Consider the following 54,240-nt stretch of genomic DNA (forward strand, 5'->3'; position numbering starts at 1 on the left):
ACGCCGGCACCGTGATCGTCCACGGGACCGCGCAGGAGGACGAGGCGCGGGCCCTGCTGGAGACGGTCCAGGCGCGCGACTAGTCGTCGCCGGCGTCCTCCGGGGCCGTCCCGCCCAGCGGTCCGCCGTCCTGGGTGGACCGGTCGAGGGTCTCCTGCGCCGCGTCGAGCTTGGTCTGGCAGTGCGCGGCGAGCTCCTCGCCGCGCTCCCAGAGCGTCATGGCCTCCTCGAGCGGCACCTGGCCCGACTCGATCCGGGCGACCAGGGCCACCAGCTCGTCGCGGGCCTGCTCGTAGCTGAGGTCGGCCACGGGGGTGTCGGCGGGCGTGGTGTCGTCCCTGGACTCGCTCATCGGGCCAGGGTATCCGGCGCCTCGGGCGCTCCGGCGAGCCGCCGACCATGCTCGGGGGTACGGTGCGAGACATCCGATCGAGGAGCAGGAGCGTGCGATGAGCGACCAACCGCAGACGTCCGAGCCCAGCCCGCCCGAGCCAACCCCGTCCGAGCCGCGGCCCTCCGAGCCGGGTCCCGACGAGCCACGACCCTCCGAACCGGGCCCGTCGGAGCCCGCCCCGCCCGGGCCGGGTCCCATGGAGCCCGAGCCCGCGCCCGATCCCGCGCCGGAGGGACCGCCCACCGACGCCTGACCCGGATCCGGGCGTGGGCCCGACCGGCTGCTCGTCGCGTCAGCGGCCGACCGGCCGGACGGCGAAGTCCCCGTGCGCCACGGTGACCCGCAGCAGCTCGTCGGCGTCGACCTCGTCCCGGTCGCGGACGATGACGCCGTCGGCGTGGCGCACGACGGCATACCCCCGCTGCAGCGTGTGCTGGGGGGAGACCGCCCGCAGGTGCCGGAGCAGCTGGTCGCTGCGGTCGCGCTCCAGGTCGAGGCGACCCTGCAGGACCGAGCGGCCCCGGCGGTGGGCCTCGGTCACCTCCCGCCGGTGCTGGGCGACGATCGCGGCGCGGTCGGCCATGACCGGGCGCGCCATGAGCTCGCGCAGCCGCTCCCGCTCGCGCGCGACCCGGGTGTCGAGCGCGCGGCGGGCCCGGCCGCGCACGGTGGTCAGCCCGCGCAGCTCGTCGGCGACGTCGGGGACGACGGCCGCCGCCGCGTGGGTGGGGGTGGACGCACGCAGGTCGGCGACGAAGTCGAGCAGCGGGCTGTCGCTCTCGTGCCCGATCGCCGAGACGACGGGGGTCCGCGCGGCGGACACCGCCCGCACCAGGGTCTCGTTGGAGAAGGGCAGCAGGTCCTCGAAGGAGCCGCCACCGCGCGCGATGACGACGACCTCCACCTCCGGCATCTCGTCCAGCTCGCGCAGGGCCGCGGTGACCGCGGACACCGTGTCGGTGCCCTGCACCGCCACCTGCCGCACCTCGACCACCGCCGCGGGCCACCGACGGGCGACACCCGCGAGGACGTCCCGCTCGGCCGCGGTGGCGCGGCCCGTGATGAGCCCGACCCGGCGGGGGAGGAAGGGCAGCGCCCGCTTGCGCCCCGGCTCGAAGAGCCCCTCGCTGCGCAGCAGCTGCTTGAGGTGCTCCAGCCGCGCCAGCAGCTCGCCGACTCCGACGTGGCGCATCTGCCGCGCCTCGAGCTGCAGCGTGCCGCGCTTGGCCCAGAAGGTCGGCTTGGCGTGGACCACGACGCGGGCACCGGTCTCCGGGGGCGCGGGCATCGCGTCCAGGGCCCCGGTGGGGATCGCCACCGACAGGGACATGTCGACGTCGGTGTCGCGCAGGGTGAGGAAGGCGGTCGACATCCCCGGGCGCCGGTTGAGCTGCACGATCTGGCCCTCGACCCACAGCGGCGACATCTTGTCGACGTAGTCGCTGATCTTCATGGACAGCGTGCGCACCGGCCACGGCGAGGAGGCCGTGGTCTCCCGGGCGGTCGGGGGCAACGAGGGCGTCGGCACCCCGTCAGGGTATGCCGCCCGCGTCACCGACCGGGGAGGTCCGGCCGGGGCGCGCTGCCGCCGTGTGGCCCGGGGCGGTCGGGCGGGGCAGACTCCTCGGTATGCCGAACGAGGGTGCGGCGCGTCGACCGGTCCTGGTCCTGGTGCACGGGACCCGGATGAGCCGCGCGCAGTGGGAGCCCTACCGGGCGCTGCTGCCGGACGTCGACCTGGTCACGGTGGACCTGCCGGGGCACGGTGCACGGGTGGGGGAGGCGTTCACCCGCGAGGCGGCGCTCGCGACCATCGACGCGGCGGTCGCGCAGGCCCGTGACCTCGCCGGCGACGAGGACGGCGGGGGTCCCGTCCTCGCCGGCCACTCGCTCGGGGGATACCTGGCGATGATGTGGGCGGCCGGGCATACCGGCGCCCTGCGCGGGCTCGTGCTCATCGGGGCCACGGCCGACCCTCGGGGTCCGCTCACCGGGGTGTACCGGGGGTTCGCGCGGGCGCTGCCGGCGCTGGGCACCGACCGCACGGCCCGGGTGGCCAACGCGCTGATGCGGGCTCTCGGGGCGCGGGGCGAGCACGCCGCCGCCCTCCCGGACGGCGCGGCCTACGCGGCGCTCCCGGCCGCGTGGGACCTGGTCATGTCGGAGGTGACGCCGGACCTGCTGCGCGTTGTGGAGTGCCCGGTGGTGCTCGTCAACGGCCAGCTCGACCAGATGCGGATCCACGTGCGCAGGTTCGCCGCCGCGGCGCGGGACGCGCAGGTGGTCACCATCCCCGGTGCCTCGCACCTCATGCCGTCCACGCACCCGCAGCAGGTGGCCGCCGTGCTGCGCGAGGCGGTCCTCGGCGTTCACCGGGCGCCCAGGCATACCACCTAGACTTGGCTGCGTGACTTCTGCTACACCCTCGACCCGACCGACCGAGACCGTGGACGTGCCGAGCGCGGACGCGGACGTCGCCCGCCGAGTCCTGCTCGCCGCCCCGCGCGGCTACTGCGCCGGCGTCGACCGCGCCGTGGTGACGGTGGAGAAGGCGCTGGAGCTCTACGGCGCGCCGGTCTACGTGCGCAAGGAGATCGTGCACAACAAGCACGTGGTGCGGACCCTGGAGAAGCGCGGCGCGATCTTCGTCGAGGAGACCGACGAGGTGCCCGAGGGGGCTCGCGTCATCTTCTCCGCGCACGGCGTGAGCCCGGCCGTGCACGACGAGGCCCGCCGGCTCTCCCTGCAGACCATCGACGCGACCTGCCCGCTGGTGACCAAGGTGCACCGGGAGGCCGTGCGCTTCGCCGACGGAGACTACGACATCCTCCTCGTCGGCCACGAGGGCCACGAGGAGGTGGAGGGCACCGCGGGCGAGGCCCCGGACCACATCACCCTGGTCGAGAGCCCCGAGGACGTCGACCACGTGGAGGTGCGGGACCCGGAGAAGGTCGTGTGGCTCTCGCAGACCACGCTCAGCGTCGACGAGACCATGGAGACCGTCCGCAGGCTGCGGGAGAAGTTCCCCAAGCTGCAGGACCCGCCCAGCGACGACATCTGCTACGCGACCCAGAACCGTCAGGTCGCGGTCAAGCAGATGGCCACCGACTGCGACCTCATGATCGTCGTCGGCTCGCAGAACTCCTCCAACTCCAAGCGCCTGGTGGAGGTCGCGCTGGAGTACGGCACCCGGGACGGGCACCTCGTCGACTACGCCGACGAGATCGACGAGGCCTGGCTCGAGGACGTGGCCACGGTCGGCGTGACCAGCGGTGCCAGCGTGCCGGAGGTGCTCGTGCGCGACGTGCTCGACTGGCTGGCCGAGCGGGGCTTCGAGGACGTCCAGGCGGTGACGGCGGCGGAGGAGTCGCTGCTCTTCGCGCTGCCCACCGAGATCCGGCGTGACCTCAAGGCGGCCGGCCAGGACGTCAAGAAGGTGCAGCACGACCCGAGCTCCATCCCGAGCGGCCGGGAGGGCTCGCTGCGCTGACGCCGCGCACTCAAGGTCACAGTTCGGTCACGGTATGCCCGACGCCCGGGACCGCCCCGGGCGTCGACCATGCGCGCGTGCGTTAGCAGACTTCGGCGTCGCCCACAAGGCGGACGGACGGACCTCGACGCGTGGCTATGGTGGCTCCGGCCGCGCCGCCCGGGGGAGGGCAGGCGGCCGTCGAGGGAGCCTGCAGTCCGGCGGCTCCCGCTCGAGGAAACGGAGATGTTCTGCAGATGACTGCTTCGCGCACCAGCCTGGTCCTGGCGGCCGTGACCGCCCTGACCCTGTCCGCCTGCGGGTCGGACACCGGCTCCGGGGAGCCGGGGGGCTCCGGCGAGGCCGGAGGGGTCTCCGGGGACCTCATCGACGACGGCACGCTGGTCGTCGCCATGAGCGGTGAGTTCCAGCCGTTCAGCTACTTCGACGGCAACGAGCTGACCGGCTTCGACTACGAGATCGGCGCGGCCGTCGCCGACGAGCTGGGGCTGGAGATGCAGAGCGAGACCGCCGCCTTCGCCTCGCTCATCGGGGGCGTCCAGGCCAACCGCTACGACGTCCTCATCGCCTCCATGACGCCCACCGAGGAGCGGGACGAGGCGGTGGACTTCACCGACGGCTACTACAGCTCCGGCGCCCAGGCCTTCGTCGCCTCGGGCACCGACTGCACCGACGTCTCCGAGCTCGACAGCCCCACCGTCGGCGTCGCGACCGGCACCACCTACCAGGACTACCTCGAGGAGGAGGGTGGCGACTGGGTCGGTGAGGTCCGCACCTTCGACTCCGACGTCGTGGCCCTGCGCGACCTGGGCACCGGCCGCCTGGACGCGGTCATGACCGACCGCCTCGTCGGGCTGTACCAGATCGAGCAGGCCGGCCTGGACGTCGTCGAGTGCGGTGACCCGCTCTACACCGAGTCCCCGGCCTTCGCCGTCAAGGAGGGCAACTCCGGGCTGGTCGACGACCTCAACGGGGCCCTGGCGACGATCGTCGAGGACGGCACCTACGGCGAGATCAGCGAGAAGTACTTCGGCCAGGACATCTCCGGCGACGCCGCCGGGTCCGGGTCCACCGACGAGGGCTGAGGCCTGCGGACGTGCAGTTCGTCGAGCTCTTCGCGGAGTATGCCCCGCTCTTCCTCGAGGCGACCTGGGTCACCCTCAGCCTGACCGCCGCGGCCCTGGTCATGGCCATGGTCGTCGGGGCCGGTGTGGCGGCGCTGGCGATGAGCCGGGTGCGCCCGCTGCGGTGGCTGGCCACGGCCTACATCGGGCTGGTGCGTGGCACGCCGCTCATCACCCAGATCTTCATCATCTACTTCGGCCTGGCCTACCTGGTCACCCTGCCGGCCTTCTGGGCGGGCGCCTTCGCGCTGGCCTTCCACAACTCGGCCTACATCGCTGAGATCATCCGGTCCGGCTTCCTCTCGGTCCCGCGCGGGCTCACCGAGGCCGCCCGGTCCGTCGGGATGTCCCGGACGACGACGCTGCGCAGGGTCCAGGCGCCGCTCGCGCTGCGGACGATGCTGCCGGTGCTCGGTAACCAGTACATCATCGCGGTGAAGGACTCCTCCCTGGTCGCCTTCATCGGGATGACCGAGCTCTTCCGGACCTCGCAGAACATGGCGGCATCCACCTACCAGCCGCTGACCGCCTACGTCATCGTCGCGATCTACTACCTCGCGATCGTGCTGGTGCTCACGGTCGTCGTCAACGCGCTGGAGCACCGGCTGGGCAGGCACCGGAGGGCGGCATGAGCGGAGCAGACATGAGCAGCACGCAGAGCGGGACCGACGGCGCGCCGGTGGTCCGGATGCGCGGCATCGTCAAGCGCTTCGGCGACACCGCGGTGCTCGACGGCATCGACCTGGACGTCGCCCGCGGCGAGGTGGTCACCCTCATCGGCCCCTCCGGGGCGGGCAAGTCCACGCTGCTGCGGTGCATCAACGGACTGGAGCGGGTGAGCGAGGGCTCGATCGAGGTCGGCGGCCAGCCGCTGCGCTACGACGAGAAGCACCTCAACCAGCTCCGTGCCCGTATCGGCATGGTCTTCCAGGCCTTCAACCTCTTCCCGCACATGACGGTCCGCGACAACATCGCGGTCGCCCAGCGCGACGTGCTGGGCCGCTCGCGCGGCGACGCCGCGCAGCGCGCCCAGGACCTGCTGGAGCGGGTGGGGCTGGCGCACAAGATCGACGCCTATCCGGACAGCCTCTCCGGCGGCCAGCAGCAGCGGGTGGCCATCGCCCGCGCCCTCGCGATGGATCCCACCGTCATGCTCTTCGACGAGCCGACCTCCGCGCTGGACCCCGAGCTCGTGGGCGAGGTGCTCGGCGTCATGCGGGACCTCGCGTCGGAGGGCATGACCATGGTCGTGGTCACGCACGAGATGCGCTTCGCCCGGCAGGCGGCCGACCGCGTCGTGCTCCTGGCCGACGGCGGCATCGCGGAGCAGGGGCCCCCGGCCCAGGTCCTGCAGCGACCCACCAGCGAGCGGGGCCGCGCCTTCCTCCGCGAGCTCGAGGAGGGCTGAGCCCCGACGCCGGTGGTCGGCGCAGCCCCGCGGGTCAGCCGGCCCGCCGGCTCCTCGTGGCCGGGGGCTCGTCGGTGACGTCGACCTCCGCCGGGCGCCCCGGGGTCCCCTCGTCGAGCTCGACGGCCAGCCAGTCCTGCGCGACCGGGCGCGGAGCGGTCTCGAGGGTCGGCAGGGCCTCGGGCGCGGACTCGGTGAGCCCGAGCTCGCTCATCCGTCGTGAGGTCACCATGACCCGGGACTCCAGGGTGCCGACGAGCTGGTTGTAGGTCTCGACCGAGCGGCGCAGCGCCGACCCCAGGGCCCGGGTGTGCCGCCCGACCGTGCCGAGCCGCTGGTGCAGCTCGGTGCCGAGGGCGAGCAGCTCGCGGGCGTTGCCGGCCAGCGAGTCCTGCTGCCAGGCGAGGGCCGTCGCCCGCAGCACCGCCAGCAGCGTCGCGGGGGAGGCGAGGACCACCTTGCGCGACTGCGCGTGGTCGTAGAGGTCCGGTGCGGCCCGCAGAGCCGCGGCGAGCACGGCGTCGCTCGGGACGAAGCAGACGACGAGCTCCGGGGACGTGGTGAAGGCGGACCAGTAGTCCTTGCCGGCCAGGGCGTCCACGTGCGTCCGCAGCGCGCCGGCGTGATCGCGCAGCAGCCGGTCGACCTCGTCGCCGGTCAGGTCCGGGGCCTGCGCGCGCAGGAAGGCCGACAACGGCGCCTTGCTGTCCACCACGAGCACCTTGTCGCCCGGCAGCCGGACCACGGCGTCCGGCCGGACCCGCGCGTCGTGCCGGCTGATCGCGCTCACCTGCTCGTCGAAGTCGCAGCGGGCCAGCATGCCCGCGTGCTCCATGACCCGGCGCAGCTGCACCTCCCCCCAGGTCCCGCGCGTCCCCGAGGCGGACAGGGCGCCGGAGAGCGCGGCGGTCTGCTCGCGCAGGGCCCGCGTCTGGGCGGCGACCTGGTCCAGGTGCTCGCCGACCTGGCCGAAGTGCTCGACCCGGTCGCGCTCCAGGCTCCGCACCTGCTGCTCGACCCGGTCCAGGGCGGAGCGCAACGGCGCGAGCTCGGCAGCGGTGCGCGTGTCGTGGTTCTCGCGCGACATCAGCCCCTCGACCTCCTGCCGCAGCTCGGCGGCTTCTGCGTGGGCCCGGTCCCTCGAGGAGCGCACCAGCGCCATCTCGGTCTCGCTCCGGGCCGACCGGGCCGCCGCGGCGCTGCGGGCCAGCAGCCAGCCAAGGAGCAGGCCGAGCAGCAGCGCCAGCAGCAGGGGCAGGACCGCGCCCAAGGTCAGTTGCTCGTTCATGGACGACACCCTCGCGCCAGCCACCGACATACCTCGGTCCACACGTCACCGGGGGGTGTCCGGTCGGGCTGGGCGCGGACAGAAAGGGTGTCCGGTCACGATCCGGTCACGAGCGCGGACACGCGGCGGGTCCCGCGTTGACACCGCCGGAGGGCCTGATCTACCTTCGAGGGCGAAACATGAATCACCTTTCATGTTGGACCGCACGAAGGAGTGTTCCCGTGAACGCACGGCCCGTCCGCCTGCTCACCGTCCTCACCGCCACTGCGGCGCTGACCCTCTCGGCCTGCGCCCCGAGCACGGACGGGGGTGGCGACGACAGCGGCGGTGGCGGCGACGACGGCGGCGAGGGCGGCGGCACCGCCCAGGTCGGCATCATCTACTCCGAGACCGGGCCGCTCGCGGCCTACGGCGAGCAGTACCGCCAGGGCCTGGAGGCCGGCATCGACTACGCCACGGACGGCACCGGCGAGGTCGACGGCACCACCATCGAGGTGGAGTACCGCGACGACGCGGGCAACCCGGACACGGCCGTGGCCGCGGCCAAGGACCTCATCGGTCAGGACTACCGGATCCTCGGCGGGACGGTCGTCTCCGGCATCGCCACCGCCATGGCCGAGCAGGCCGCGCAGAACGAGGTCCTCTACATCTCCGGCCCGGCCGCGACGGACGCAATCACCGGCACCAACGAGTTCACCTTCCGCTCCGGCCGCCAGTCCTACCAGGACGTCGCGACCGCCGGCGCGATGCTGGACGACAGCTCGGGCAAGGTCGTGGTCCTGGCCCAGGACAACGCCTTCGGGCAGGGCAACCTGGCCGCCGTCGAGGCGGTCCTGGGCGCCGAGGGCGCGGAGGTCGCCAGCGTGCTGGTGCCCGAGGACGCCACCGAGTTCACCGGCTTCGCCCGCCAGGTGGTCGACGAGGAGCCGGACCTCATCTTCGTCGCCTGGGCCGGGGCCACCGCCGGCAACATGTGGCAGTCGCTCACCCAGCAGAACGTCTTCGACGCGGCCCCGGTGGTCACCGGGCTCGCCGACTCGGCGACCTTCGCCGCCTACGGCGACGCCGGCGAGCAGATCTCCTTCCTCTCGCACTACTTCCCCGGCGCCACCGACAACGAGGTCAACCAGGCCCTCGTCGACTCGGTCACCGAGGCGGGCGGCACCCCCGACCTGTTCACCGTCGACGGCTTCGTCGCCGGGCAGATGATCGTGCACGCCGTGGCCGAGGGCGGCGACGACGTCGACGGCATGATCGACGCGCTCGAGGGCTGGGAGTTCGAGGGGCCGAAGGGCACGACGACCGTCCGCGAGGGCGACCACGCGCTGGTGCAGGACATGTTCACCGCCCGCCTGGTGCAGGACGGCGACACCTGGGTCCCCGAGGTCATCGACACGGTCCCCGCGGACGAGGTCGCCCCGCCGGAGGCCTCGGGCGAGTGACGGAGCAGCACAGCCCGGTCCAGGGCCGGGACGCGGGGGCGGAGAGCTCCGCCCCCGCCCCCGCCCTGGAGGTCCGGGATCTCTCGCTGCGCATCGGCGGCGCCCAGATCCTGGAGGACATCAGCCTCACCGTGCCGCGCGGCCAGATCGTCGGCGTCATCGGCCCGAACGGCGCCGGCAAGACCACGCTGTTCAACCTCATCTCCGGCGTGCTCGCGCCCACCTCGGGCCAGGTGCTGCTCGGCGGCCGGGACCTCACCCGGTCGGGCATCACCCAGCGCGCGGTGGCCGGCCTGGGCCGGACCTTCCAGACCTCCTCGCTCTTCCCCGGGCTCAGCGTGCACGAGAACGCCCGGCTGGCCGCCCAGGTCACCGAGGGCCGCGCCATCTCCCTCTTCTCCTTCCCGCGACGCGGTGACGCCGCGTCCCGCCGCGCCACCGCGCTGCTCGAGGAGGTCGGCCTCGGCCACCGTGCGGAGCACCGCGCCGGGGACCTGCCGCACGGCGACAAGCGCAAGCTGGAGATCGCCATGCTCCTCGCGACCGACCCGGAGGTCGTCCTCCTGGACGAGCCCATGGCGGGCGTCGCCTCGGGCGACGTCCCGGGTCTCACCGAGGTCATCCGCGGCCTGCACCGCGACCACGGATGCACCGTGCTCATGGTGGAGCACCACATGGAGGTCCTGCTCGGCGTCGTCGAGCGGGTGGCCGTGCTCCACTTCGGCCACCTGCTCGCGATGGACACCCCGGAGGCGGTCATGGCCGACCCGACCGTCCAGAGCGCCTACCTGGGGGAGACGGTATGACGCCCGCCCAGCCCACCGGCGACCTCACCGAGGCACCGGCGCGGAGCGAGGACGTCGACCCCGTCCTGCACGTGCGCGGGCTGTCCGCCCACGTCGCCGGCCAGCAGGTCGTGGAGCACGTCGACCTCGACGTCGCACCCGTCGGCGTCACCGCCCTCCTGGGGCGCAACGGCGTGGGGAAGACCTCGACGATCAAGGCCGTCCTCGGCCTCATCGGCCGGGCGGGCGAGGTCGAGCTCGCCGGCACCGACCTCGTGCCCCTGCCCACCCACCAGATCGTGCGGCTCGGGATCGGCTACGTGCCGGAGGACCGCGAGGTCTTCGCCGGCCTCACCGTGACCGACAACCTGCGGCTGGCCGAGCGGCGTGGCAGCGAGCACCGCTACGACCTCGTCTACGACCTCTTCCCGGAGCTGAAGCAGCGCGGCGCCCAGGCCGCCGGGACGCTCTCCGGCGGGCAGCAGCAGATGGTCTCCCTCGCCCGGGCCCTGCTCAACGACAACCAGGTGCTCCTCGTGGACGAGCCGACCAAGGGGCTCGCCCCCAAGCTCGTGCAGGAGGTGAGCCAGGTGCTCGCCCGCGCGGCGCAGGTCGCCCCCATCCTCCTGGTCGAGCAGAACCTCCAGGTCGTCCGCGAGCTCGCCCACCACGCGGTCGTCCTCACCGACGGACGCAGCGTCCACCACGGCCCCGCGCAGGAGTTCCTCGCCGACGACGCCCTCACCCAGCGCCTGCTGGGGGTCCACGGCGAGGGCGGGTCGGACCCCACCGAGGACCACGACCAGGACCGGGACCAGGCCGGCGCCGGGCATACCCGAGAGGAGCACACCGAGTGAGCACCGTCGTCCTGCTCCTGTTCACCGGGGTCGGGCTGGGGGCGATCTACTTCCTGGTCGCCTCGGGCCTGTCCCTCATCTACGGCCTCATGCACGTCCTCAACTTCGCGCACGGCGTCTTCCTGTCGCTCGGGGCCTTCCTCGGCTTCGAGGTGGCGAGCCGGCTCGGTGCCACGACGTGGACCGGCTTCGCGGCCTCGCTGCTCGTCGGCGCGCTCGCCGGGGCGGTCTTCGCGGCGCTCACCGAGCGGGTGCTCGTGCAGCGCCTCTACGAGCGGCACATCGAGCAGGTGCTCGTCACCGTCGGCCTCGGCCTTGCGGCCGTCGCCCTCTTCGACGGCATCTGGGGCACCGACCCGCAGTTCATCTCCGGCCCGGCGTGGCTGGGACGGACCACGCACATCCTCGGCGCCAACGTGCCCAACGACCGCTTCGTGGCGATCCTCGTCGCCGCCCTGGTGCTGCTCGGCATGGTGCTCTTCCTGCAGCGCACCCGCTACGGCATGATCATCCGCGCCGGGGTGGAGAACCGGGCCATGGTCACCGCGCTCGGCATCGACGTGCGCACCGCCTTCACCCTCGTCTTCACCATCGGGGGGATCGCGGCCGGGCTCGGCGGCGTCCTGGCCAGCCACTACTTCGGCTACGTCTCCCCGCTGCTGGGCCAGACGCTGCTCATCTTCGCCTTCATCGTCACCGTCATCGGCGGCCTCGGCTCGCTCACCGGTGCGGCGATCGCGTCGGTCCTCGTGGCGCTGCTGCAGCAGTTCGCCAACTACTACCTCTGGGGCACCGGTGACCTCGCCGTCGTCGTGCTGCTCGCCGTGGTGCTGCTCACCCGACCCTCCGGACTCATGGGGAGGCGCGCATGAGCAGCCCGACGACACCCACGCCCCGCCGCAGCTGGGTCGGCACCGCGGTGCCGCTCGCCCTCGTGGTGCTGCTGGCCTGCCTGCCGCTGCTCAACCTCCACCTGCCCGGGGTGCTGCCGGGGCCGACCTACACCCCCGGCTCGCTGCACCTGATGGCGCTCGCCATGGTCATGGCCGCGCTGGCGCTGTCCTACCACCTGCTCCTCGGGGTGGCCGGGCTGCTGTCCTTCGGGCACGCGCTCTACTTCGGCTTCGGCGCCTACGTGCTCGGCATCGTCATGTCCGAGCTCGACCTGGGGCTGGTGCCCTCGGTGCTCGTCGTGCTCGTGGCCGGCGTGGTCTTCTCCACCCTGCTCGGGGCGATCAGCCTGCGGGTCACCGGCATACCCTTCGCGATGGTCACCCTGGCCTTCGCCCAGGCCGGCTCGGTGCTGGTCCGCCGCGACCCGGGCCGGGTCACCGGTGGCGAGGAGGGGCTGCGGCTGCCGACCGAGCACGTGCCCGACGCGCTCATCGGGGTCGCCAACACCCGCAACCTCTACTGGCTGGCGCTCGCGGCCCTCGTGCTGGCCTTCCTGCTGACCAGCTGGGTGCAGCGCAGCCGGGCCGGGCACGTCGCGGAGGCGGTGCGGGAGAACGAGCTGCGCGTCCGGGTCCTCGGGATGCGGCCCTTCGTCGTCAAGCTCGCCATCTTCGTCGCCGCCTCGGTCATCGCCATCGGGATGGGCATGGTCCACCTGCTGCTCAACTCGGGCGCCGTGCCCACCATCGTCAGCGCCGAGTTCACCATCTCGCTGCTGCTCATGGTCGTCATCGGCGGCGTCGGCTCGCGCTGGGGCGCGGTCACCGGGGCCGTGCTCTACGTCCTGCTCAACCAGCGGCTCACCGTCCTGGCGCAGGCCGAGTGGGTCCACGACCTGCCCGCGGTGCTGCGGATCCCGCTGTCGGAGCCGCTGTTCATCCTCGGCACCCTCTTCGTCCTCGTCGTCATGTTCCTGCCCGGCGGCATCGCCGGGACGGTGACCCGGCTGCGCGGACGCCGACCGTCGCGTGGCGGCGCGGACCCGGGTGCTGACAGGGTGGAGCAGGTGGACGACATCGAGGACGGCGACCGGCGGCAGGACGAGGGCGTGGGGGCGGCGCGCCCATGACGGCCCCGGTCTCCGGTGCGCGGACGGACGGGCTGCACACGCTCGGCCGGTGGCCCGCCGACCGCGCCCGCATCGCGCCGGACCACGCTGCGGTCGTCGACCGCGGCGTGGCGCTGGGCTACGGCGAGCTCGAGGCCAGGGTGGAGCGGCTGGCGCAGGTGCTGCTCGGTGCCGGCATCGGCAGGGGTATGCGCGTGGCCACCCTGGTCGGCAACAGCGCCGACCACGTCGTGCTCTTCTTCGCCTGCGCCCGCGTCGGCGCCGCCCTGTGCCCGCTCTCCTGGCGGCTGACGCCGCCGGAGCTGGTGCGCCAGGTGCAGCTGCTCGACCCGGCGCTGCTCGCCACCGAGGAGGAGACCGGCGCCCTGGCCGACGAGGTCGCCGCGCGGCTCACCTGCCCGGTGCCGACGGCATACCTCACCGAGTTGGGGCGCCCGGGCACCGTGTCCGCCGCGACGGGACGGGCGCCGGTCGACCCCGAGCCGGTCGACGACGAGGACGCCCTGCTCGTCGTCTTCACCTCCGGCAGCCTCAGCGCACCCAAGGCCGCGGTCCTGTCCCACCGCACCTGCTGGTGGACCAACCTCTCGCTGTCGCGGACCCTGGAGCTCACCGAGCGCGACGTGGTGCTCGCCGTGCTGCCGCAGTTCCACGCGGGCGGGTGGAACATCCAGCCGCTGCTCGCGTGGTGGACCGGTGCGACCGTGGTGCTGGAGCGCACCTTCGACCCCGGCCGGGTGCTGAGCCTGGTCCGCGAGCACCGGGTGAGCACGATGATGGGCGTGCCGACGCAGTACCTCCTGCTGGCCGAGCACCCGGGTTTCGTGGACGCCGACCTGTCCACCCTGCGCAGCGCCGTCGTCGGCGGGGCCCCGATGCCGCCGCCCCTGCTGCGCACCTTCCACGCCCGCGGGGTGGCGCTGACCCAGGGCTACGGGCTCACCGAGGCCGGCCCCAACGTGCTCTGCCTGCCGCCGCACGAGGTCACCGACCGTGCCGGGTGGGCGGGCGTGCCCTACCCGCACGTCGAGGTCGCCCTCGCCGACGCGGCCACCGGCGAGCGGGTCCGGGGCGCCGGGACCGGCGAGCTGCTGGTGCGCGGCCCAGGGCTGTTCACCGGCTACCTGCACGACGAGGAGGCGACGGCGCAGGTGATGCACGACGGCTGGCTGTGGACCGGCGACGTCGCCACCCGCGACGAGCAGGGCTACCTCAAGATCGTGGACCGGCTGCGCAACATCTACATCAGCGGCGGTGAGAACGTCGCCCCCGCGGAGGTCGAGGCCGCGCTGCGGCGCCACCCCGCGGTCGCCTCGGCGGCGGTCGTCGGTCTGCCGCACGAGCGCTGGGGCGAGGTCGGGGTCGCGCTCGTCGTGCTGCGGCCCGGCGTCGCGACGGACGAGCACGACCTGCGCGAGCACTGCCGCGCGCTGCTCGCCGCCTTCAAGGTGCCCGAGCGGATCCTGGCCGTGCCCGACATACCGCAGGTGGGGATCGGCAAGAACGACCAGCCGGCCGTCCGGGCCCTGGCACGGGAACGTCTCGAGCGGCAGGAGCAACGATGAGCGTCGAGGACCCGGTCGCCCGCCCCGCACCGCGGACCGCCCGGGGCGCCCGCACCCGGGCCAGGCTGTTGCAGGCGGCCGAGGACGTCTTCGCGACCGTCGGCTACCCGGACGCCTCGATCGTGCGGATCACCGAGCTCGCCGGGGTCGCGCTGGGCACGTTCTACGTGCACTTCACCGGCAAGAAGGAGATCTTCGACGAGGTCGTCCTCGACCTGTCGCGACGGGTGCGGCAGGCGATGAGCGAGGCCTCGTCGGCGGCGCCGGACCGGCTCACGGCCGAGCGCGACGGCTTCCGCGCGTTCTTCGCCTTCACCGCCGAGCACCCCGCGCTCTACCGCATCATCCGGCAGGCCGAGTTCGTCTCGCCCGAGGTGATGCGCACGCACTACGACGACATCTGCTCGGGGTATGCCGCGGGCCTGGACCGCGCGATGGAGCAGGGGCAGATCCGTGGTCTGGACCCGATGGTCGCGGCCTGGGCGCTCATGGGTGCCGGCGAGCTCATCGGGATGCGCTGGGTGCTCTGGGAGCAGGGCGGGCAGATCCCCGAACCGGTCTTCGAGCAGCTCATGCTGCTCATCGAGGGTGCCCTGGCACCCACCACGACGGACGAAGGAGAGCACACATGACACGCAGGGCGATCGTCACCGGAGGAGCGAGCGGCATCGGGGCCGCGGTCGCGCGTCGGCTCGCCGCCGACGGGATGCACGTGGTCGTGGCCGACCGGGACGCGGACGCCGCGCAGTCCCTGGCGAGCGAGCTCGGGGGAGAGGCGTGGACCGTGGACCTGTCGGACACGGCGGCGCTGGAGGACGCCGACGTGGACTGCGACGTCCTCGTCAACAACGCCGGCGTGCAGCGGGTGGCCGCGGTCCACGAGTTCGTCCCCGACGACTTCCGGCTCATCCACCGGCTCATGCTCGAGGCCCCCTTCCTGCTGGCCCGGGCCGCGCTGCCGCACATGTATGCCCGTGGCTGGGGCCGGATCATCAACGTCTCCTCCGCGCACGGCCTGCGCGCCTCGGCCTTCAAGTCGGCCTACGTCTCGGCCAAGCACGGGCTGGAGGGGCTGTCCAAGGTCATCGCCCTGGAGGGCGCCGAGCAGGGCGTGACGAGCAACTGCGTCAACCCGGGCTACGTCCGGACGCCCCTGGTCGAGAAGCAGATCGCCGACCAGGCGAAGACGCACGGCATCGGGGAGGACGAGGTGATCGAGAAGATCATGCTCACCCGCTCCGCCGTGAAGCGCCTCGTCGAGCCCGAGGAGGTCGCCGCCCTGGTGTCCTTCCTCACCTCCGACGACGCCGGCATGGTGACCGGCACGTCCTACACGATGGACGGCGGGTGGACAGCGCAGTGAGTGCCGAGACAAGCCCAGAGACGACCACCGCGGCGAGCACCGAGAGCCTGCCCTCCTCGGTCGAGGCCGTCCTCGGCGAGCGCTACCGCAGCGTCGCCGTCCCAGTCGACGGGGGAGACCTCCACGTCGGGGTCTGGGAGCCCGAGGACAGCGAGGGTGCGGTCCCGACCGTGGTCCTCGTCCACGGGATCACCGCCTCGCATGTGTCCTTCGCCGCCCTGGCGCAGGCGCTGCCCGGCGTGCGCCTCGTGGCTCCCGACCTGCGCGGCCGGGGCCGCTCCCGCGACCTGCCCGCGCCCTACGGCATGCCCCGGCACGCCGACGACGTCGCCGCGGTCCTGCACCACCTCGGGGTCGACCAGGCCGTCGCGGTGGGTCACTCGATGGGCGCCTTCGTCTCGCTCGTCCTCGCCGACCGGCACCCCGACCTGGTGCGTTCCCTTCTCCTCGTCGACGGGGGTATGCCCCTGCTCCCGCCCCCGGGCGTCGCGCCGGAGGACATGGCGGCCGCGGTGCTGGGCCCGGCCGCGGACCGGCTGCGGATGACCTTCCCCAGCCGGGAGGCATACCACGAGTTCTGGCGCGAGCACCCGGCCCTCGGCCCGGGGTGGGACGAGTTCACGACCGCCTACGTCGACTACGACCTGGTCGGTGAGGAGCCCGGGCTCACGCCCGCCACGCGGCCCGAGGCGCTGGCCGAGGACATCCGCGAGCTCGTCGACGGCGCCTCGGTGGAGCACGCCCTCGACGCCCTCACGCACCCGGCGACCTGGCTCGTCGCGCCACGCGGCTTGCTGGACGAGGTGCCGCCGCTCTACCCTGACGCGGCCCGGGAGCACTGGACCTCCCGGCTGCCCCGGCTGCGCATGGTCGCCCTCGAGGACGTCAACCACTACACCGTCGTGCTCGCGCAGCGTGGCGTGCGGCAGCTGCTGCCGCTCCTGGAAGGGGAGATCGCGTGATCGGACTCATCGGGATCCTGCTGTCGCTGGCCCTGCTCATCGTCCTGGCCTACCGGGGTCTCAACGTCATCGTCCTCGCGCCGATCATGGCGAGCATCGCGGTGATCTTCGCGGGTGCGCCGATCCTCGCGACGTACACCCAGGTCTTCATGCCGGCGATGGGCAACTTCGTCGTCAGCTTCTTCCCGCTCTTCCTGCTGGGTGCCCTCTTCGGCAAGGTCATGTCGGACTCCGGCGCCGCGCTGCGGATCGCCGAGTGGGTGGTGCGCCGGGTCGGGGGCGACAAGGCGATCCTCGCGGTCGTCCTGGCCTGCGCGATCCTCACCTACGGCGGCGTCTCGCTCTTCGTCGTGGCCTTCGCGATGTTCCCCATCGCGGCGGCGCTCTTCCGCGAGGCGCGGGTGCCCAAGCGGCTCATCCCGGGCGCGATCGCGCTGGGCGCGTTCACCTTCACCATGACCGCGCTGCCCGGCACCCCCGCGATCCAGAACGCCATCCCCAACCCCTACTTCGGCACCGACGGCTTCGCGGCCCCGGGCCTGGGGATCATCGCCGGCCTCATCATGTTCGCCGGCGGCGTGGGCTGGCTGACCTGGCGCAGCCGCAGGGCCGCCGCCGCGGGCGAGGGGTATGACGACGGTCCCCTCATGACGACCGGCGCCGACTCCGCGGCGCTCACCATCGACCTCGGCGACGACGAGGGTCCGGGCGCGGCACCGCGCGGGGAGGACGGCACCGGTACCCAGCCGGAGGCCGGCGGCACCCTCACCGCCGTCCGCGAGCGCGACCTCCCGCCGCTGTGGGTCGCCTTCCTGCCGGTCTTCGTGGTCATCGGGCTCAACCTGCTCCTGCTGCGGGTGGTCTTCCCGATGATGGACACCAGCTACCTCGCGGAGGAGCGGTACGGCGCGACGGAGCTGTCCATGGTGCAGGGCAACTGGGGGCTCATCGTCGCGCTGGCCACCGCGGTGGTTCTCGCCTTCGTGCTCAACTGGCGGCGCCTGGCCAACCCGAAGAAGAGCTTCAACTCCGGCACCACCGCCTCCTTCCTGCCGATCATGAACACCGCCAGCGAGGTCGGCTACGGCGCCGTCATCGCCTCGCTCGCCGGCTTCGTGCTGGTCCGGGACGCGATCATGGGCTCCTCGGACAACCCGGTCGTCTCGACCGCGATCGCGGTCAGCGTGCTGGCCGGCATCACCGGCTCGGCCTCGGGCGGCATGGGCATCGCTCTGGAGGCGCTCGGTCAGGACTTCCAGTCGATGGCGGCCTCGGCCGGGATCGACATGGAGCTCATGCACCGGGTGACGACGCTGGCCTCGGGCGGCATGGACGCGCTGCCGCACAACGGCGCCGTCATCACCCTGCTGGCGATCTGCGGCCTGACCCACAAGCAGTCCTACAAGGACGTCGGGATGGTGGCCGTGGTCATCCCCGTGGTCGCGCTCGCCGTGGTCGTCGCGCTCGGCTCGGCCTTCGGCGCCTTCTAGGGGGTATGCCCCTCAGCGCACCTGCCGCGCGCTGAACTGCATCCGCGGCTGGGCGAAGGCGTCCTGCGCCTGGACCAGCCGCAGCTCGCGCTCGCCGGAGTCGAGGGTGGCCTGGAGCAGGTCGAAGACGCTGGACGCGGTGCGCTCCAGCGCGGTCGCCGCCGAGCCGGTCTCGCGGTAGTGCGCGGTGAAGAGGGCGCTGGTGACGTCGCCGGAGCCGTTGGCCTTGATCGGCAGCCGTGGGGTCGCGACGATCCACGCGCTCTCGTCGTCCACGGCGAGCATCTCGATGGTCTCGCCGCCGTCCGGCTGCGCCTCGCGGTCCGGGCGCAGCACGCTGGTGACGAGCACGGTGCGCGGGCCGAGGTCGCGGGCGGCGTCGGCCGAGGCGAGCGTGGACTCCAGGTCCTCCGGCTCGGTGTGCGTCATGTAGCCCAGCTCGAACTGGTTGGGCGTGATGATGTCGGCGTGCGGGATGACCTTCTCGCGGATGAGCGGCGGGATCGCGTCGGCGACGAAGCAGCCCGAGGTGGCGTTGCCCATGACCGGGTCGCAGGTGTAGGTCGCCTCCGGGTTGGCCGCCTTGACCCGGGCCACCGCGTCGACGACGACGTCGACGATCTCCTCGCCGCCCAGGTAGCCCGAGAGCACCCCGTCGACCGTGGGCAGCACGCCGCGGTCCTCGATGCCCGAGACGACCGCCCGCACGTCGTCGGCCGGGATGAGCGGGCCGCCCCACTCGCCGTAGCCGGTGTGGTTGGAGAAGTTCACGGTCAGCACGGGCCAGACCTCGTGCCCGATGCGCTGCAGCGGGAAGACGGCGGCGGAGTTGCCGACATGGCCGTAGGCGACGTGGCTCTGGATCGAGAGGAAACGCATACCTCGATCTTCGCATCCCCGGCGACCACTAGACTGCTGACCCCGTGGCACTCACCATCGGAATCGTCGGCCTGCCCAACGTGGGCAAGTCCACGCTCTTCAACGCGCTGACCAAGAACACCGTGCTCGCGGCGAACTACCCGTTCGCGACGATCGAGCCCAACATCGGCGTGGTGCCGCTCAAGGACGGGCGGCTGGACCGGCTCGCGGAGATCCACTCCAGCGCCAAGGTGCTGCCCGCGACGGTGAGCTTCGTCGACATCGCCGGCATCGTCCGCGGCGCGAGCGAGGGGGAGGGGCTGGGCAACAAGTTCCTCGCCAACATCCGCGAGGCGGACGCGATCTGCCAGGTGGTGCGCGCCTTCCGCGACGACGACGTCGTGCACGTCGACGGCAAGGTCAGCCCGCGCGACGACATCGAGACGATCAACACCGAGCTCGTCCTCGCCGACCTGCAGACGCTGGAGAACGCCATCCCGCGGCTGGAGAAGGAGGTCAAGGGCAAGCGGACCGACAAGGCCGTCCTCGACACCGCGCTCGCCGCGCAGGGGGTCCTCGAGGCGGGCGACACCCTGTATGCTCGGGGTGCCGCCGCGGGGGTGGACGTCGCGATCGCGCGGCAGCTGGGCCTGCTCACGACCAAGCCGTTCCTCTACGTCTTCAACCTCGACGAGGACGGGCTCACCGACGAGGCGCTGCACGCCGACCTGGCCGAGCTCGTCGCGCCGGCCGAGGCGATCTACCTGAATGCCAAGCTCGAGGCCGACCTCGCCGAGCTCGAGGAGGACGAGGCCCGCGAGCTGCTGGAGTCGGTGGGCGTCGAGGAGCCGGGGCTGGACCAGCTGGCCCGGGTCGGCTTCGACACCCTCGGCCTGCAGACCTATCTCACCGCCGGGCCCAAGGAGTCGCGGGCGTGGACGATCCGCAAGGGCTCGACCGCGCCCCAGGCGGCCGGCGTCATCCACACCGACTTCGAGCGCGGCTTCATCAAGGCCGAGATCGTCAGCTTCGACGCGCTCGACGAGCTGGGGTCCATGGTGAAGGCCAAGGAGGCCGGCAAGGTGCGCATGGAGGGCAAGGACTACGTCATGGCCGACGGCGACGTCGTGGAGTTCCGCTTCAACGTGTAGGTCCGCCGTCGCGGCGTCACTGGGTCACAGGGGGTCGACGGCCCGGGCCTCGTAGAAGCCCATCTCGACGGACTCGAACGCGGGCTGCTCCGGAGCGTGCGCCTGCGGGCGCCACGCCTCGAGGGCGGCCCGGTCCCGCCATACCTCGGAGTTGTTGACCCTCCTGGGGTCCAGGGGGTCGGCGGTGACGGCCAGGTGGACGCAGCCGGCGCCGGAGAGGACGGTGCCGATGGCGTGGGACAGGTCGCCGACGCGGGCTCCCGGTCGCGCGGCGGCGATGCCGGCGGCCAGCGCGCGCTGCGTGGTGTCGATCATCCTCTGGTCGTCGGGGGAGCGGGGCCGGCCGACGACGAAGCTGATGGCAGCGTCCGCGGCGACCCCGTGGAGGCTGACGGCGAGGTCGAGGGAGAGGAGGTCACCGTCGGCCAGGCGGTCGTCGTGCGGCAGCCCGTGCAGGACGGCGTCGTTGACGGAGGTGCAGATCCAGTGCCCGAACGGACCCTTGCCGAAGGAGGGCGCGTAGTCCACGTAGCAGGACTCCGCGCCGGCCCCGAGGATCATCTCCCGGGCCCACCGGTCGATGTCGAGCAGGTTGGTGCCGACGTCGGTGCGGGCCTTCACGGTCCGAAGGATCTCGCCGACGAGGCGCCCGGTCCGGCGCGCCTGGTCCGTCTGGGCGGGGGTGAGGATCTCGATCACCCCAATAACTATACCGGTCAGATCATCCCGGTACTAGAATCCCGGGTCATGGTGAGACTTCCGCTCGCGCCCGAGGAGATCGAACGCGGCAGGCGCCTCGGCGCCCTGCTCCGGCAGGCCCGGGGCGAGCGCTCGATCCTCGAGGTCGCGCTGGACGCCCGCGTGTCGCCCGAGACGCTGCGCAAGATCGAGACGGGCCGGGTGGCCACGCCGGCGTTCTCGACGGTCGCCGCCCTCGCGGGCGTGCTCGGGCTCTCCCTCGACGACGTGTGGGGTCAGGTGACCGCCCCCTCGGCCGACGTCTCCCGCGTATGACGCCCTACCCGTTGCTCACCATCAGCTGACGGCTGACCGGCGCTGACGGCGCACGGCGACGAAGGAGCGCACGCCGAGCACGACATACCCCACCAGCAGCACGAAGCTGATCGTGCCGGAGATCACCGCCAGCGGACGCTCGGCCTCGCCCGTGACGAGGTCGCCGAGACCCAGCACGTTGCGCAGCGTCCCGAGGGCGCCGATGACCGCCACCAGCAGCGCGGCGTGGATCCAGACCTTGGGGTTGCTGCGGCCCAGCACGCCGCAGACCGTGAGCACGACGCCCAGGATCGCGGGTATGAGCGCGGTCCAGCTCGACATCCCGGCGGCGAGCCAGCCGATCACCCCCACCGCGATGAGCAGGACGCCCAGGACGACGGTGGTGCGCGGCATCGACGAGTTCTGCATGGTGCTCCTTCGTGGTCTCATGGGGGAAGGGCCAGGATATCCGGGTCTGCCGGGGCGTTCTCCGAGCGCGTCGTCCACTGCACGCCGGTATGTCACTCGCGAGCCTGTTCGAGGAGGCTCACGAGTGACATACCGGCTCGAGGAGGACGACGGGCTCGTGGACGGGTCCGCGACGGGCGGCGGCGGAGGGAGAATTCTCGGCTCGACGGGCGGTCGGCGGCGGCGCCACCTAGCATGGTCGGGTGACCCAGGTGCGACGTGACGGCTGAGCCGGAGACCCAGACCGACGCCGCACCCGAGCCGGATCCGGCACGCTGGCGGATGCTGGCGGTCACCCTCGCCGTCGGGTTCATGTCGCTGCTCGACGTGACGATCGTCAACGTCGCCATCCCCTCGATGCGCAGCGGGCTGGACACGTCCGCGTCCACGATCCAGTGGGTCGTGTCCGGGTATGCCCTCACCTTCGGCCTGGTCCTCGTCACCGGCGGCCGGCTCGGGGACGCCTGGGGCCGGCGCCGGCTCATGCTCATCGGGCTGGCGGGCTTCGTGCTCGCCAGCGCCGCGTGCGGCCTGGCGCCCAGCGCCGGGGTGCTCGTGGTGGCGCGGCTGGTGCAGGGCATGTCCGCCGGGCTGCTCGCGCCGCAGAACACCGGGCTCATCCAGGAGCTGTTCACCGGCGCCGAGCGCGGGAAGGCCTTCGGTCTCTTCGGCCTCGTGGTCTCGGTCGCCTCCGGCATCGGTCCGGTGCTCGGCGGCATCATCATCTCCCTCGCCGGGGAGGACGGCGGCTGGCGCTGGATCTTCCTCGTCAACGTGCCGATCGGGCTGGTCCTGCTGGTCGCGATCGCGCGGATGGTGCCCGACCCCGAGCCGGGGGAGCGTGACCCCCGGCTGGACCTCCTGGGTGCAGTGCTCCTCGGTGCCGCCGTGCTCTGCCTGCTCCTGCCCGTCGTGGCCCTGGAGTCGCGGGACACCTGGGCGCTGGCCCTGCTCGTCGGCGTGCCGCTCTTCGCCTGGGGCTTCCTGGCCTACGAGCGCCGGCTCTCCCGCACCGGCGGGGCACCGCTGCTCGACGTGGCGCTGCTGCGCCGCACGCCCGGCTACGGCAACGGCATCGTCGTCGGCACGCTCTACTTCACCGGCTTCACCGGGGTCTTCCTCGTGCTCTCGGTCTACCTGCAGGACGGCCTGGGTTACTCCACCCTGGTGACCGGGCTGCTGCTCACCCCCTTCGCCATCGGTTCGGCGGTGTCCTCGCCGTGGGCCGGCCGCGCCGTGTCCCGCATGGGCCGCGTCGTGGTCATCGGGGCCCTCGTCGTCATGATGTCCGGCCTCGTGCTCATGGTCCTGCTGGCGGGCGTCGCCCAGGACCGCCCCTGGCTCTGGGCGGCGCTCGCGCTGCCGCTGCTCGTCGCCGGCCTCGGTGGAGGGGCGGTCGTCTCGCCCAACTTCACGCTCACCCTGGCCGAGGTGCCGCCGCGCATGGGTGGCGCCGCCGGCGGGGCGCTGCAGACCGGTCAGCGCGTCGGCTCGGCCATCGGCGCCGCGGTGCTCGTCACGGCATACCAGCTCGGCGCGGGCTCGAGCCAGGACCCCGGCGACGGGTTGCGGGCCGCGATCGGCACGGCACTTGCGCTGCTGCTGCTCGCCCTGGGCGCGGCGCTCTTCGACGGGTGGCGGCGCCGGCAGAGCCAGGACTGAGCCTGCCGGGCGCTCAGTCCCGTGGCGCCGCGGTGAACTCGGCCAGGAAGTCCACGAGCAGGGCCGCGCTGCGCTCCCGGGGGAGCGCCTCGATGAGCGCCAGCACCGAGGCCAGGTCCAGCTCCCCGGTCTCCCGCGCCTGCCGCGCGAGGTCGGCGGGGTCCGGGACGGGCACCTCGCCCTGCGCAGCCGACCCAGGTACGCCCCCCGTCTGACCGCGGACGTCCTCCGCCCCCGCGACGAGTGCGGCGGCGAGCTCGCCGGCCACCCCGGACGTCACCGGCGTGATCGTCAGGTGCGTCGATCGCGGGATCGTCGTGCCGTCGGTCTGCGTCATCCCCGGCTGGCCCTGCAGCACGAAGCCGCGCCGGGCGACCGCACCCGCCCAGGCGTGCGGGTCGACCCGGTCCGCGTGGTCGGCCTCGGGGTCCGCCACCACCGCCAGCAGCGGGCCGACCGGGTCGCCGAGCACGCGCAGCCCGCGGATGCCGTCGACCACCTCGCGGACCACGGCGGTAGTGCGGACCACGCGGTCGGTGAGGTCGGCATACCCCTGCGTCCCGAGGCGGGTGAGGACCGCCCAGGCCGCCGCCAGCGACATCGCCGAGCGGGAGCCGAGCGCCGTCGGGTTGACCACGGGGTAGCCGGGCCAGTCGGTGAGCGCGTAGTAGCGCGCGCGGTCCAGCGCGGGGTCGGCGAAGAGGAGGACCGAGGCGCCCTTGGGGGCGTAGCCGAACTTGTGCAGGTCGGCGCTGATGCTCGTCACGCCCGGCACGGACAGGTCCCACGCGCCGGCCTCCGGCCACCACGGCAGCACGAAGCCGCCGACGCAGGCGTCGACGTGGCAGGGGATGTCGCGCTCCGCGGCGGCACCGGCGATCTGCGCGACCGGGTCGACCACGCCGTGCGGGTATGCCGGTGCGCTCGCGACCACCAGGGCGGTCGCCTCGTCGAGGTGCTCGACCACCCGCGCGGCCGGGAGGGTGCCGCCGGCGGGGTCGACCGGCACGGGCACCAGGTCCAGGCCGAGGTAGTGGGCCGCCTTGTGGAAGGCGGCGTGGGCGGTGCTCGGGGCGACCACGCGCGGCGTCGTGGTGCTGCCCGGGTGGCGCTCCCGCCACCGCTTGCGGGCGGCGAGCACGGCCAGCAGGATGCTCTCGGTGCCGCCCGAGGTGACCGCGCCGGACGTCTCCGGGCCGCCGCCCAGGACGTCCCGGGCGAAGGCGACGACGTCGGCCTGCAGCTGGGCCACCGACGGGAAGGTCGTCGGGTCGAGTGCGTTGACGGCCTGCACCCGGGCTGCCGCGGCGGCGGCCAGCTCGTCCAGCTCGGCGAGGCCGCTGTCGTAGACGTAGCTGAGGACGCGGCCGCCGTGGGTCGGGGCGTCCGCCTGCCGGTAGGCGTCGAGGCGGGCGAGGATCTCCTCGGGTTCGGGAGGGGTCACGGGAGTCCTTCCGTCGTCGTGGTCGCCGTCGCCGGGGCGAGGCTCGCGGGCTCGGGGTAGCGCCGCAGGACCAGCAGGCTCAGCCCGACGAGCACCGCCGGGACGAGCGAGAAGGCCAGGGCGATCGCGGCGGTCGCGGAGCCGGGCTGGGCCAGCTGCTCGCCGGCCGTGCTGGAGCGGAAGCCGGTGAGCCCCAGCAGCACGAGCACGAGGACCGGGCCGAGGGCCAGGCCGGTGGTCTCCCCGGCGGTCCACAGCCCGCTCATCGCCCCGCCGCGCTCGCGCCCGGCGGCGCTGATGACGTCGGGCAGCATCGCGAGCGGGAAGAGCTGCATCCCGGCGTAGGCCACCCCCGCGACGCCCACCACGGGGTAGACCCACCACCCCGGTGCCCAGAGCAGGACCACCAGACCCAGGGCCGCGGCGGCGAAGACGAGCGACGCGGCCCGCAGCGCCCCCGCCTTGCCGCGACGGGCGGCATACCGGGTCCACAGCGGCATGACCAGCAGCGCAGGAGCCACGAGCGCCGCGAAGAGGAGGGTGAGCGCGGTCTGGTCGCCGAGGGTGTAGGTCGCGACGTACTGCGCCGCGGCGAGCATCACCCCGGTCGCGAGCGCCTGGAGCACGAAGACCGAGAGCAGGGTCCGGTATGCCCGCTCCTCCCGCCACGCGGTCAGCCCGGAGCGGTAGCCCTCGAGCGCGGACGTGGACGGTCCGGCCTGCGTCGCGCTGAGGTGGCGGCGGGTGCCGAGGACCGTCGCGAGCATGCCGGCGAGGAGCAGCACGGCGATGCCGAGCGCCATGACGAGGTAGCCCCCGTGGCCGCCGCCGGCGGCGTCGCGCAGCGCCGGGCCGCCGGCCCCGACGAGCAGGATCGCCAGCGCGAGGGTCGCGATCCGCCAGGCCATGACCCGCGTCCGCTCGCCGTAGTCGTCGGTGAGATCGGCCGGGAGCGCGATGTAGGGCACCTGGAAGCAGGAGAAGGAGGTCGTCGCCAGCACGAAGCAGGCCAGGACCCACACCCCCGCCCCCACCGGCCCGAGGCCGGGCGGGACCGCGAACATCCCGACGAAGCCGAGCGGGAGCGTCACCGCGCCCCAGAGCATGAGGCGCGTCCGACCGGCCGGCCCCGCGGCCTCGCGGTCGCTGTGCGCGCCGACGAGCGGGTCGATGAGGACGTCCCAGGCCTTGGGGACGACGACGACCACCGTGGCCAGCAGCGCCGGGACGGCGAGGGTGTCGGTGAGGTAGTAGGCCAGCACCAGGCCGGGGAGGGTGCTGAAGCCGCCGGTGCCCACGCTGCCGGCGGCATACCCCAGCAGCACGGGGCGGGGGAGGCGCTGCTGCATGGCGCGTCAGCCTAGCGGTGCCCGGCGACGGTCAGAGGCCGGTCTGGTCCACCCCGTAGGTCGCCTGCTCCTGGGTGTAGCCCTCGAAGACCAGCTGGTCGATGAGTCCCTGCCGCGAGAAGCCACTGAACTCGAGATAGGACTCGGCCGCCGCGGCCGCCTGCTCGTTGTAGTCGATGTCGAGGCTGTCGACGGCGAAGGTGGCGTCCTCGGTGGAGAAGCCCTCGAACTCCAGCTGTCCGATGAGGCCGGTGCGTGAGAACGCCGTGAACTGAAGGTAGTCCTGCGCCGATCGCACAGCACTCTCCTGGGAGGTGGTCAGACCGCTCGCCTCTGGGGCGGGATCGTCCGAACCCTGGTCGTCCTCCTGCTGCTCTGCCTCTTGCTGGGCCTGTGCCGCCGCCTCCTCGCCCTCGGCCAGCGCGGCTGCCTCCGCCTCGTCGGCCCTGCTCTCCGCGTCGTCGGCCCGTCCCTCGGCCTCGTCGGCCCGGGTCTCGGCCTCCTCCGCCCGTTGCCGAGCGGTGTCGAGTTCGGACTCGAGCTCGGAGACACGTGCCTCCGCGTCCGAGGCCCGCTGCTCGGCCTCCGTCACGCGCTGGTCCACCGCCGCGTCGGCCTCGGCGGTCGGTGCCGAGGAGGCGGTGCCGGAGTCCTCCCCGTCCGAACAGCCCGTCACGAGGGCGACAGCCGTCACGAGCGTGACGATGAAGGGCAGGCGTCTCGGTGCCATGTGTCGTTCTCCTCATCGAGACCATGGGTGAGATCGTGCAGGACGATACGTCACGTCGGCACGGTGTTCTTCGCGAAGCGACGTCCGTCGGCCGGCCGCCCGGGCGTGCCAGGATCGGCCCATGCGCATCACACGTCGAGGACAGGTCATGGTCTGGGGGGTCGCCGCGCTGGCGCTCGCCGGATGCTCGGGCGGGGACGAGGACACCGGCGCCTCGGCGCTCGACACGATCCTCGAGGAGGGCAGCCTGCAGGTCTGCACGACCGGCGACTACCCGCCGTTCACCGAGCTGGACGCGGACAGCGGCGAGTTCTCGGGCATCGACGTCGACATGGCCCGCGACCTCGCCGACAGCCTCGGCGTCGAGGTGGAGTTCGTGCAGACCAGCTGGGACACCCTCATGGAGGACTTCCTCGCGGACTGCGACATCGCGGTGGGAGGCATCTCGATCAGCACCGAGCGGGCGCAGCAGGCCTTCTTCTCGGAGGCGGTCATGGCCGACGGCAAGACCCCCATCGCGCGGTGCGAGGACGTCGACAAGTACCGCACGGTGGAGCAGATCAACGACCCCGACGTCACCTCGATCATGCCCAGCGGCGGCACCAACGAGGTCTTCGCGCAGGAGAACTACCCCGACGGCGACCTCGTCACCCACGACAACCTCACGATCTTCGACGAGATCGTCGAGGGCCGGGCCGACGTCATGACCACGGACCGCTCCGAGGTGCTCTACGTCGCGCACGAGTACGAGGGCGAGCTGTGCCCGACGAACCCGGACGAGCCCTTCGACTACTTCGAGAAGGCCTACCTCCTGCCGCGCGGCGACGTCGTCCTCAAGGAGTACGTCGACCAGTGGCTCACGATGGCCAAGGGCGACGGCACCTACGACGCCATCACCGAGCCCTGGGTGGGGGACGTCGACCTGTCCCTCCCGGAGGACGAGTGACCGGGCGGTGCGCGGAGCGCGTCCCCGGTCAGCCCTCGAGGAAGTCCAGCCGGACCGTCCGCTCGGCGTTGTCGACGTTGAGGTCGACGATGCAGATGCTCTGCCAGGTGCCGAGCGCCAGCCGCCCGCCGTCGACGGGGACGGTGGCGTAGGGAGGGACGACCGCGGGCATGACGTGCGACCGGCCGTGGCCGCGCGCGCCGTGCGCGTGCCGCCACCGGTCGTCGGCCGGCAGCAGGTCGCCCAGGGCCGCGAGCAGGTCGTCGTCGGAGCCCGCGCCGGTCTCGATGATCGCCAGCCCGGCGGTCGCGTGCGGGACGAAGACGTGGAGCAGCCCGTCGCCCCGTCCCGACACGAAGCCCTCGCACTCACGGGTGAGGTCGAGGACGACCTCCTCGCCTCCCGTCCGGACGTTCAACGTGGTGGTCTGCATGCCTCCAGCATCGCCGATCACCCGGAGCCTGTCAGGGGGCAGGGCTACCGTGCTGCCTATGGACACCTTCCAGGACCTGCTCGCCGACGGCTTCTCCCGCGTGGAGGAGGGGGTGGGTGCCGTGCTCGACGGGATGTCGCCCGAGCAGCTGCGGTGGCGGCCGGACGACGAGGCCAACCCCGTGGGCTGGCTGCTCTGGCACCTGCTCCGGCAGCAGGACGCGCAGCTCGCCCAGCTCTCGGGCGAGGACCAGGCGTGGGACCAGGGGTGGAGCGAGCGTCTCGACCTGCCCTACCCGCCGGACGCGATGGGCTACGGCCAGGACCCCGAGGAGGTCGGCCGGTTCGAGCTGAGCGACCCGGACCTGCTCGTGGGGTATGCCGGTGCCGTCCACGAGCTCACGCGTCGCCTGGTCGCCGGGCTGGACGCGCAGGAGATGGAGCGGGTGCTCGACGACTCCTTCGACCCGCCGGTCACCGTGGGGGTGCGGGTGTTCTCGGTGCTCGAGGACGCGATCAAGCACCTGGGGCAGGCCGAGTACGTCAAGGGCCTGGCGCAGCGAGCCTGACGGCCACCCGCAGCGGGTCGGTGGGGCTCAGGCCGGGGCGCCGCCGGGGTCCGCCGGGCCCATCTCGTCGTCGACGAAGACCGGCCGGGACACCCGCAGACCGGTGAGCGTGAGCGCCACGCCGCTGAGCGCGAGCAGGACCAGCACCAGCCGCCAGTCCCCGGTCCAGGCGTGGATGAGACCCACGAGGAACGGGCCGGCGGCGCCGAGCAGGTAGCCGACCGGCTGCACGAAGCCCGACAGCCGCGCCGTGACCTGGGGGTGCCGGCTGCGGGCGTTGATGAGGGCGATGACCGTGGGGAAGGCCCATCCGGACAGCCCCAGCAGCCCCGACCACAGCCAGGGCACGCTGGCGGGGGAGAGGAGCAGACCGGCATACCCCAGCACCGCGAGACCGCCGAAGGCGACCATCCACGGCGCCAGCGTCCGGGACCGGTCGATGACGGTGGGCATGACCAGCCCGCCCACGACGCCGAGACCGGTGAGCAGGGCGGTGAGCAGGCCGGCGGCCGGAGCCGACAGGCCCGCGTCGCGGTAGATCTCGGGCAGCCAGCCGAACTGCACGTAGGCGTTCATCGACTGCACGCCGAACATCGCGGTGAGCGCGACCGCCGTCGGCGAGCGCAGGAGCCGGCCCGCCGACCCGCCGCCGTCCTGGGCCGGGGCGGTGCCACGCTCCCGGCGCGCGACGAGGAGCCAGACCAGCAGCGCGGAGACGGCCGTCAGCCCCCACAGGCCCAGCGACGGACGCCACCCGCCGTCACCCGCGACGGCGGCGACCGGGGCCGCCAGCGCCGCGCCCGAGGCCCCACCGACCGTGAGACCGGTGCCGTAGACCGTCATGAGCCGCACCCGGTCCGCCGGCTGGCGCTTGATCCACGCGGGCACGAGCACGTTGCCGACCGCCATCCCGCCCAGCGCGAGCCCGGACAGCGCCACGAAGAGGACCGTGGACCCGGTGAGGACCCGCAGCAGCAGGCCCGCGACGACGACGACCAGGCCGAGCAGGATGCTGCCGGTCACGCCGCAGCGTCGGGAGAGCGGCACCGCCAGCGCGCCGAGGGCCCCGAAGCACAGACCGGGCAGCGCGCTGAGCACGCCGGCGACGGTGGGGGTCAGGCCGATGCCCGCCTCGAGCTCGGCCAGGACCGGGCCGATCGAGGTGGCCCCCGGACGCAGGTTGACCGCGACCAGGGCCACCGCGACGAGGGCGAGGGCACCCAGGTGGGGCAGCGGCCGCCCGGACGTCCCGGTGCGGCCGCCCGGCCCCTCAGTCACGCAAGGCGTCGATCACGGCGTTGAAGGTCTCCGAGGGACGCATCGCGGCGAAGGCCTTGGCGTCGTCCGGCTGGTAGTAGCCGCCCAGGTCGACCGGGCTGCCCTGGACCGCGACGAGCTCGTCGGCGATCTCGGTCTCCTGGTCGCCCAGCTGCTGCGCGACCGGGCCGAAGCGCTGCGCCAGCTCGGCGTCCTCGGTCTGCTCGGCCAGCGCCTGCGCCCAGTAGAGCGCGAGGTAGAAGTGGCTGCCGCGGTTGTCGATCTCGCCCAGCTTGCGGGCGGGGGACCTGCCCTCGGTGAGCACCCGCCCGGTGGCGACGTCCAGCGCGTCACCGAGGACGCGGGCCTTGTCGTTGCCGTCCCGGTCGGCCAGGTGCCGCAGCGACTCGGCCAGCGCCAGGAACTCGCCCAGGCTGTCCCAGCGCAGGTAGTTCTCCTCCTGCAGCTGCTGCACGTGCTTGGGGGCCGAGCCGCCGGCGCCGGTCTCGAAGAGGCCACCGCCGTTCATCAGCGGCACGACCGACAGCATCTTGGCGCTGGTGCCGACCTCGAGGATGGGGAAGAGGTCGGTGTTGTAGTCGCGCAGCACGTTGCCGGTGACCGAGATGGTGTTCTTGCCCTCGCGGATCCGCTGCACCGAGAGGGTGGTGGCGTCCACGGGGGAGAGGATGCGCAGGTCCAGCCCGTCGGTGTCCTCCTCCTCGAGGTATGCCTTGACCTTGTCGATGAGGTTGCGGTCGTGGGCCCGCTCCTCGTCCAGCCAGAAGACGGCGGGGTCGCCGGTGGCCCGCGCCCGGGTGACCGCGAGGTGCACCCAGTCGCGGATCGGCTCGTCCTTGGTCTGGCAGGCGCGCCAGATGTCGCCGGCCGCCACCTCGTGCCGGAGCAGCACCTCGCCGGAGCCGTCGACCACCTCGACGGCGCCGTCGCCGGCGATCTCGAAGGTCTTGTCGTGCGAGCCGTACTCCTCGGCCTTCTTGGCCATGAGGCCGACGTTGGGCACCGTGCCCATCGTCGTCGGGTCGTAGGCGCCGTGGGCCTTGCAGTCGTCGATGACCGCCTGGTAGACCCCGGCGTAGGAGGAGTCGGGGATGACGGCCAGGGTGTCGGCGGTCTCGTCCGAGGGACCCCACAGCTGGCCGCCGTTGCGGATCATCGCCGGCATGGAGGCGTCGATGATGACGTCGCTGGGGACGTGCAGGTTGGTGATGCCCTTGCGGGAGTTGACCATCGAGAGGCGGGGCAGCTCGACGAGCCGTGCCTCGATCGCCGCCTTGACCTCGGCGGCCTCGTCCCCGAGCGCGTCCAGGCCGGACAGGATGCCGCCCAGCCCGTCGTTGGGCGACAGTCCGGCGGCGGCGAGGTCGTCACCGTACTTCTCGAAGACGTCGGCGAAGAAGACGCGGACGGCGTGGCCGAAGACGATCGGGTCCGAGACCTTCATCATCGTGGCCTTGAGGTGCAGCGACCACAGGACGTCGTCGGAGGCCGCAGCGGTGACGGTCTGCGCGAGGAAGTCCTCCAGGGCGGTCGCGGACATGAAGGTCGCGTCGACGACCTCGCCGGCCAGCACCGGCACCGACTCCTTGAGCACGGTCGTGGTGCCGTCGGCGGCCACGTGCCGGATGCTCAGGGTGTCCTCGGCGTCGACGACGACCGAGGACTCGTTGTGCCGGAAGTCGCCCGCGTCCATCGTGGCGACCCGGGTCCGGGAGTCGCTGCTCCACTCGCCCATCGAGTGGGGGTAGGCACGGGCATACGTCTTGACCGCCTCGGGGGCGCGCCGGTCGGAGTTGCCCTCGCGCAGCACCGGGTTGACGGCCGAGCCCTTGACCTTGTCGTAGCGGGCGCGGACGTCGCGCTCGTCGTCGGTCCCCGGGGACTCGGGGTAGTCCGGGAGGTCGTAGCCCTGACCCTGCAGCTCGGCGATGGCCGCCTTGAGCTGGGGCACCGAGGCCGAGATGTTGGGCAGCTTGATGATGTTGGCCTCGGGGGTGGTCGCCATCTCGCCCAGCTCGGCGAGGGCGTCGCCCACCTGCTGCTCCGCGGGGAGGCGGTCGGCGAACTGGGCCAGGATGCGGCCGGCCAGCGAGATGTCGCGCGTCTCCACCTCGATCCCCGCCGCCCCGGCGAAGGCCTCGATGATCGGCTTGAGCGAGTACGTCGCCAGCAGCGGGGCCTCGTCGGTGCGGGTGTAGATGATCGTGGACATGCTTCTCCCTGGTCAGGTGCGGTCGGGACGTTTCAGGAGCCGAGTCTACGGGCGCGGCGGCGGTAGGCTGGAGGCACTCTTCGCAGCGACGTGGCTTGAGGTGATGGCAGTGGTGGCACGACTGGAGCACCCGGTCGTCGTGGGCGTGGCCGGGGTGGGCGTGGACGACGTGGCCCTGGAGTGGGCGGGACGCACCGCCCGGCGCACCGGCGCCGAGCTGGTCGTGGTGCACGCGAGCGAGCCGGAGGCGCTCGCGGCGCGGATGGCCGGCGGGGAGGCGGTGGCGGTCACCTCGGTGCTGGAGGCCGAGGAGGAGCTGGTCGCCGAGCTGGAGCAGCACGCGGCGGCGCTCGGGGAGCGGCTCGGCGTCACCGTGCGCACGGACGTCTCCCGCGGCTCGCCCACCGCGGCCCTGCTCGCGCACCAGGACGACGCCGCGCTCCTCGTCGTGGGGACGGGCGCCCGCGGGGCGCTCGAGGAGTTCGTGCTCGGCAGCACCTCGCTCGGCGTCGCCGCGCACGCACGCCGCCCGGTCGCGGTCGTCAACGCCGGGGTGCAGGTCGACTCGCTCGACCACGGCGTGGTCGGGCTGGGGCTGGACGGCAGCGACGACAGCGCGCGGGCCGCCCGGGCGGCGCTCGCGCTGGGCGAGCTGACCGGGGCCTCGGTGACCGCGCTCACCACCTGGTTCCTCGAGGTGGTCGACGGGTATGTCGTGACGGAGCCGGACAGCCCGGAGTGGGCCGCGGTGGAGCGTCGCCACGCCGAGGCGCTGGTGCGGGTGCTGCAGCCGGCGGTCGAGGCATACCCCGACGTCCCGGTGGAGTGGGAGGTGCGTCGCGGAGCGGTCGTGCCGACGCTGCTGGAGGCGGCCCGGGGGTGGGACGCCCTGGTCGTCGGCAGCCGTGGTCGCGGGAGCATCCGCGGATGGCTGCTGGGATCGGTCAGCCAGCGGCTCATGCGCAGCGCCCCCTGCCCGGTGATCGTCTCCCGGGCCCCCTGAGAGCTCCTGCGGGCCCTGGGGCAGGTGGCTACCAGGGTGGCTCGTCGTCCCGCCAGGTGCCCGACGTGTCCGCGGCCGAGGGGCCGGTCATCGCCCAGCAGTCCGTGGGACGGTAGGGGTAGTCAGCCCGGTCGAGGAAGTCCTCGACCCGCTCCCGGGCGTGCAGCTCGCCGGCCCGACCCAGGTCTGCGGCGAGCCCGCGCCGCCGGACCTCGTGCGCCAGTGCCTGCGCCAGGTAGTCCTCGGCCGGCCGGCGCTGCTGCGCCAGCGCGTCCGCCGTCGCCAGCAGCTCGTCGTCCTCGAGTCCCGGGAACCCGGCGTGGGTGGGGGCCGGCAGGACCTGGCGGATGATCGGGCGCGGCGGCTGGGGCGTGGCCAGATGTCGCTGCCAGTCGTAGTCGGGGTCGGGGAGCAGGTTCGTGCGCAGCTGGGTCAGCACGCGGTCGCCGGGGACCCCACGCTGCTCCAGGGGCAGCATCCGTCTGGCCCGGTCGCGGACGGACTGCGGTGAGCGGCCCAGCCGATGGCTCGTCTCGGTCAGGTCCAGGCCCTCACGGCAGAGGGTCACGAGAGTGGAGTAGTCGTCGTCCGTCCACGGCTCACCGCTGCGTCGCGGTGGATCGGCCGGGCGGACCTCGGAGAGGTGGCGGATCGTCATACCTCATCCTGGCGTGTCCCGGTCCCGGTCCGCAGGAGTTGTCCACAGGGTTCAGAGCCCGCCGGTCGTGGCCTCCGCTGCGCGCTCGGCGATCGTGGCACCTGCGCCCTCGTAGAGGTTGACGACGACGTCGGCCCCGCGCGCCTCGAGGTCCCCCACCTCGTCGTCGTACTGCGCCACCACCGCGATGACGCCGTCGTAGTCGCTGTCGGTGAGCTGCTGCAGGGCGACCTTGTTGGCGCCGTGGAAGGGCATCGCGAGCACGACGATCTCGACCTGCCGGGTCGACTCGAGGCGCCCCCAGAAGTCCCCGTCGGCGGCGTCCGCCTCGACGATGCTCATCCCCTGCTCCCTCAGCCGCGCCACGCGGCTGGGGAGGTTCTCCACCCCCAGCACGTCCAGCCCGTAGACCTCGGACAGCTCGGTGTAGGCGCTGCGCCCGATCCGGCCCATGCCCATGATGACCGCGCGGGCGTCACCGAAGGAGATCGGCAGCTCGTGCGGGTGCACGTCGTTCGGCGGGTGCATCGGCATCATCGAGCGGGCCCAGCGCAGGATCGCGTCGGACTTCTCGTTGATGAGCGTCGCGGCGACGAAGCTCGTCGCGACCGCCACGGACATGACGACCAGCCACTCCTCGTCGAGCAGCGCGCTCGACACCGCCACCGAGGTGACGATGAGCCCGAACTCGGAGTAGTTGCCGAGCAGCACGCCGGCCTTCACCGAGGTGCGCCGCCGCAGCTTCTGCCGGTCCAGGAGGAAGACGTAGAGCGCGATCTGCGCCGGGAGCAGGAGCAGCAGGATCAGCCCCAGCACCGCAGAGGACGTCGTGGGCGTCCCGATGAAGCCGATCGAGACGAAGAAGCCGATGAGCAGCAGGTCCTTGAGCAGGAACAGCGAGTGCGACAGGTCGCTGGCGGCCTTGTGCCCGGCCAGCAGCATGCCGACGACGAGCGCCCCGAGGTCGCCCTTGAGCCCGACCGCGTCGAAGGCGGCATACCCGGGCCCGAGCGCCATGGCCAGGCCGAAGAGAGCCTGCATCTCGCCGTGCGGGATGCGGTCCCACAGCCATCGGCCGAGCCAGGTCACGGGCACCAGCGCGAGCACGACGGGGATCGCCCAGATGCTGGGGATCCGGCCCCCGGACACGGTGAGGAAGATCACCGCCGCCAGGTCCTGCATGACGAGGATGCCGATCGCCACCCGGCCGTAGAAGGACTGCAGCTCGGAATGCTCCTCCAGCACCTTGACCACGAAGACCGTCGAGGAGAAGGAGAGCGCGAAGCCCACGAGCGCCAGGGTCTGCAGGTCCACGCCGCGCAGCAGCGGGTAGCCCAGCAGCCCGACGATCCACAGGAACCCGGTCCCGACGGCGACCGACAGCGCCATGTGGCCGACCGTGGTCACCCACACCTCGCGGGAGAGCAGGCTCCGGACGTTGAGCTTCAGCCCGATGCCGAAGAGCAGGAGGGTGACCCCGAGGTCGGCGATGAAGTCGAGGTAGGGGAGCTCGTCGACGTGCAGCCAGTTGAGGGCGAAGCCGGCGAGCAGGAAGCCGAGCAGCGCGGGGAGCCGGACGGTCGTCGCGAGCAGCCCGGCGAGGAAGGTGGCGGCGATGAAGATCGCTGCGTCGCTCATGGTGGACTCCTGACGGCGCGGCCCCACGTCTCGTGCGGGCCATCTTTCCACGTCGGGCGCCCGGCAGCCCCGCAGCCGTCCCCCGCGTCAGGCGGGCAGCGCGTCGGGCGCGGTGGCGAGGTCGCCGAAGCGCCGCAGCAGCCGCTCCCACGCCGGGTGCAGCTCGTCCTGCCGGGCGCGCAGCGTGTGCAGCGCCTCGAGCTCGGCCTCCGGCTCCCTGCCCTCGGCCCAGCCCACGACGAGGTCGGCGTCCACCTCCGGGTGGAACTGCACCCCCCAGGCCCGGGGTCCGAAGCGGACCGCCTGCACCGTGCCGTCCGGGGCGTGGGCGAGGACCTGGGCGGACTCCGGCAGCCGGGTGATCACGTCGCCGTTCCAGTGCAGCAGCTCGTCGCCGTCGTCGAGCACCTGCATCAGCGGGTCCACCCGGCCGGCCGGGGTGGGCGACCAGGGCAGCAGCCCCCGCGTGCGCCCACCGGGGTGCGGAGCGACCTCGCCGCCGAGCGCCACCGTCGCGAGCTGGTGCCCCAGGCAGACGCCGAGGAAGGGGACGCCGCCGACGACGGCGGCGGTGATGAGCGCCCGGGTCGGGAGCAGCCACCGGTGGTCCCGGTCGTCGGTGGCGGACATGGACCCCCCGAGCACCACCAGGGCGGCGTGCCCGTTGAGCGCGGCGGGGACGGCATACCCCTCGTGCGCGGGCAGCACCTCGCAGGTGAGCCCGCTGCGCTCCAGCCAGGGCAGCAGGAGGCCCGGAGGGGCCTTGTCCTCGTGCTGGACCACGAGCACCCGTGCGCTCATGGGCCAAGGCTAGACCTTTGAGGGGTGGATCAGCCGCCGGTGTCCGGCATGTCGCGGACCGTGGAGCTCGCTCCCTCGGCCTCGTCCTCCTTCTTGGCCTTCTGCTTCTCCTCCTGCGCCCAGTAGGGCTCGTCCTGCTCGCCCTGGTCCGGGTCGAAGGTATGCCGCTCGAGTTCGCCGGAGGCGATCTGCTCGGCCCAGTGGCAGGCGACGCGGTGGCTGCCGGGCACGCCCTCGATCTGCACCTCGCGCAGCTGGGGGCGTTCGTCGTCGCAGCGGGTCTCCTGCCGCCAGGGGCAGCGGGTGTGGAAGCGGCAGCCGCTGGGCGGGTTGGCGGGGGAGGGCAGGTCGCCCACCAGGAGGATCTGCTCGCGGGAGTCCTCGACCGCGGGGTCGGGGACGGGCACGGCCGACAGCAGGGCGCGGGTGTAGGGGTGCAGCGGGATGTCGTAGAGGTCCTGCGCGTCTGCCTCCTCGACGAGGGAGCCGAGGTACATCACGCCGATCCGGTCGCTGATGTGCCGCACCACGGCGAGGTCGTGCGCGATGACGAGGTAGGTGAGCCCGAACTCCTCCTGCAGGTCGCCGAGCAGGTTGATGACCTGGGCCTGCACCGAGACGTCCAGCGCGCTGACCGGCTCGTCGGCGACGATGAGCTGGGGGTCGACCGACAGCGCCCGGGCGATGCCGACCCGCTGCCGCTGCCCGCCGGAGAACTCGTGCGGGTACTTCGAGAGCGCGGCGGAGGGGAGCCCGACAGCGGTGAGCAGCTCGGAGAGCCGCTTGCGGGCCGCCTTGGAGTCCTTGGCCATGCCGTGGGCGCGCATGCCCTCGAGCAGCAGCTGCTCCACCGTCTGGCGCGGGTCGAGGCTGCCCAGCGGGTCCTGGAAGACCATCTGCATGTGCCGTCGGTGGGTGCGCAGCTTCTCGCCCTTGAGGGTGGACAGGTCGGTGCCGTCGAAGTGCACCTCACCCTCGGTGATGGGCTCGAGCTGCAGCACGGCCCGCCCGAAGGTGGACTTGCCGCACCCGGACTCGCCGACCAGGCCGTAGGTCTCGCCCCGGCGGATCTGCACGTCCATCCCGTCGACGGCGTAGACGTGGCCCACCGTGCGGTCGAAGATCACGCCCTTCTTGATGGGGAAGTGCACCTTGAGCCCGCGGACGTCGACGAGGAGGTCCTCCTCCGAGCCCGTCCGCTCCTGCGTCTCCTCGTGCGTGGCGGTGCTCATGCCCGGTCCTCCTGCGTGCCGTCGCGACGCTCGGCGTCACTGGTCCGGATCTCGTCCAACGGGTTCTCCTCCAGCGGGTGGTGGCAGCGCAGCAGCCGGTCCGGTCCCAGCCCCTCGCGGTCGGGTTCCAGCTCCGGCGTGGTCGTCCGGCAGGCGCCGACCTCCGAGGCGCAGCGGGGCGCGAAGGCGCAGCCGCCCTCCCAGGGGATGTTGTCGGCGACCGAGCCGGGCACCGGGTTGAGCCGGCGCCCGCGCTCCTCGGTGAGCCGGGGGATGGAGGCCAGGAGCCCCCCGGTGTAGGGGTGCCGGGGCCGGGTGAAGAGGTCGTGCCGCTCGGCACGCTCGACGACCTTGCCGCCGTAGAGCACGTTGACCTGGTCGCAGAGCCCGGCGACGACACCGAGGTCGTGGGTGATCATGATGAGCGCGGTGCCGGACTCGGTCACGAGCTCGCGCAGCAGGGCCAGGATCTGGGCCTGGATGGTCACGTCGAGCGCGGTCGTCGGCTCGTCCGCGATGAGCAGCCGGGGCTCGCAGGCCAGCGCCATGGCGATGAGCGCGCGCTGCCGCATGCCGCCGGAGAGCTGGTGCGGGTACTCCTTGAGCCGGCGCGTCGGGTCGGGGATGCCGACCCGGTCGAGGAGCTCGGCGGCCTGCCTGCTCGCCGGGCCGGCCTTCATGCCCTTGTGCGCCTGGAGGACCTCGCCGACCTGCACGCCCAGCGGCACCACGGGGTTGAGCGAGGACAGCGGGTCCTGGAAGATCATCGCCAGCTCGCTGCCGCGACGCTCGCGCAGCTTGTCCTGGCTGAGCTTGAGCAGGTCCTGGCCGTCGAAGACGACCTCGCCGGTGACGGTGTTGCCCCGGTCGGGCAGCAGGCCCATGATCGCCAGCGAGGTGACCGACTTGCCGCAGCCGGACTCGCCGACGAGGCCGACCGTCTGTCCGGGGCGGACGTCGAAGCTCACCTGGTCCACGGCGGTGAAGGCGCGGCGGCCCTTGCCGAAGGTCACGGACAGGTCGCGCACGCTCAGGAGCGGCTCCCCGGAGCCGCGGTGGGTCGTGCTCGAGCTGGTCGCGGTATGCGTCATCGTCAGCCTCCTCAGCGGCGGGACTTGGGGTCGAGGGCCTCGCGCAGGGACTCACCCATGAGGGTGAAGCCCAGGGCGACCACGATGATGCACACGGCCGGGTAGACCGCCACCTCCGGGTAGGAGTTGAAGAAGACCTGCGCCCGCCCGAGCATCTGCCCCCACTCGGGGACCGAGTCGTCCTGGCTGCCCAGGCCCAGGAAGGAGAGGGCGGCCGCGTCGATGATGGACACCGCGAGGACGAGGGTGCCCTGGACGATGACCGGCCCGAGCGAGTTGGGCAGCATGTGCCGGAAGACGATGGCCGCGGGCTTCACCCCGAGCGCCCGGGCGGCGAGCACGTGGTCGCTGTGCCGCTGCGAGATCATCGACCCGCGCAGCAGCCGGGCGAAGATCGGCACCTGGATGATGGCGATGGCCGCGATGACGGTCCACTGGCTGGGGCGGGCGAAGAGGGCCGCGATCGAGAAGGCCATGAGCAGCGAGGGGATCGAGAGCATGACGTCTACGATGCGCATGACGAGGCTGTCCGCCCACCCGCCGATGCCGCCGGCGATGGTGCCCAGCGTCATCCCGCCGACGAGCCCGCCGAGCGTGGCCATGACCCCGACGATCAGGGTCTGCCGGGAGCCGACGATCAGTCGGGACAGGGTGTCCCGGCCGGCGTTGTCGCCGCCGAGCGGGAAGCCCTCCTGCGGCGGGGGGATGGGCGTCGCTGGGCTGACCTGCCCGATGAGCAGGCGCGCCGAGGGGTCGTGCGGGGCGATCCAGGGGGCGATCGCCGCGATGATGACGAAGACGGTGATGATCGCCAGCCCGACGAGGAAGACCGGGTCGCGGCGCAACCGGCGCCAGGCGCTCTGCCACAGGCTGACCCCCTCGTCGCTGGACAGGCTGCCGGCCTCGGCGAGCGCGTCGATGCGCTCCTTCTTGCGGTCGCCCAGCGCGGTCAGCGCGGAGCGCCGTGAGGAGCCCTGCTTGGTGTCGCCGGGCCGGGAGGTGGTGTCGTGCGTGTCGGTCACGGGAGGCTCCTCAGGTCCGCACGCGCGGGTCGATGATGGCGTAGGTCACGTCGACGATGAGGTTGACGACGATGTAGATGAGGGCGGCCATCATGATGAGGACCTGCAGCACGGGGTAGTCGCGCAGCTCGAAGCCCAGGGCCAGCGCCTGCCCGATGCCGGTGAAGGCGAAGACCTTCTCGGTGAGGACGGCTCCGGCGAGCAGGGCGCCGATCTGCAGGCCGATGATGGTGACCACCGGGATGAGCGCGTTCCGCATGACGTGCCGGAGGCGGATCGTCTGCCGCCGCAGCCCCTTGGCCCGGGCGGTGCGGACGTAGTCCTCGTCCATGACGTCGATGACGGCGGCCCGGGTGATCCGGAAGATGATCGCGAAGGGGATGGAGCTCAGCGCGATGGCGGGCAGGATGAGGTGCTTGAAGGCGTCCCACGCGGCGTCCCACTCCCGGGTGAGGAGCCCGTCGAGGACGTAGAAGTTGGTGATGTGCGTGGCGTTGATGGTGACGTCCTGCCGGCCCGAGGGCGGCAGCCAGCCGAGCTGCACGGCGAAGATGTACTTCAGCACGTAGGCCAGGAAGAAGACCGGCACCGCGACGCCCACGAGCGAGAAGACGATGCTGCCGGTGTCGAAGGCCCCGCCCCGGCGGCGTGCCGCGAGGTAGCCCAGCGGGAGGGCGAAGACCAGGGCGAGCACCATGGCGAAGATGGCCAGCTCGACGGTGGCCGGGAAGCGCTCGGTGAAGACGTCGAGCGCCGGCTGCCCGCGGTAGACGCCGTTGGAGATGCCGAAGTCGCCCTGGACCGCGCGCTGCAGGAAGCGCCAGTACTGCACCGGGAGGGGCTGGTCGAGACCCAGGGCGGCGCGCAGCGCCGCCTGGGACTCCGGGGTGCCGCGCTCGCCGAGGAGCGCGCTCACGACCCCGCCCGGCAGCGACCGCAGCCAGGCGAAGAGCAGGACGCTCAGCACGAAGAGCGCGAGGACCGCCTGCAGCATCCGGCGGACGATGAATCTGAGCACGGTGGCTGCTCCGCATCTGTGCGTGCCGTCCGGCGGACGACGTCGGCCCCTGGGGGGCAGGGGGTGGTCACGGTCGGGTCGAGACTAGACGCGTGGCGGGCCGAACCCCAAGGGCTCGACCCGCCACGCGTGTCATCGCAGGGGTGCCTGGGTCACTCGGTGAGGGTGATGGTGGAGAAGTCCTCGGCCGTCAGCGGGCTGGGCACCAGCCCCTCGACGTTCGGACCGACCACGATCGCGGGCGGGCTGTGCGACAGCGGCAGGCCGGGCAGCCAGTCCTCGCTCATGATGTTGGCGTTGAGCTCCTGGTAGAGCCCCTCGCGCGTCGCCTCGTCGGGCTCGGCGTCGGCGGCCTGCAGCTGCTCCTGCAGGTCGTCGTTCCAGTCGTAGGCACTGGTGCCGAACTGGTTGTCGTCGCCGCAGAAGAAGGCGCAGAGGAAGTTGTCCGCCGAGTTGAGGTCACCGGTCCAGCCCAGGAAGTAGGCCGCGGACCGCGAGCTCGTCACGTCGTCGATGTATCCACCGTTCCACGGCTTCGTGACCGGCTCGACGGTGATGCCGGCGGCCTCCCAGTCCGTGCGCACCGCGTCGAAGATGCGCTGGGGGTCCGGCATGTAGGGCCGGGTCACCTCGGAGGGGTACCACAGCTCGATCGTGAGGTCGGAGGCTCCGGCCTCCTCCAACAGCTCGCGGGCGCGGTCCACGTCGTACTCGTACGGCGCGATGTCGCCGTTCCAGCCGCTGACCGTGTCCGGCATGAACTGGGTGGCCACCGAGGCGCCCTCCGGGAGCTGGCTCGCGACGAGCTGCTCGCGTTTGATGGCGTGGTAGAGCGCCTGGCGGATCAGCGGGTCCTCGAGCTGCTCGTCGGCGACCGGGTTCAGCGCGAGGTAGAGCACGTTGAACGGGTCACGGATGAGCACCTGCTGACCGGCGTCCTCGAGGGCCTGCCAGTCGACCGGGTTGGGCAGGTCGTAGCCGTTGATGGTGCCGGCCTCCAGCTCCTGCCGGCGGGCGTTCTCGTCCGGGATGATGTTGAAGACGAGGTTGGCGACCCCGGCGGTCTCGCCCCAGAAGTCGTCGTTGCGGGCCAGCGTCACGGTGCCGCCGGCGTTGTCGTAGGACTCGAAGGTGAAGGGGCCGGTCCCGGTCGGGTGCTCCTGGGCATACTCCGGGAAGACCAGCGCGTCGCCCTCGGCCTCGATGCCGTTGGCGTCGTACTCCTCCATCGCGCTCGGGGACTGGATGCCGTAGGAGGACTGTGAGAGCACCATGGGGAACTTGCCCGTGACCCGGTTGACGGTGACCGTGGCGGTGAGCTCGTCGGTCGCCTCGCAGGAGTCGTAGAGGCTGTCCTCGCCGAAGCCGAAGTCGTTGCCGTAGTAGTACGCCGCGGCCGGGAGCTGGCCGGTCTCGTTCTGGTCCGCCCAGCGCTCGAAGTTGGCGCAGACCGCTTCGGCGTCGAAGTCGGTGCCGTCGTGGAAGGTGACGCCGTCCTGAAGCTCGAAGGTCCAGGTGAGGCCGTCCTCGCTCTCCCAGGAGGTCGCGAGCTCGGGGACGCCCTCGGTGCCGCCGGGCTCGATGCCGATGAGGTTCTGGTAGATCTGCCGGGTCACCCGGAAGGTCTCGCCGTCGCTGGCGTAGAACGGGTCGAACGTCGCCGGGGCGCCTGCCGCGCCGAAGACGAAGGTCGCGTCGGAGTTGCCGGAACCGGCCTCCTCCGACGATCCGCCCTGGTCGTCGCCGCCCGCGTCCGAGCCCGAGTCGCGCTCGGACTCGGCGCACGAGCTCAGGACGAGGGCCAGAGCTGCACTGGTCGCGGCGATCGCGACCCTGCGGTTCTTCATCGTGCCTCCTACGTCATGGGGGTGTCCCGGGCACGGGACCCGGTCTCAGGGGTGAGGACACCACACCCCGGGCCGGTTGCCAAGGGTGACGGGCGCTTCGTGACGGGACCGTGACCTGCCCCTGCGGTAACCTGCTCCTGCGAGGATGGGGGTATGCCCGTCGTCGCCGCCGTCGCCCTCTGCGACGACCTCGACCGTCCCCGACGGGTGCTCGCCGGGCGCCGCAGCGCACCGCCGCGTCTGGCCGGGGGCTGGGAGTTCCCGGGCGGCAAGGTCGAGGAGGGGGAGGACCCGGCGCACGCCGCGGTGCGGGAGGCCCAGGAGGAGCTCGGGGTGCGGGTGCTCCTGGGCGGGCGGGTCGGCGGGGAGTGGCCGCTGGCGGCACCGTGGCAGATGTGGCTGTGGTGGGCGGTGCTCGAGCCGGGCCAGGACGACCCCCGACCGCTGGAGGACCACGACGAGCTGCGCTGGCTGGGCCGGCACGAGCTGGGGCAGGTGGCGTGGCTGGAGCACGACCTGCCGATCGTCCGTCACCTGGCGACGCTGCTGCACCCCTGAGGCGCCCTCGGACGGTGCGTCCGGCCCCGCCGGGGGTGAGACACTGGCGGCATGCCCCATGACGACTCCTCCTCCTCCGGCGTGCCCGCCGCGTCCCGCGCCGACATCCGCAACGTCGCCATCGTGGCGCACGTCGACCACGGCAAGACCACCCTCGTCGACGCCATGCTCACCCAGGGAGGCGCCTTCGCGGACCACCGCGGCGACTCCTCGGACGTCGAGCGGGTGATGGACTCCGGCGACCTGGAGCGGGAGAAGGGCATCACGATCCTGGCCAAGAACACGGCCATCCGCTACACCGGCGCCTCGGCCCCCGAGGGCGGGATGACGATCAACATCATCGACACCCCCGGGCACGCCGACTTCGGCGGCGAGGTCGAGCGCGGCCTGTCCATGGTGGACGGCGTGGTGCTCCTCGTCGACGCCTCCGAGGGCCCGCTGCCGCAGACCCGCTTCGTGCTGCGCAAGGCGCTGGCCGCCCACCTTCCCGTGGTCCTGTGCATCAACAAGGTGGACCGCCCCGACAGCCGGATCAGCGAGGTGGTGGACGAGGTCTACGCCCTCTTCATGGACCTGCTGGACGAGCACGACGCCGCCCAGGTCGAGGCCGCCCTCGACTTCCCGGTGGTGTATGCCTCGGCCAAGGCCGGGCGGGCCAGCCTGGAGGCGCCCGCCGACGGCGAGCTGCCGGACAGCGCCGACCTGGAGCCGCTCTTCGCCACCATCCTGGAGACGGTGCCGGCGCCGACCTACACCCCGGGCGCGCCGTTGCAGGCGCACGTGACCAACCTCGACTCCAGCCCCTTCCTCGGGCGGCTGGCGCTGTGCCGCGTCCGTTCCGGCGAGATCCGGAAGGGCCAGCAGGTGGCCTGGTGCCGTCGTGACGGCTCGGTCACCTCGGTGAAGATCACCGAGCTGCTGCTCACCGAGGCGCTGGAGCGCAAGCCGGCCGAGCAGGCCGGCCCCGGCGACATCATCGCCATCGCCGGCATACCCGAGATCACCATCGGCGAGACGCTGGCCGACCCCACCGACCCGGTGCCGCTGCCGCTCATCACGGTGGACGAGCCGGCCATCTCCATGACCATCGGCACCAACACCAGCCCGCTGGCGGGCCGGGTCAAGGGCGCCAAGGTCACCGCCCGGCTGGTCAAGGACCGGCTCGACAAGGAGCTCGTCGGCAACGTCTCGCTGCGGGTGCTGCCCACCGAGCGCCCGGACGCCTGGGAGGTCCAGGGCCGCGGCGAGCTGGCGCTGGCCATCCTGGTCGAGCAGATGCGCCGCGAGGGCTACGAGCTGACCGTCGGCAAGCCGCAGGTCGTGACCCGCGAGGTCGACGGCAAGCTGCAGGAGCCGGTCGAGCGGCTGACGATCGACACCCCCGAGGAGCACCTCGGCACGATCACCCAGCTCATGGCCTCCCGCAAGGGGCGCATGGAGCAGATGACCAACCACGGGACCGGCTGGATCCGGATGGAGTACGTCGTGCCCTCCCGCGGGCTCATCGGCTTCCGCACCGAGTTCCTCACCGAGACCCGGGGCACCGGCATCGCGCACCACGTCTTCGACGGGTATGCCCCGTGGTTCGGCGACATCCGCACCCGCCAGTCCGGGTCGCTCGTCTCGGACCGGTCCGGCGCCGCGACCTCCTACGCGATGTTCAACCTCCAGGAGCGGGGCACGATGTTCCTGGAGCCGACCACCGAGGTCTACGAGGGCATGATCGTCGGGGAGAACTCGCGCGCCGACGACATGGACGTCAACATCACCAAGGAGCGCAAGCTCACCAACGTCCGCTCGGCCGGCGCCGACGTGCTGGAGCGGCTCGTCCCGCCGCGGGTGCTCTCGCTGGAGCAGTCGCTGGAGTTCTGCCGCGAGGACGAGTGCGTCGAGGTGACGCCGGAGGCGGTGCGGGTGCGCAAGGTCATCCTCGACGCCAACCAGCGGGCGAAGGCCGCCCGGTCCCGGGGCTGAGCCGTGGACCCGCGCCCCGACCTGCGTGACGGGATGCCCGCGGACCGGCCGCTGCGCGTGGTCGCCGTGCACGCCCACCCGGACGACGAGACGCTCGCCACCGGGCTGACCCTCGCGCACCACGTCGAGGCGGGCGACGAGGTCCACGTGGTCACCTGCACGCTGGGGGAGGAGGGCGAGGTCATCACCCCCGAGCTGGCGCACCTCGAGGGTCGGGGCGAGGACCTCGCCGAGCACCGGAGGGGGGAGCTGGACCGGGCCATGCGGGCGCTCGGGGTGCGGCACCACCTCCTCGGGGGAGGTCGGCCGCGCTGGCGGGACAGCGGGATGGCCGGCTCCGCGGCGGTGCAGCACCCGCGCGCCTTCGCCGGTGCCGACCCGGAGGAGGCGGCGGCGGTGCTCGCCCAGCAGCTCACCGCCCTCGCCCCGGACCTGGTGCTGACCTACGACCCGTGGGGCGGCTACGGCCACCCGGACCACGTCCAGACCCACCGGGTGACGGCGCGTGCCGTCGAGCTGCTGGGCGCTCAGGGAGCCGTCGCCCCGCGCCTCATGGTCGTCCTCGTGCCCGCGAGCTGGGCGCGCGAGGACCGCGCCTGGCTGGCCGGGCACGTCCCCGAGGGGGTGCGCAGCCCGGCCGGCGGGGTGGCCCGGGTCCTCTCTCCCGACGACCCCTACCCCCCGGGCGTCGTCGACGACGCGGCGGTCACGCATACCGTCATGGACACCGGAGCGCTGCCGCGCCAGCGCGCCGCGCTGCGCGAGCACCCGACCCAGGTCACCCTGCACGACGGGTGGTACACCCTGTCCAACGACATCGCCGCCCGGCTGCCGGGGCGGGAGGCGTATGCCGTGTGGCCGGACGCCCGGGACCGGCTCGCCGAGCTCCAGGGGGTGCCCTCGTGACGCCGGGCGGACCGACCCCCGAGCCGGTCGACCCCGCGGTCTACCGCCTGGCGATGGGGCGCTTCGCCAGCGGGGTCGCGGTGGTCACGGCGCGGCTGCGCGGGCACGACGTGGCGCTCACCGTGGACACGCTGACCAGCGTCTCGCTCGACCCCGTGCTCCTGCTCGTGAGCCTGCACCCCGAGGCCCGCGTGCTCGAGGCGGTCGAGGACGGCTCCCCCCTGGGGATCAGCGTCCTCACCTCCCGGCAGCGCTGGGTGGCCGAGTGGCTGGGCGAGGTGGGGCGCCCGCTGCACGACCAGCTCGGGCGGGTGCCGCACCACCACGGCCCCGCGACGGGCACCGCCCTGGTGGACGACGCGCTCGCCACCTTCGAGTGCCGGACCGTCGACGTGCGGGAGGCGGGCGACCACCACCTCGTGCTCGGCGAGGTGGTCGCGCTGGAGGCGCGCCCCACCGACAACGGTGCGCTCGTGCACTACCGTGGACGGCTGGGAGAGCTGCGGTAGGCGGTGCCGCACCACGCCGCCGCCGCGCATGCTGTTGCCGGCCCGCCGTGACCGGGCGGACGCACCACGAGGAGACGGAGAGCTGATGGCCGACGCCACCGACCGACCGGGGAGCCTGCGGGAGGAGAGCGACCGCCGTGGCTGGTGGGCCGTCCTGGGCCGCTTCGCCGCGGCCCTGCTCGTGCTCGCGGTGATCTACGTCGGGGCGGCCTTCTACTTCAAGGACCGGCCCGCCGCCGGGGTCAGCGTCGCCGGGGTGGACATCGGCTCGCTCACCGAGGACGAGGCCCGCGCCGAGCTGGAGCGGGAGTTCGCGAGCCGCACCACCGAGCCGCTGCTGCTGGAGCTCGAGGCCGACGGTGCGCAGGGGGAGCCGGCCGAGCCGGTCGAGGTGGACGTGGTGCCGCAGGACGCGGGTCTGTCGCTGGACCTGGACCGGACCCTGCGCGGGGTGACCGGGCTGTCCTTCAACCCGGCGCGGATGTGGGACCACGTGGCGGGGGCCGACCGGGACCTGCCGCTCTACGGCGCCGTGGACCGCGAGGCGCTGCAGACCGAGCTGGACCGGGTCGCGCAGGACTACGACAGCGAGCCGGTCGAGGGGGAGATCAGCCTCACCGCCGACGGGGTGGAGGTCGTCGACGCGCGCGACGGCCGGACGGTGGACGTCGCCGGCACGGCGGACGCGGTGGGGCAGGCCTGGGAGGACCAGGTCTGGGACGACGAGGGCGGGTCCGACGAGCAGCGCACGGTCGCCGGTGTCGCCACCGGCCAGCGCCCCGAGCTCACGGCGCAGGAGATCGACCGGTTCACCGAGGAGGACCTCGACCCGGCCCTGGACGCCCCGGTCATGGTGCGCGCCAGCAGGGGAGAGGGTGACAACGAGGAGACGGCCCGGGCCGAGCTGGCCCGGCGCGACCTGCTGCAGCTGCTGCGGGTCCAGCAGGACGGTGGGGGCCTCAGCCTCGGCATCGACGAGGAGGCCACGCTGGCCCGCATCCGCCAGGACCTGGGTCGCCTGGAGCGCGGCCCGCGGGACGCCACGGTGCGGCTCGAGGGCTCCGAGGTGGAGGTCGTCGGCTCCCGGGTCGGCTACGCCCTGACCGAGGACGGGCTGGTCGACGCGGTGCGCGAGGCGCTCCCCGCCCAGGGTGAGGACCGCACGGTGCAGGCGAGCGTCGAGACCATCGAGCCGGAGATCCCCACCTCGGTGTCCGAGGACTGGAGCTTCAGCGAGATGGCCTCCTTCTCCTCGACCTTCCCCACCGGCGCGAGCAACGAGGCGCGCACCGCCAACCTGCGGGCCGGGGTCGCCAACGTCAACGGGACCGTCGTCATGCCGGGCCGGCAGTTCAGCCTGGGTGCCGCGCTCGGGGACATCACCGCCGCCAACGGGTATGTCGAGGCGCCGGTCATCGTCGACGGGCGGCTGGTCATGGGCCGGGGCGGAGGCCTGTCCCAGATCTCCACCGTGGTGTTCAACGCGAGCTGGTTCGCCGGGGTGCAGCTGGACGCGCACACCCCGCACTCCTTCTACATCTCGCGCTACCCGGCCGGGCGCGAGGCGACCCTGGCCATCCCCTCCATCGACAACCTGTGGACCAACGACACCGACACCCCCGTCGTGGTGCAGACGTGGATCAGCGGGGACGAGATCGTCATGCGGCTGCTGGGCGACCGGCAGTACACCGTGGAGACCGTCGACGGCGAGCGGCGCGACTTCACGACGGGGGAGCGCCGCGAGGACGACCGGGCGGACTGCGTCCCGCAGTCGGCGGCGCAGGGCTTCACCATCCGCAACACCCGGATCCTGCGCAGCGACGGCGAGGAGGTCGGCCGGGACGACTTCACCACGACCTACGACGCGGCGGACGAGATCGTGTGCACCAACCCGGAGGCCGGTTCCTGACCGCTCGGGCGGCGCTGCGCCGGGCCGCCCACCCCACGACGTCACGACACCCGGCGACGCCGTAGTCTGTGCCCCATGACGTATGTGATCGCCCAGCCCTGCGTGGACCTGAAGGACAAGGCCTGCATCGAGGAGTGCCCGGTCGACTGCATCTACGAGGGTGAGCGATCGCTCTACATCCACCCCGACGAGTGCGTCGACTGCGGAGCCTGCGAGCCGGTGTGCCCGGTGGAGGCGATCTACTACGAGGATGACGTCCCCGAGGAGTGGGCCGACTACTACAAGGCCAACGTCGAGTTCTTCGACGACCTGGGCAGTCCTGGTGGAGCGGCCAAGATGGGCGTCATCGCCAAGGACCACCCGCTCGTGGCGGAGCTGCCCCCGCAGAGCCACGACGAGTGACCTGACCCGACCCGCACCGCGCACGGCCCACCCCCACCAGGAGGACTGATGACCGACACCACCAGCAGCTCGACCGACGCCACCCTGAGCCATGCCGGCCACGAGCTGTCCCTCCCCGTCGTGCCCGCGGCAGAGGGCAACAACGGCCTCGACATCAGCGCCCTGCTGAAGACCACCGGCGACGTGACCCTGGACGTCGGCTTCGTCAACACCGCGTCCTGCCAGTCCGAGATCACCTACATCGACGGCGGCGAGGGCATCCTGCGCTACCGCGGATACCCGATCGACGAGCTGGCCAAGCAGTCCACCTTCCTGGAGACGAGCTACCTGCTCATCTACGGGCACCTCCCCTCGGCCACCGAGCTGGAGGAGTTCGACGGCCGCCTGCGGCGGCACACCCTGCTCGTCGAGGACATGAAGAACTTCTTCGACGGCTTCCCCCGTGACGCGCACCCGATGTCGGTGCTCTCCTCCGGCGTGTCCGCGATGGGCACCTTCTACCAGGACAGCCTGGACCCGCACGACCCGGAGGCCGTGGAGATCTCCACGATCCGGCTCATGGCCAAGCTGCCGACGATCGCGGCCTACGCCTTCCGCAAGAGCCAGGGCCAGTCGATCCTCTACCCCAACAACGACTACAACCTCGTCGAGAACTTCCTGTGGATGACCTTCGGGCAGCCCACCGAGAAGTACGAGCTGGACCCGCTCGTGGCCCGGGCCCTGGACCAGCTGTTCATCCTGCACGCCGACCACGAGCAGAACTGCTCGACCTCCACCGTCCGGCTCGTCGGCTCTTCCGAGGCCAACCTCTTCAACTCCATCTCCGCGGGCATCCACGCCCTGTCCGGCCCGCTGCACGGCGGCGCCAACAGCGCGGTCCTGGCCATGCTCGAGCAGATCAAGGCCGACGGCGGCGACGTGGGCGAGTTCGTCCGCAAGGTCAAGGACAAGGAGGACGGGGTCAAGCTCATGGGCTTCGGCCACCGGGTCTACAAGAACTACGACCCGCGCGCGGCCATCGTCAAGGAGACCGCCCACGAGATGCTCGAGAAGGCCGGCGACAACCCGCTGCTGCAGCTGGCCGCCGAGCTGGAGCAGAAGGCCCTCGAGGACGACTACTTCGTCGAGCGCAAGCTCTACCCCAACGTCGACTTCTACACCGGTCTCATCTACGAGTCGATGGGCTTCCCCACCGACATGTTCACCGTGCTCTTCGCCATCGGCCGGCTGCCCGGCTGGATCGCGCAGTACCGCGAGATGATCAACGACCCGGCCACCAAGATCGGCCGTCCGCGCCAGGTCTACGTCGGCGAGGGCGAGCGCTCCTACGTCCCGGTGGACCAGCGCGGCTGAGCGCTCAGCCCACCTCGACGACGACGGAGCCGGCGGCTGACCCCCCGGCCTCGTCGTCGGACCAGTCGCCGGGGCGCCGGTCCCACCGGCGTCCCTCGACGGCCACCGAGCTGACGTCCTCGGCCTCGGCGTGCGTCACGGCCCAGGTGGCCGCGGCCCACGCCCGCGCCGGGTCACCGGCCTCGAGGCGCACCGTGCGCCCCTCCACCTGACCCTGCAGCCCGAGCTGGGCCAGGGCCTTGTCGGCGAAGGCCTGGGCCGACCCGGCCGCCGTGCCGTCGTGCACCCGGCACCGCAGGTCCGTCCCGGTCCCCTCCTGACCGGTGAGGATCGAGGCGAGCACGCGACCCTCCTGCTCGTGGTCGGCATACGCCTCGGGGAAGGCGCTGCGCTGCACCTCCTGCGCCACCTGGGTGACCACGCCGTCCTGCCAGCCCTCGACCTGCACCAGGGCGTCGTAGAAGGCGTTGCTGGCGTAGACCGGGTCGGTGATCTGCTCGACCGTGCCCCACCCCTGGCTCGGGCGCTGCTGGAAGAGCCCCTGGCTGTCGGCGTGGCCGTAGCGCAGGTTGCGCAGCTTGCTCTCCTGGATCGCGGTCGCCAGCGCGATGGTCGCGGCGCGCGGCGGCAGTCCCCGCTGCACGGAGACCGCGGCGATGGTGCCGGCGTTGGCCGCCTGCTCCGGCGTCAGCCGGACCTCCTCGCCCGCCGCGGTGAAGACGCAGCGCGATGGGGAGAACTCGGCGGCGACCCAGCGGGTCCCGAGCACGGCCCCGGTCGCGGTGAGGCCGACCACGAGGACGGGGACCAGCAGACGGGCGGTGCGGGAGCGGGTCACCGGCACGAGTCTAAGGAGCCGCCGACGCGGGTGACGACTGGCGTAGGGTCGTGGTGTGACACGACGCAGTGACTACCACCAGGGGCCGGTGACGCTGCGGGGGACGCAGGTGCCGCGCACGACCACCGACCAACGGCTGCTCGACGGCACCGGGCCCACCGACTGGGTGCACTCCGACCCCTGGCGGGTCATGCGGATCCAGGCCGAGTTCGTCGAGGGCTTCGGCGCGCTCGCCGAGCTCGGTCCGGCGGTCGCCGTCTTCGGCTCGGCGCGGACCAGGCCCGACCACCCCCACTACGCGCTCGGGGTGCAGGTGGGCGCGGCGCTGGCCGAGGCCGGGTATGCCGTCATCACCGGCGGTGGTCCCGGGGTCATGGAGGCGGCCAACAAGGGCGCCTCCGAGGCCGGGGGCACCTCGGTGGGGCTGGGGATCGAGCTGCCCTTCGAGACCGGGTTGAACGACCACGTCGACCTCGGGATCGACTTCCGCTACTTCTTCGTGCGCAAGACGATGTTCGTCAAGTACTCCGAGGGCTTCGTCGTGCTCCCCGGAGGGGTGGGCACGCTGGACGAGCTCTTCGAGGCGGTCACCCTCATCCAGACCGGCAAGGTCACCAACTTCCCCATCGTGCTCGTCGGCCGGACCTACTGGGAGCCGTTGCTGGACTGGCTCGAGCGGACCCTCCTGGCCGAGGGCATGGTCTCCCCGGGCGACCTCGACCTCCTGCGGGTGACCGACGACGTCGAGGAGGTGGTGCGGTGGGTCACCAGCCACCGTCACGAGGGCGAGCCGCCGGAGCAACGGGACGTCTGAGCACGCCCGGGGCGGGTTCTTCCGCAGGGGCACCGACATGCCATGATCGGTGCCGTGATCATCGTCGGGGTCGTCGCCGGGGTGGTCGCCCTCGGTGCCGTGCTGGCGTGGGCGATCTCCCGACGGGACGTGCCCGGCACGCCCGAGGCGGTGGGCACCCAGTCGGCGCGCGGCCTCGATCCCGGCCCGGTCCGCCCCGGCGACGTCCGGGCGCTGCGCTTCGACCTGGCCCTGCGCGGCTACCGCATGGAGCAGGTCGACGAGGCGGTCGAGCGGCTGGGCGCCGAGCTGGCCGAGCGGGACGCCGAGATCGCCCGGCTCCGGGGCGAGGAGGACCACCGGGGCGCCGGTGACGCGGGCAGGGGGAGCGATGCAGCACGAGAACGACACTGACCTCTTCGTCGGCCCGGACGGGGTCACCCGGTGCGGGTGGCCCGGCATCAACCACGCCGACTACCGCGATTACCACGACCGCGAGTGGGGCAAGCCGGTCCACGGGGAGACGGCGCTGCTAGAGCGGCTGTGCCTCGAGGGCTTCCAGAGCGGGCTGTCGTGGCTGGTCATCCTGCGCAAGCGACCGGCCTTCCGCAGCGCCTTCGCCGGCTTCGACCCGGAGGTCGTGGCGCGTTTCACCGAGGACGACGTCGAGCGCCTGCTGCAGGACGAGGGGATCGTCCGCAACCGTCGCAAGATCGAGGCCACGATCGCCAACGCCCGGGCCACTCTCGAGCTGCGCGAGCACGGGGGCCTGGAGGAGCTGCTCTGGACGCACGCCCCCGACCCCACGCCGCGCCCCCGCAGCTTCGCCGACGTCCCGACCCAGACGCCCGAGTCCGAGATCCTCGCCAAGAGGCTGCGCAAGGCCGGCTTCGAGCACGTCGGGCCGACGACCCTCTACGCCGCCATGCAGGCCTGCGGGCTGGTCGACGACCACCTGGCCGGCTGCTTCCGGGCCGGCTCGTCCCGCTCCGGGGCGCGGCTGACGGAGATGCGCCGCACCTCATGACCACGGCGCTCGCCGGGCGGGGCCGCTCCGGTGCCCGCACCCTCGACCTGCGCTTCGTCGGTGCCGTCCTGCTGCTCTGGACCCTGCTGCGCGCCGTCAGCGGGCTGATCCTGTGGCAGCTGGCGACGCACCACCAGGACCCGTCGGTCTACGACGACCCCGGGGTCGCCCGGTACTTCCAGTTCGCCACCCTGTGGGACGGCCAGTGGTACGAGCGCATCGCGACGCACGGCTACCCGGACGAAGTCCCGGTCGGTGCGGACGGCCAGGTGCAGCAGAACCCCTGGGCCTTCTACCCGATCTTCCCGCTGCTCGCCCGCGGGGTCATGGCGATGACCGGCTGGCCGTTCGCCGTCGCCGGACCGGTCCTCGCCACCGTCCTGGGGTATGCCGCCGCCCTCGTCGTCGCCGGGCTGCTCCGGGAGCGGGTGGGGGCGGCCGGTGCCCTCGCCGGGGTGGCGCTGCTCGGGGCATACCCCTCCTCCCCGACCTTCCAGGTCGCCTACACCGAGTCGCTGGCGCTGCTCGTTCTGGCGGCGGCGCTGTGGCTGCTCGTGCGGGAGCGGTGGTGGGCGGCCGGGGCCGTGGCGCTGCTCACCGGGCTCGCGCGCCCGGTCGCGCTGCCGCTGGGCCTCGTGGCCCTCGTCGTCGTCGTGGCGCGGTGGCGGGAGCGGGGGAGCCGTCCGGTGAGCGCGGGGGAGTACGCCGGCATGGCCTCGGCGCTCGTGGGGTGCGGCCTCGCGGGGCTGGTGTGGCCGGCGATCGCCTGGGCGAGCACCGACCGCGCGGACGCCTACACCTCGACGATGTCGGCCTGGCGTGGCGGCGAGACCGTCCTGCCCTTCCTGCCCAGCATCGAGCGGGCGCAGTGGCTGTGGGGCGACCTCGTCGGGCTGGTCGTGCTGGCCGCCGGGATCGGGCTGCTCGTCCTCGCGGTGGTGGGGCCGTGGGCGGCCGGGCTCGGCCTGGCGCTGCGGACCTGGTGCCTGGGCTACGCGCTCTACCTCTTCGCGGCGCTGGACCCGTGGACCAGCCTCTACCGCTACCTCATGCTCCTCTTCCCGCTCTTCGTCGTGCTCGCCGGCGCCGGCTGGGAGCAGGGCAGGCCAGCACGACCGGACCGGCCGCGCTGGCTGCTGCCGGTGCGGACCGTGCTGCTGGCGGCCCTCATGATCGCCTGGCAGGTGTGGTGGGGGTGGTACCTCTTCCGGTTCGAGCCCCCCAGCGACTACCCGCCGTGATCGGTGCCCGGCGCCGACGGGTGCTCAGCGACCGCGGTAGACCGGCTTCTCCTTGGCGAGGAAGGCGTCGACCGCCGACCGGTGGTCCTCGCTGGTGCCGGTGCGGGTCATGAGCTGCTCCTCGACGGCGAGCGACT

At 72.7% G+C, this 54,240-nt stretch carries 56 protein-coding genes (2 of these 56 cut by a window edge); 34 read left to right on the top strand and 22 right to left on the bottom strand.

Annotated elements, in window-relative coordinates:
- On the top strand, positions 1–83 hold the 3' portion of the coding sequence (locus SGUI_RS15050) for a DUF4245 family protein (protein WP_066641623.1). Its footprint begins 517 nt before the window's first position; the window shows 83 of its 600 coding nt (coding positions 518–600); its start codon lies beyond the left edge, outside the window; it ends in the stop codon at positions 81–83.
- Here SGUI_RS15050 and SGUI_RS15055 read toward each other — a convergent pair.
- A complete protein-coding gene (locus tag SGUI_RS15055; protein ID WP_066641625.1) occupies positions 80–352 on the bottom strand; it encodes an exodeoxyribonuclease VII small subunit in 273 nt (90 codons plus the stop codon). The two genes, SGUI_RS15050 and SGUI_RS15055, sit on opposite strands and share 4 nt — an antisense overlap.
- 97 nt (positions 353–449) lie before the next feature.
- Between SGUI_RS15055 and SGUI_RS17565 the strand changes: the two genes are divergently transcribed.
- Positions 450–647: a hypothetical protein gene (locus SGUI_RS17565; protein ID WP_157621871.1), complete on the top strand. Its 198-nt coding sequence runs from the start codon at positions 450–452 to the stop codon at positions 645–647.
- Between the two features lie 39 nt (positions 648–686).
- Here SGUI_RS17565 and xseA read toward each other — a convergent pair whose 3' ends face one another.
- Complete coding sequence (gene xseA, locus SGUI_RS15060; RefSeq protein ID WP_066643486.1) at positions 687–1,922, bottom strand: exodeoxyribonuclease VII large subunit; 1,236 nt, start codon at positions 1,920–1,922, stop codon at positions 687–689.
- Positions 1,923–2,023: 101 nt separating this feature from the next.
- On the opposite strand from xseA, the gene SGUI_RS15065 reads away from it, so the two are divergent.
- The 5 genes from SGUI_RS15065 to SGUI_RS15085 all read left to right on the top strand — a co-directional run bounded on the left by SGUI_RS15065 (position 2,024) and on the right by SGUI_RS15085 (position 6,416).
- Entirely contained in the window at positions 2,024–2,791 is a 768-nt protein-coding gene (locus tag SGUI_RS15065) for an alpha/beta fold hydrolase (protein WP_066641627.1), read from the top strand.
- 55 nt (positions 2,792–2,846) lie between these two features.
- Positions 2,847–3,884, top strand: coding sequence for a 4-hydroxy-3-methylbut-2-enyl diphosphate reductase (locus tag SGUI_RS15070; protein WP_066643497.1), 1,038 nt, complete (start codon positions 2,847–2,849; stop codon positions 3,882–3,884).
- A gap of 236 nt (positions 3,885–4,120) precedes the next feature.
- Positions 4,121–4,969: a transporter substrate-binding domain-containing protein gene (locus SGUI_RS15075; protein WP_066641630.1), complete on the top strand. Its 849-nt coding sequence runs from the start codon at positions 4,121–4,123 to the stop codon at positions 4,967–4,969.
- Between the two features lie 11 nt (positions 4,970–4,980).
- The gene (locus SGUI_RS15080; protein WP_066641632.1) at positions 4,981–5,640 is read left to right on the top strand and encodes an amino acid ABC transporter permease; all 660 of its coding nucleotides are present in this window, start codon (positions 4,981–4,983) and stop codon (positions 5,638–5,640) included.
- An 11-nt stretch (positions 5,641–5,651) separates the two neighbouring features.
- The gene (locus SGUI_RS15085) at positions 5,652–6,416 is read left to right on the top strand and encodes an amino acid ABC transporter ATP-binding protein (protein ID WP_066641636.1); all 765 of its coding nucleotides are present in this window, start codon (positions 5,652–5,654) and stop codon (positions 6,414–6,416) included.
- Positions 6,417–6,450: 34 nt separating this feature from the next.
- Here SGUI_RS15085 and SGUI_RS15090 read toward each other — a convergent pair whose 3' ends face one another.
- On the bottom strand, positions 6,451–7,704 hold the full coding sequence (locus SGUI_RS15090) for a DNA recombination protein RmuC (RefSeq protein WP_066641637.1): 1,254 nt from the start codon (positions 7,702–7,704) through the stop codon (positions 6,451–6,453).
- Positions 7,705–7,925: 221 nt separating this feature from the next.
- Here SGUI_RS15090 and SGUI_RS15095 point away from each other — a divergent pair, with 221 nt between their 5' ends.
- The 10 genes from SGUI_RS15095 to SGUI_RS15140 all read left to right on the top strand — a co-directional run bounded on the left by SGUI_RS15095 (position 7,926) and on the right by SGUI_RS15140 (position 18,191).
- Complete coding sequence (locus SGUI_RS15095; protein ID WP_066641639.1) at positions 7,926–9,146, top strand: substrate-binding domain-containing protein; 1,221 nt, start codon at positions 7,926–7,928, stop codon at positions 9,144–9,146.
- Positions 9,147–9,211: 65 nt separating this feature from the next.
- The gene (locus SGUI_RS15100; RefSeq protein ID WP_066643500.1) at positions 9,212–9,952 is read left to right on the top strand and encodes an ABC transporter ATP-binding protein; all 741 of its coding nucleotides are present in this window, start codon (positions 9,212–9,214) and stop codon (positions 9,950–9,952) included.
- The gene (locus SGUI_RS15105) at positions 9,949–10,788 is read left to right on the top strand and encodes an ABC transporter ATP-binding protein (RefSeq protein WP_083190725.1); all 840 of its coding nucleotides are present in this window, start codon (positions 9,949–9,951) and stop codon (positions 10,786–10,788) included. The genes SGUI_RS15100 and SGUI_RS15105 overlap by 4 nt, the downstream gene beginning before the upstream one ends.
- Positions 10,785–11,660, top strand: a complete 876-nt coding sequence (locus tag SGUI_RS15110) for a branched-chain amino acid ABC transporter permease (protein WP_066641641.1) — start codon at positions 10,785–10,787, stop codon at positions 11,658–11,660. Before SGUI_RS15105 ends, SGUI_RS15110 begins: the two co-directional genes overlap by 4 nt.
- Positions 11,657–12,811, top strand: coding sequence for a branched-chain amino acid ABC transporter permease (locus SGUI_RS15115; protein ID WP_066641643.1), 1,155 nt, complete (start codon positions 11,657–11,659; stop codon positions 12,809–12,811). Before SGUI_RS15110 ends, SGUI_RS15115 begins: the two co-directional genes overlap by 4 nt.
- Positions 12,808–14,376, top strand: coding sequence for a class I adenylate-forming enzyme family protein (locus SGUI_RS15120; RefSeq protein ID WP_066641647.1), 1,569 nt, complete (start codon positions 12,808–12,810; stop codon positions 14,374–14,376). The genes SGUI_RS15115 and SGUI_RS15120 overlap by 4 nt, the downstream gene beginning before the upstream one ends.
- On the top strand, positions 14,373–15,008 hold the full coding sequence (locus tag SGUI_RS15125) for a TetR/AcrR family transcriptional regulator (protein ID WP_066641648.1): 636 nt from the start codon (positions 14,373–14,375) through the stop codon (positions 15,006–15,008). The genes SGUI_RS15120 and SGUI_RS15125 overlap by 4 nt, the downstream gene beginning before the upstream one ends.
- Positions 15,005–15,739 (top strand): 3-hydroxybutyrate dehydrogenase, encoded by a 735-nt coding sequence (locus SGUI_RS15130; protein WP_066641649.1) that lies wholly within the window; start codon positions 15,005–15,007, stop codon positions 15,737–15,739. Before SGUI_RS15125 ends, SGUI_RS15130 begins: the two co-directional genes overlap by 4 nt.
- Positions 15,736–16,701: an alpha/beta fold hydrolase gene (locus SGUI_RS15135; RefSeq protein WP_237141381.1), complete on the top strand. Its 966-nt coding sequence runs from the start codon at positions 15,736–15,738 to the stop codon at positions 16,699–16,701. The genes SGUI_RS15130 and SGUI_RS15135 overlap by 4 nt, the downstream gene beginning before the upstream one ends.
- Complete coding sequence (locus SGUI_RS15140) at positions 16,698–18,191, top strand: GntP family permease (RefSeq protein ID WP_066641651.1); 1,494 nt, start codon at positions 16,698–16,700, stop codon at positions 18,189–18,191. Before SGUI_RS15135 ends, SGUI_RS15140 begins: the two co-directional genes overlap by 4 nt.
- Positions 18,192–18,203: 12 nt before the next feature.
- On the opposite strand, the gene pdxY is transcribed toward SGUI_RS15140, so the two are convergent.
- Entirely contained in the window at positions 18,204–19,070 is an 867-nt protein-coding gene (gene pdxY, locus SGUI_RS15145; RefSeq protein ID WP_066641653.1) for a pyridoxal kinase PdxY, read from the bottom strand.
- A gap of 44 nt (positions 19,071–19,114) precedes the next feature.
- Between pdxY and ychF the strand changes: the two genes are divergently transcribed.
- Positions 19,115–20,200: a redox-regulated ATPase YchF gene (gene ychF / locus SGUI_RS15150; protein WP_066641655.1), complete on the top strand. Its 1,086-nt coding sequence runs from the start codon at positions 19,115–19,117 to the stop codon at positions 20,198–20,200.
- Between the two features lie 24 nt (positions 20,201–20,224).
- Here the strand turns inward: ychF and SGUI_RS15155 are convergent, their stop codons facing one another.
- Positions 20,225–20,899: a M24 family metallopeptidase gene (locus tag SGUI_RS15155; RefSeq protein WP_083190726.1), complete on the bottom strand. Its 675-nt coding sequence runs from the start codon at positions 20,897–20,899 to the stop codon at positions 20,225–20,227.
- Between the two features lie 48 nt (positions 20,900–20,947).
- Here SGUI_RS15155 and SGUI_RS15160 point away from each other — a divergent pair, with 48 nt between their 5' ends.
- A complete protein-coding gene (locus tag SGUI_RS15160; protein WP_066641656.1) occupies positions 20,948–21,214 on the top strand; it encodes a helix-turn-helix transcriptional regulator in 267 nt (88 codons plus the stop codon).
- 21 nt (positions 21,215–21,235) lie between these two features.
- Here the strand turns inward: SGUI_RS15160 and SGUI_RS15165 are convergent, their stop codons facing one another.
- Positions 21,236–21,622, bottom strand: coding sequence for a hypothetical protein (locus SGUI_RS15165; protein WP_083190727.1), 387 nt, complete (start codon positions 21,620–21,622; stop codon positions 21,236–21,238).
- Positions 21,623–21,880: 258 nt separating this feature from the next.
- Between SGUI_RS15165 and SGUI_RS15170 the strand changes: the two genes are divergently transcribed.
- On the top strand, positions 21,881–23,323 hold the full coding sequence (locus SGUI_RS15170; protein WP_237141382.1) for an MFS transporter: 1,443 nt from the start codon (positions 21,881–21,883) through the stop codon (positions 23,321–23,323).
- Positions 23,324–23,336: 13 nt separating this feature from the next.
- Here the strand turns inward: SGUI_RS15170 and SGUI_RS15175 are convergent, their stop codons facing one another.
- From SGUI_RS15175 to SGUI_RS15185, 3 genes are read right to left on the bottom strand one after another with little or no spacing between them, the layout of a single operon-like run.
- A complete protein-coding gene (locus SGUI_RS15175) occupies positions 23,337–24,767 on the bottom strand; it encodes a pyridoxal phosphate-dependent decarboxylase family protein (RefSeq protein ID WP_066641657.1) in 1,431 nt (476 codons plus the stop codon).
- Complete coding sequence (locus SGUI_RS15180; RefSeq protein ID WP_066641658.1) at positions 24,764–26,116, bottom strand: MFS transporter; 1,353 nt, start codon at positions 26,114–26,116, stop codon at positions 24,764–24,766. The genes SGUI_RS15175 and SGUI_RS15180 overlap by 4 nt, the downstream gene beginning before the upstream one ends.
- Positions 26,117–26,147: 31 nt before the next feature.
- The gene (locus SGUI_RS15185) at positions 26,148–26,846 is read right to left on the bottom strand and encodes an Ltp family lipoprotein (protein WP_066641662.1); all 699 of its coding nucleotides are present in this window, start codon (positions 26,844–26,846) and stop codon (positions 26,148–26,150) included.
- 121 nt (positions 26,847–26,967) lie between these two features.
- Here SGUI_RS15185 and SGUI_RS15190 point away from each other — a divergent pair, with 121 nt between their 5' ends.
- Complete coding sequence (locus tag SGUI_RS15190; RefSeq protein ID WP_066641664.1) at positions 26,968–27,792, top strand: transporter substrate-binding domain-containing protein; 825 nt, start codon at positions 26,968–26,970, stop codon at positions 27,790–27,792.
- A 28-nt stretch (positions 27,793–27,820) separates the two neighbouring features.
- Here SGUI_RS15190 and SGUI_RS15195 read toward each other — a convergent pair whose 3' ends face one another.
- Positions 27,821–28,225: a YjbQ family protein gene (locus SGUI_RS15195; RefSeq protein WP_066641666.1), complete on the bottom strand. Its 405-nt coding sequence runs from the start codon at positions 28,223–28,225 to the stop codon at positions 27,821–27,823.
- Positions 28,226–28,283: 58 nt separating this feature from the next.
- On the opposite strand from SGUI_RS15195, the gene SGUI_RS15200 reads away from it, so the two are divergent.
- Positions 28,284–28,793, top strand: coding sequence for a mycothiol transferase (locus tag SGUI_RS15200; protein WP_066641668.1), 510 nt, complete (start codon positions 28,284–28,286; stop codon positions 28,791–28,793).
- Positions 28,794–28,820: 27 nt separating this feature from the next.
- Here SGUI_RS15200 and SGUI_RS15205 read toward each other — a convergent pair whose 3' ends face one another.
- Complete coding sequence (locus tag SGUI_RS15205; protein ID WP_066641669.1) at positions 28,821–30,071, bottom strand: MFS transporter; 1,251 nt, start codon at positions 30,069–30,071, stop codon at positions 28,821–28,823.
- A complete protein-coding gene (locus SGUI_RS15210; protein WP_066641670.1) occupies positions 30,064–32,283 on the bottom strand; it encodes an NADP-dependent isocitrate dehydrogenase in 2,220 nt (739 codons plus the stop codon). Before SGUI_RS15210 ends, SGUI_RS15205 begins: the two co-directional genes overlap by 8 nt.
- A 109-nt stretch (positions 32,284–32,392) precedes the next feature.
- Here SGUI_RS15210 and SGUI_RS15215 point away from each other — a divergent pair, with 109 nt between their 5' ends.
- Positions 32,393–33,286 carry a universal stress protein gene (locus SGUI_RS15215; RefSeq protein WP_066641671.1) on the top strand — a complete coding sequence of 298 codons (894 nt, stop codon included), beginning with the start codon at positions 32,393–32,395 and terminating at the stop codon, positions 33,284–33,286.
- A 28-nt stretch (positions 33,287–33,314) separates the two neighbouring features.
- Here SGUI_RS15215 and SGUI_RS15220 read toward each other — a convergent pair whose 3' ends face one another.
- From SGUI_RS15220 to SGUI_RS15255, 8 genes are all read right to left on the bottom strand, one after another.
- The gene (locus tag SGUI_RS15220) at positions 33,315–33,944 is read right to left on the bottom strand and encodes a hypothetical protein (RefSeq protein WP_066641673.1); all 630 of its coding nucleotides are present in this window, start codon (positions 33,942–33,944) and stop codon (positions 33,315–33,317) included.
- Between the two features lie 51 nt (positions 33,945–33,995).
- Complete coding sequence (locus SGUI_RS15225) at positions 33,996–35,582, bottom strand: cation:proton antiporter domain-containing protein (protein WP_066641675.1); 1,587 nt, start codon at positions 35,580–35,582, stop codon at positions 33,996–33,998.
- Positions 35,583–35,669: 87 nt separating this feature from the next.
- Complete coding sequence (locus SGUI_RS15230; RefSeq protein WP_066641677.1) at positions 35,670–36,383, bottom strand: type 1 glutamine amidotransferase; 714 nt, start codon at positions 36,381–36,383, stop codon at positions 35,670–35,672.
- 29 nt (positions 36,384–36,412) lie between these two features.
- Positions 36,413–37,615: an ABC transporter ATP-binding protein gene (locus SGUI_RS15235; RefSeq protein ID WP_066641678.1), complete on the bottom strand. Its 1,203-nt coding sequence runs from the start codon at positions 37,613–37,615 to the stop codon at positions 36,413–36,415.
- The gene (locus tag SGUI_RS15240; protein WP_066641679.1) at positions 37,612–38,706 is read right to left on the bottom strand and encodes an ABC transporter ATP-binding protein; all 1,095 of its coding nucleotides are present in this window, start codon (positions 38,704–38,706) and stop codon (positions 37,612–37,614) included. Before SGUI_RS15240 ends, SGUI_RS15235 begins: the two co-directional genes overlap by 4 nt.
- A gap of 11 nt (positions 38,707–38,717) precedes the next feature.
- Positions 38,718–39,659: an ABC transporter permease gene (locus SGUI_RS15245; RefSeq protein WP_066643511.1), complete on the bottom strand. Its 942-nt coding sequence runs from the start codon at positions 39,657–39,659 to the stop codon at positions 38,718–38,720.
- 79 nt (positions 39,660–39,738) lie between these two features.
- Positions 39,739–40,746, bottom strand: coding sequence for an ABC transporter permease (locus SGUI_RS15250; protein ID WP_066641680.1), 1,008 nt, complete (start codon positions 40,744–40,746; stop codon positions 39,739–39,741).
- A 152-nt stretch (positions 40,747–40,898) separates the two neighbouring features.
- Positions 40,899–42,593, bottom strand: a complete 1,695-nt coding sequence (locus tag SGUI_RS15255) for an ABC transporter substrate-binding protein (RefSeq protein WP_066641682.1) — start codon at positions 42,591–42,593, stop codon at positions 40,899–40,901.
- Positions 42,594–42,746: 153 nt separating this feature from the next.
- On the opposite strand from SGUI_RS15255, the gene SGUI_RS15260 reads away from it, so the two are divergent.
- The 7 genes from SGUI_RS15260 to SGUI_RS15290 all read left to right on the top strand — a co-directional run bounded on the left by SGUI_RS15260 (position 42,747) and on the right by SGUI_RS15290 (position 50,204).
- Complete coding sequence (locus SGUI_RS15260; RefSeq protein WP_066641684.1) at positions 42,747–43,151, top strand: NUDIX domain-containing protein; 405 nt, start codon at positions 42,747–42,749, stop codon at positions 43,149–43,151.
- Positions 43,152–43,202: 51 nt separating this feature from the next.
- A complete protein-coding gene (gene typA, locus SGUI_RS15265) occupies positions 43,203–45,125 on the top strand; it encodes a translational GTPase TypA (RefSeq protein ID WP_066641685.1) in 1,923 nt (640 codons plus the stop codon).
- Positions 45,126–45,128: 3 nt separating this feature from the next.
- Positions 45,129–46,031, top strand: a complete 903-nt coding sequence (gene mshB / locus SGUI_RS15270; RefSeq protein WP_157621872.1) for an N-acetyl-1-D-myo-inositol-2-amino-2-deoxy-alpha-D-glucopyranoside deacetylase — start codon at positions 45,129–45,131, stop codon at positions 46,029–46,031.
- Positions 46,028–46,540, top strand: a complete 513-nt coding sequence (locus SGUI_RS15275) for a flavin reductase family protein (RefSeq protein WP_237141383.1) — start codon at positions 46,028–46,030, stop codon at positions 46,538–46,540. The genes mshB and SGUI_RS15275 overlap by 4 nt, the downstream gene beginning before the upstream one ends.
- A gap of 85 nt (positions 46,541–46,625) precedes the next feature.
- Positions 46,626–48,449, top strand: a complete 1,824-nt coding sequence (locus SGUI_RS15280; protein WP_066641686.1) for a VanW family protein — start codon at positions 46,626–46,628, stop codon at positions 48,447–48,449.
- A 75-nt stretch (positions 48,450–48,524) separates the two neighbouring features.
- Positions 48,525–48,851 carry a ferredoxin gene (fdxA, locus tag SGUI_RS15285; RefSeq protein WP_066641688.1) on the top strand — a complete coding sequence of 109 codons (327 nt, stop codon included), beginning with the start codon at positions 48,525–48,527 and terminating at the stop codon, positions 48,849–48,851.
- A gap of 48 nt (positions 48,852–48,899) precedes the next feature.
- Positions 48,900–50,204: a citrate synthase gene (locus SGUI_RS15290; protein ID WP_066641690.1), complete on the top strand. Its 1,305-nt coding sequence runs from the start codon at positions 48,900–48,902 to the stop codon at positions 50,202–50,204.
- A gap of 4 nt (positions 50,205–50,208) precedes the next feature.
- Here SGUI_RS15290 and SGUI_RS15295 read toward each other — a convergent pair whose 3' ends face one another.
- A complete protein-coding gene (locus SGUI_RS15295; protein ID WP_066641691.1) occupies positions 50,209–51,042 on the bottom strand; it encodes a hypothetical protein in 834 nt (277 codons plus the stop codon).
- Between the two features lie 55 nt (positions 51,043–51,097).
- Here SGUI_RS15295 and SGUI_RS15300 point away from each other — a divergent pair, with 55 nt between their 5' ends.
- The 4 genes from SGUI_RS15300 to SGUI_RS15315 are packed head-to-tail and all read left to right on the top strand — an operon-like array spanning position 51,098 to position 54,103.
- Positions 51,098–51,856 (top strand): LOG family protein, encoded by a 759-nt coding sequence (locus SGUI_RS15300; RefSeq protein ID WP_066641692.1) that lies wholly within the window; start codon positions 51,098–51,100, stop codon positions 51,854–51,856.
- A 42-nt stretch (positions 51,857–51,898) separates the two neighbouring features.
- Positions 51,899–52,249, top strand: a complete 351-nt coding sequence (locus SGUI_RS15305; protein ID WP_066641693.1) for a DivIVA domain-containing protein — start codon at positions 51,899–51,901, stop codon at positions 52,247–52,249.
- A complete protein-coding gene (locus SGUI_RS15310; RefSeq protein ID WP_066641694.1) occupies positions 52,227–52,862 on the top strand; it encodes a DNA-3-methyladenine glycosylase I in 636 nt (211 codons plus the stop codon). Before SGUI_RS15305 ends, SGUI_RS15310 begins: the two co-directional genes overlap by 23 nt.
- Positions 52,859–54,103, top strand: coding sequence for a hypothetical protein (locus SGUI_RS15315; protein WP_066641696.1), 1,245 nt, complete (start codon positions 52,859–52,861; stop codon positions 54,101–54,103). The genes SGUI_RS15310 and SGUI_RS15315 overlap by 4 nt, the downstream gene beginning before the upstream one ends.
- Positions 54,104–54,127: 24 nt before the next feature.
- Here SGUI_RS15315 and SGUI_RS15320 read toward each other — a convergent pair whose 3' ends face one another.
- A protein-coding gene (locus SGUI_RS15320) for an enoyl-CoA hydratase/isomerase family protein (RefSeq protein ID WP_066641698.1) crosses the window boundary here: on the bottom strand, positions 54,128–54,240 show its 3' end. It continues 691 nt past the right edge of the window; only the last 113 of its 804 coding nucleotides appear in the window; the start codon falls outside the window, past its right edge; it ends in the stop codon at positions 54,128–54,130.

The organism is Serinicoccus hydrothermalis (assembly GCF_001685415.1).
Lineage (GTDB): Bacteria > Actinomycetota > Actinomycetes > Actinomycetales > Dermatophilaceae > Ornithinicoccus > Ornithinicoccus hydrothermalis.

What these genes read in the sequence shown, in the direction of transcription:
- SGUI_RS15055 (WP_066641625.1), bottom strand. Translation starts at nt 352, where the DNA reads ATGAGCGAGTCCAGGGACGACACCACGCCCGCCGACACCCCCGTGGCC.
- SGUI_RS17565 (WP_157621871.1), top strand. Translation starts at nt 450, where the DNA reads ATGAGCGACCAACCGCAGACGTCCGAGCCCAGCCCGCCCGAGCCAACC.
- SGUI_RS15065 (WP_066641627.1), top strand. Translation starts at nt 2,024, where the DNA reads ATGCCGAACGAGGGTGCGGCGCGTCGACCGGTCCTGGTCCTGGTGCAC.
- SGUI_RS15075 (WP_066641630.1), top strand. Translation starts at nt 4,121, where the DNA reads ATGACTGCTTCGCGCACCAGCCTGGTCCTGGCGGCCGTGACCGCCCTG.
- SGUI_RS15085 (WP_066641636.1), top strand. Translation starts at nt 5,652, where the DNA reads ATGAGCAGCACGCAGAGCGGGACCGACGGCGCGCCGGTGGTCCGGATG.
- SGUI_RS15090 (WP_066641637.1), bottom strand. Translation starts at nt 7,704, where the DNA reads ATGAACGAGCAACTGACCTTGGGCGCGGTCCTGCCCCTGCTGCTGGCG.
- SGUI_RS15105 (WP_083190725.1), top strand. Translation starts at nt 9,949, where the DNA reads ATGACGCCCGCCCAGCCCACCGGCGACCTCACCGAGGCACCGGCGCGG.
- SGUI_RS15115 (WP_066641643.1), top strand. Translation starts at nt 11,657, where the DNA reads ATGAGCAGCCCGACGACACCCACGCCCCGCCGCAGCTGGGTCGGCACC.
- SGUI_RS15120 (WP_066641647.1), top strand. Translation starts at nt 12,808, where the DNA reads ATGACGGCCCCGGTCTCCGGTGCGCGGACGGACGGGCTGCACACGCTC.
- SGUI_RS15125 (WP_066641648.1), top strand. Translation starts at nt 14,373, where the DNA reads ATGAGCGTCGAGGACCCGGTCGCCCGCCCCGCACCGCGGACCGCCCGG.
- SGUI_RS15130 (WP_066641649.1), top strand. Translation starts at nt 15,005, where the DNA reads ATGACACGCAGGGCGATCGTCACCGGAGGAGCGAGCGGCATCGGGGCC.
- pdxY (WP_066641653.1), bottom strand. Translation starts at nt 19,070, where the DNA reads ATGCGTTTCCTCTCGATCCAGAGCCACGTCGCCTACGGCCATGTCGGC.
- SGUI_RS15160 (WP_066641656.1), top strand. Translation starts at nt 20,948, where the DNA reads ATGGTGAGACTTCCGCTCGCGCCCGAGGAGATCGAACGCGGCAGGCGC.
- SGUI_RS15165 (WP_083190727.1), bottom strand. Translation starts at nt 21,622, where the DNA reads ATGCAGAACTCGTCGATGCCGCGCACCACCGTCGTCCTGGGCGTCCTG.
- SGUI_RS15180 (WP_066641658.1), bottom strand. Translation starts at nt 26,116, where the DNA reads ATGCAGCAGCGCCTCCCCCGCCCCGTGCTGCTGGGGTATGCCGCCGGC.
- SGUI_RS15185 (WP_066641662.1), bottom strand. Translation starts at nt 26,846, where the DNA reads ATGGCACCGAGACGCCTGCCCTTCATCGTCACGCTCGTGACGGCTGTC.
- SGUI_RS15190 (WP_066641664.1), top strand. Translation starts at nt 26,968, where the DNA reads ATGCGCATCACACGTCGAGGACAGGTCATGGTCTGGGGGGTCGCCGCG.
- SGUI_RS15195 (WP_066641666.1), bottom strand. Translation starts at nt 28,225, where the DNA reads ATGCAGACCACCACGTTGAACGTCCGGACGGGAGGCGAGGAGGTCGTC.
- SGUI_RS15200 (WP_066641668.1), top strand. Translation starts at nt 28,284, where the DNA reads ATGGACACCTTCCAGGACCTGCTCGCCGACGGCTTCTCCCGCGTGGAG.
- SGUI_RS15210 (WP_066641670.1), bottom strand. Translation starts at nt 32,283, where the DNA reads ATGTCCACGATCATCTACACCCGCACCGACGAGGCCCCGCTGCTGGCG.
- SGUI_RS15220 (WP_066641673.1), bottom strand. Translation starts at nt 33,944, where the DNA reads ATGACGATCCGCCACCTCTCCGAGGTCCGCCCGGCCGATCCACCGCGA.
- SGUI_RS15225 (WP_066641675.1), bottom strand. Translation starts at nt 35,582, where the DNA reads ATGAGCGACGCAGCGATCTTCATCGCCGCCACCTTCCTCGCCGGGCTG.
- SGUI_RS15230 (WP_066641677.1), bottom strand. Translation starts at nt 36,383, where the DNA reads ATGAGCGCACGGGTGCTCGTGGTCCAGCACGAGGACAAGGCCCCTCCG.
- SGUI_RS15235 (WP_066641678.1), bottom strand. Translation starts at nt 37,615, where the DNA reads ATGAGCACCGCCACGCACGAGGAGACGCAGGAGCGGACGGGCTCGGAG.
- SGUI_RS15240 (WP_066641679.1), bottom strand. Translation starts at nt 38,706, where the DNA reads ATGACGCATACCGCGACCAGCTCGAGCACGACCCACCGCGGCTCCGGG.
- SGUI_RS15255 (WP_066641682.1), bottom strand. Translation starts at nt 42,593, where the DNA reads ATGAAGAACCGCAGGGTCGCGATCGCCGCGACCAGTGCAGCTCTGGCC.
- SGUI_RS15260 (WP_066641684.1), top strand. Translation starts at nt 42,747, where the DNA reads ATGCCCGTCGTCGCCGCCGTCGCCCTCTGCGACGACCTCGACCGTCCC.
- typA (WP_066641685.1), top strand. Translation starts at nt 43,203, where the DNA reads ATGCCCCATGACGACTCCTCCTCCTCCGGCGTGCCCGCCGCGTCCCGC.
- SGUI_RS15280 (WP_066641686.1), top strand. Translation starts at nt 46,626, where the DNA reads ATGGCCGACGCCACCGACCGACCGGGGAGCCTGCGGGAGGAGAGCGAC.
- fdxA (WP_066641688.1), top strand. Translation starts at nt 48,525, where the DNA reads ATGACGTATGTGATCGCCCAGCCCTGCGTGGACCTGAAGGACAAGGCC.
- SGUI_RS15290 (WP_066641690.1), top strand. Translation starts at nt 48,900, where the DNA reads ATGACCGACACCACCAGCAGCTCGACCGACGCCACCCTGAGCCATGCC.
- SGUI_RS15305 (WP_066641693.1), top strand. Translation starts at nt 51,899, where the DNA reads ATGATCGGTGCCGTGATCATCGTCGGGGTCGTCGCCGGGGTGGTCGCC.
- SGUI_RS15310 (WP_066641694.1), top strand. Translation starts at nt 52,227, where the DNA reads ATGCAGCACGAGAACGACACTGACCTCTTCGTCGGCCCGGACGGGGTC.
- SGUI_RS15315 (WP_066641696.1), top strand. Translation starts at nt 52,859, where the DNA reads ATGACCACGGCGCTCGCCGGGCGGGGCCGCTCCGGTGCCCGCACCCTC.